This is a genomic window from Candidatus Skiveiella danica (genome assembly GCF_022705245.1).
Lineage (GTDB): Bacteria > Pseudomonadota > Gammaproteobacteria > Burkholderiales > Burkholderiaceae_C > Skiveiella > Skiveiella danica.
Genome location: NZ_JAKJEW010000016.1, coordinates 1 through 54,030, shown reverse-complemented (window position 1 = coordinate 54,030; position 54,030 = coordinate 1). Strand labels below are relative to the sequence as shown.

Annotated in this window: 56 protein-coding genes (1 of these 56 only partly in view); 26 read left to right on the top strand and 30 right to left on the bottom strand. The window is 67.4% G+C overall.

From position 1 onward, the window contains the following. Positions 1-912, bottom strand: partial view of a CoA-acylating methylmalonate-semialdehyde dehydrogenase gene (locus tag ACMUOY_RS10825; protein WP_413892733.1) — the 5' portion only. The gene continues 600 nt to the left of window position 1, outside the view; the window shows 912 of its 1,512 coding nt (coding positions 1-912); the start codon lies at positions 910-912; its stop codon lies off the left edge, out of view. 260 nt (positions 913-1,172) lie between these two features. On the opposite strand from ACMUOY_RS10825, the gene ahpC reads away from it, so the two are divergent. Together ahpC and ahpF are read left to right on the top strand one after the other, a co-directional pair. After that, positions 1,173-1,748: an alkyl hydroperoxide reductase subunit C gene (gene ahpC / locus ACMUOY_RS10820; RefSeq protein WP_413892732.1), complete on the top strand. Its 576-nt coding sequence runs from the start codon at positions 1,173-1,175 to the stop codon at positions 1,746-1,748. Between the two features lie 151 nt (positions 1,749-1,899). Further along, on the top strand, positions 1,900-3,480 hold the full coding sequence (gene ahpF, locus ACMUOY_RS10815) for an alkyl hydroperoxide reductase subunit F (RefSeq protein ID WP_413892731.1): 1,581 nt from the start codon (positions 1,900-1,902) through the stop codon (positions 3,478-3,480). 12 nt (positions 3,481-3,492) lie between these two features. On the opposite strand, the gene ACMUOY_RS10810 is transcribed toward ahpF, so the two are convergent. Both ACMUOY_RS10810 and ACMUOY_RS10805 read right to left on the bottom strand, forming a co-directional pair. After that, positions 3,493-4,044 carry a bactofilin family protein gene (locus tag ACMUOY_RS10810; RefSeq protein WP_413892730.1) on the bottom strand — a complete coding sequence of 184 codons (552 nt, stop codon included), beginning with the start codon at positions 4,042-4,044 and terminating at the stop codon, positions 3,493-3,495. Positions 4,045-4,138: 94 nt separating this feature from the next. Then, a complete protein-coding gene (locus ACMUOY_RS10805) occupies positions 4,139-4,840 on the bottom strand; it encodes a pyridoxal phosphate-binding protein (protein ID WP_413892729.1) in 702 nt (233 codons plus the stop codon). A gap of 35 nt (positions 4,841-4,875) precedes the next feature. On the opposite strand from ACMUOY_RS10805, the gene ACMUOY_RS10800 reads away from it, so the two are divergent. Genes ACMUOY_RS10800 through ACMUOY_RS10785 form a run of 4 tightly spaced genes read left to right on the top strand, consistent with a single transcriptional unit; the run spans position 4,876 to position 8,722 of the window. Further along, positions 4,876-5,919 (top strand): type IV pilus twitching motility protein PilT, encoded by a 1,044-nt coding sequence (locus tag ACMUOY_RS10800; protein ID WP_413892728.1) that lies wholly within the window; start codon positions 4,876-4,878, stop codon positions 5,917-5,919. Positions 5,920-5,969: 50 nt separating this feature from the next. Beyond that, the gene (locus ACMUOY_RS10795) at positions 5,970-6,599 is read left to right on the top strand and encodes a cyclic nucleotide-binding domain-containing protein (protein WP_413892727.1); all 630 of its coding nucleotides are present in this window, start codon (positions 5,970-5,972) and stop codon (positions 6,597-6,599) included. A gap of 27 nt (positions 6,600-6,626) precedes the next feature. Continuing rightward, positions 6,627-7,763, top strand: a complete 1,137-nt coding sequence (locus ACMUOY_RS10790; protein ID WP_413892726.1) for a PilT/PilU family type 4a pilus ATPase — start codon at positions 6,627-6,629, stop codon at positions 7,761-7,763. A gap of 44 nt (positions 7,764-7,807) precedes the next feature. Further along, positions 7,808-8,722 carry an NAD(P)-dependent oxidoreductase gene (locus ACMUOY_RS10785; RefSeq protein WP_413892725.1) on the top strand — a complete coding sequence of 305 codons (915 nt, stop codon included), beginning with the start codon at positions 7,808-7,810 and terminating at the stop codon, positions 8,720-8,722. Positions 8,723-8,780: 58 nt separating this feature from the next. Here the strand turns inward: ACMUOY_RS10785 and ACMUOY_RS10780 are convergent, their stop codons facing one another. The 3 genes from ACMUOY_RS10780 to ACMUOY_RS10770 form a co-directional block, all read right to left on the bottom strand. Beyond that, on the bottom strand, positions 8,781-9,449 hold the full coding sequence (locus ACMUOY_RS10780; protein ID WP_413892724.1) for a BON domain-containing protein: 669 nt from the start codon (positions 9,447-9,449) through the stop codon (positions 8,781-8,783). Continuing rightward, positions 9,446-10,045, bottom strand: coding sequence for an SIS domain-containing protein (locus ACMUOY_RS10775; protein ID WP_413892723.1), 600 nt, complete (start codon positions 10,043-10,045; stop codon positions 9,446-9,448). Before ACMUOY_RS10775 ends, ACMUOY_RS10780 begins: the two co-directional genes overlap by 4 nt. An 81-nt stretch (positions 10,046-10,126) precedes the next feature. After that, entirely contained in the window at positions 10,127-10,528 is a 402-nt protein-coding gene (locus tag ACMUOY_RS10770; protein ID WP_413892722.1) for a YraN family protein, read from the bottom strand. Between the two features lie 11 nt (positions 10,529-10,539). On the opposite strand from ACMUOY_RS10770, the gene rsmI reads away from it, so the two are divergent. Continuing rightward, positions 10,540-11,451, top strand: a complete 912-nt coding sequence (gene rsmI / locus ACMUOY_RS10765) for a 16S rRNA (cytidine(1402)-2'-O)-methyltransferase (protein ID WP_413892721.1) — start codon at positions 10,540-10,542, stop codon at positions 11,449-11,451. A 105-nt stretch (positions 11,452-11,556) separates the two neighbouring features. Here the strand turns inward: rsmI and ACMUOY_RS10760 are convergent, their stop codons facing one another. The 5 genes from ACMUOY_RS10760 to ACMUOY_RS10740 form a co-directional block, all read right to left on the bottom strand. Further along, on the bottom strand, positions 11,557-12,459 hold the full coding sequence (locus ACMUOY_RS10760) for an MBL fold metallo-hydrolase (RefSeq protein ID WP_413892720.1): 903 nt from the start codon (positions 12,457-12,459) through the stop codon (positions 11,557-11,559). Between the two features lie 249 nt (positions 12,460-12,708). Continuing rightward, positions 12,709-13,956, bottom strand: a complete 1,248-nt coding sequence (locus ACMUOY_RS10755; RefSeq protein WP_413892719.1) for a nucleoside recognition domain-containing protein — start codon at positions 13,954-13,956, stop codon at positions 12,709-12,711. A gap of 343 nt (positions 13,957-14,299) precedes the next feature. Continuing rightward, the gene (locus ACMUOY_RS10750; RefSeq protein ID WP_413892718.1) at positions 14,300-15,721 is read right to left on the bottom strand and encodes a DUF2252 domain-containing protein; all 1,422 of its coding nucleotides are present in this window, start codon (positions 15,719-15,721) and stop codon (positions 14,300-14,302) included. A gap of 56 nt (positions 15,722-15,777) precedes the next feature. Beyond that, a complete protein-coding gene (locus ACMUOY_RS10745) occupies positions 15,778-16,782 on the bottom strand; it encodes a transporter (RefSeq protein ID WP_413892717.1) in 1,005 nt (334 codons plus the stop codon). Between the two features lie 45 nt (positions 16,783-16,827). After that, entirely contained in the window at positions 16,828-18,612 is a 1,785-nt protein-coding gene (locus tag ACMUOY_RS10740; protein ID WP_413892716.1) for an arylsulfatase, read from the bottom strand. Positions 18,613-18,906: 294 nt separating this feature from the next. On the opposite strand from ACMUOY_RS10740, the gene ACMUOY_RS10735 reads away from it, so the two are divergent. Next, the gene (locus ACMUOY_RS10735) at positions 18,907-19,920 is read left to right on the top strand and encodes a helix-turn-helix domain-containing protein (protein ID WP_413892715.1); all 1,014 of its coding nucleotides are present in this window, start codon (positions 18,907-18,909) and stop codon (positions 19,918-19,920) included. 245 nt (positions 19,921-20,165) lie between these two features. Here ACMUOY_RS10735 and ACMUOY_RS10730 read toward each other — a convergent pair whose 3' ends face one another. Beyond that, positions 20,166-20,663, bottom strand: a complete 498-nt coding sequence (locus tag ACMUOY_RS10730; protein WP_413892714.1) for a CIA30 family protein — start codon at positions 20,661-20,663, stop codon at positions 20,166-20,168. A gap of 56 nt (positions 20,664-20,719) precedes the next feature. On the opposite strand from ACMUOY_RS10730, the gene ACMUOY_RS10725 reads away from it, so the two are divergent. From ACMUOY_RS10725 to ACMUOY_RS10715, 3 genes are all read left to right on the top strand, one after another. Beyond that, complete coding sequence (locus tag ACMUOY_RS10725; protein ID WP_413892713.1) at positions 20,720-21,817, top strand: NAD(P)/FAD-dependent oxidoreductase; 1,098 nt, start codon at positions 20,720-20,722, stop codon at positions 21,815-21,817. A 33-nt stretch (positions 21,818-21,850) separates the two neighbouring features. Next, on the top strand, positions 21,851-22,822 hold the full coding sequence (locus ACMUOY_RS10720; RefSeq protein ID WP_413892712.1) for a Bug family tripartite tricarboxylate transporter substrate binding protein: 972 nt from the start codon (positions 21,851-21,853) through the stop codon (positions 22,820-22,822). Between the two features lie 249 nt (positions 22,823-23,071). Beyond that, the gene (locus ACMUOY_RS10715; RefSeq protein ID WP_413892711.1) at positions 23,072-24,139 is read left to right on the top strand and encodes an alpha/beta hydrolase family protein; all 1,068 of its coding nucleotides are present in this window, start codon (positions 23,072-23,074) and stop codon (positions 24,137-24,139) included. Between the two features lie 112 nt (positions 24,140-24,251). Here the strand turns inward: ACMUOY_RS10715 and ACMUOY_RS10710 are convergent, their stop codons facing one another. Further along, positions 24,252-24,578 carry a thioredoxin family protein gene (locus ACMUOY_RS10710; protein WP_413892710.1) on the bottom strand — a complete coding sequence of 109 codons (327 nt, stop codon included), beginning with the start codon at positions 24,576-24,578 and terminating at the stop codon, positions 24,252-24,254. Positions 24,579-24,710: 132 nt separating this feature from the next. On the opposite strand from ACMUOY_RS10710, the gene ACMUOY_RS10705 reads away from it, so the two are divergent. Then, entirely contained in the window at positions 24,711-25,361 is a 651-nt protein-coding gene (locus tag ACMUOY_RS10705) for a LysE/ArgO family amino acid transporter (protein WP_413892709.1), read from the top strand. 390 nt (positions 25,362-25,751) lie between these two features. Here ACMUOY_RS10705 and ACMUOY_RS10700 read toward each other — a convergent pair whose 3' ends face one another. Further along, positions 25,752-26,294 (bottom strand): hypothetical protein, encoded by a 543-nt coding sequence (locus ACMUOY_RS10700; RefSeq protein ID WP_413892708.1) that lies wholly within the window; start codon positions 26,292-26,294, stop codon positions 25,752-25,754. A gap of 306 nt (positions 26,295-26,600) precedes the next feature. Here ACMUOY_RS10700 and ACMUOY_RS10695 point away from each other — a divergent pair, with 306 nt between their 5' ends. Next, positions 26,601-26,975: a DUF2628 domain-containing protein gene (locus ACMUOY_RS10695; protein WP_413892707.1), complete on the top strand. Its 375-nt coding sequence runs from the start codon at positions 26,601-26,603 to the stop codon at positions 26,973-26,975. A 174-nt stretch (positions 26,976-27,149) separates the two neighbouring features. After that, on the top strand, positions 27,150-27,485 hold the full coding sequence (locus ACMUOY_RS10690; protein WP_413892706.1) for a cupin domain-containing protein: 336 nt from the start codon (positions 27,150-27,152) through the stop codon (positions 27,483-27,485). Positions 27,486-27,597: 112 nt separating this feature from the next. On the opposite strand, the gene ACMUOY_RS10685 is transcribed toward ACMUOY_RS10690, so the two are convergent. The 14 genes from ACMUOY_RS10685 to hpaR form a co-directional block, all read right to left on the bottom strand. Then, positions 27,598-28,503 (bottom strand): DMT family transporter, encoded by a 906-nt coding sequence (locus tag ACMUOY_RS10685; RefSeq protein WP_413892705.1) that lies wholly within the window; start codon positions 28,501-28,503, stop codon positions 27,598-27,600. Beyond that, positions 28,503-29,483 carry a 2-dehydropantoate 2-reductase gene (locus tag ACMUOY_RS10680; protein WP_413892704.1) on the bottom strand — a complete coding sequence of 327 codons (981 nt, stop codon included), beginning with the start codon at positions 29,481-29,483 and terminating at the stop codon, positions 28,503-28,505. The genes ACMUOY_RS10685 and ACMUOY_RS10680 overlap by 1 nt, the downstream gene beginning before the upstream one ends. A 40-nt stretch (positions 29,484-29,523) precedes the next feature. Next, positions 29,524-30,309 (bottom strand): class II aldolase/adducin family protein, encoded by a 786-nt coding sequence (locus ACMUOY_RS10675; RefSeq protein WP_413892703.1) that lies wholly within the window; start codon positions 30,307-30,309, stop codon positions 29,524-29,526. A gap of 35 nt (positions 30,310-30,344) precedes the next feature. Then, the gene (ilvD, locus tag ACMUOY_RS10670) at positions 30,345-32,075 is read right to left on the bottom strand and encodes a dihydroxy-acid dehydratase (RefSeq protein ID WP_413892702.1); all 1,731 of its coding nucleotides are present in this window, start codon (positions 32,073-32,075) and stop codon (positions 30,345-30,347) included. A gap of 28 nt (positions 32,076-32,103) precedes the next feature. After that, on the bottom strand, positions 32,104-32,919 hold the full coding sequence (locus tag ACMUOY_RS10665) for an aldolase/citrate lyase family protein (protein WP_413892701.1): 816 nt from the start codon (positions 32,917-32,919) through the stop codon (positions 32,104-32,106). Between the two features lie 30 nt (positions 32,920-32,949). Then, complete coding sequence (gene hpaH / locus ACMUOY_RS10660; protein ID WP_413892700.1) at positions 32,950-33,765, bottom strand: 2-oxo-hept-4-ene-1,7-dioate hydratase; 816 nt, start codon at positions 33,763-33,765, stop codon at positions 32,950-32,952. Beyond that, entirely contained in the window at positions 33,758-34,219 is a 462-nt protein-coding gene (locus ACMUOY_RS10655) for a 5-carboxymethyl-2-hydroxymuconate isomerase (protein WP_413892699.1), read from the bottom strand. The genes hpaH and ACMUOY_RS10655 overlap by 8 nt, the downstream gene beginning before the upstream one ends. A gap of 16 nt (positions 34,220-34,235) precedes the next feature. Beyond that, positions 34,236-35,162 (bottom strand): 3,4-dihydroxyphenylacetate 2,3-dioxygenase, encoded by a 927-nt coding sequence (gene hpaD, locus ACMUOY_RS10650; RefSeq protein ID WP_413892698.1) that lies wholly within the window; start codon positions 35,160-35,162, stop codon positions 34,236-34,238. A 17-nt stretch (positions 35,163-35,179) separates the two neighbouring features. Then, positions 35,180-36,178 carry a tripartite tricarboxylate transporter substrate binding protein gene (locus tag ACMUOY_RS10645; protein WP_413892697.1) on the bottom strand — a complete coding sequence of 333 codons (999 nt, stop codon included), beginning with the start codon at positions 36,176-36,178 and terminating at the stop codon, positions 35,180-35,182. 39 nt (positions 36,179-36,217) lie between these two features. Further along, the gene (locus tag ACMUOY_RS10640; RefSeq protein ID WP_413892696.1) at positions 36,218-37,153 is read right to left on the bottom strand and encodes a carbon-nitrogen hydrolase family protein; all 936 of its coding nucleotides are present in this window, start codon (positions 37,151-37,153) and stop codon (positions 36,218-36,220) included. Between the two features lie 9 nt (positions 37,154-37,162). Then, the gene (gene hpaE / locus ACMUOY_RS10635; RefSeq protein WP_413892695.1) at positions 37,163-38,632 is read right to left on the bottom strand and encodes a 5-carboxymethyl-2-hydroxymuconate semialdehyde dehydrogenase; all 1,470 of its coding nucleotides are present in this window, start codon (positions 38,630-38,632) and stop codon (positions 37,163-37,165) included. 105 nt (positions 38,633-38,737) lie between these two features. Then, a complete protein-coding gene (locus tag ACMUOY_RS10630) occupies positions 38,738-39,514 on the bottom strand; it encodes a fumarylacetoacetate hydrolase family protein (protein WP_413892694.1) in 777 nt (258 codons plus the stop codon). Beyond that, the gene (locus ACMUOY_RS10625) at positions 39,511-40,236 is read right to left on the bottom strand and encodes a fumarylacetoacetate hydrolase family protein (RefSeq protein ID WP_413892693.1); all 726 of its coding nucleotides are present in this window, start codon (positions 40,234-40,236) and stop codon (positions 39,511-39,513) included. The genes ACMUOY_RS10630 and ACMUOY_RS10625 overlap by 4 nt, the downstream gene beginning before the upstream one ends. Then, on the bottom strand, positions 40,233-40,721 hold the full coding sequence (hpaR, locus tag ACMUOY_RS10620; RefSeq protein WP_413892692.1) for a homoprotocatechuate degradation operon regulator HpaR: 489 nt from the start codon (positions 40,719-40,721) through the stop codon (positions 40,233-40,235). The genes ACMUOY_RS10625 and hpaR overlap by 4 nt, the downstream gene beginning before the upstream one ends. 170 nt (positions 40,722-40,891) lie before the next feature. On the opposite strand from hpaR, the gene ACMUOY_RS10615 reads away from it, so the two are divergent. From ACMUOY_RS10615 to ACMUOY_RS10565, 11 genes are all read left to right on the top strand, one after another. Next, positions 40,892-41,464 carry a hypothetical protein gene (locus ACMUOY_RS10615; RefSeq protein ID WP_413892691.1) on the top strand — a complete coding sequence of 191 codons (573 nt, stop codon included), beginning with the start codon at positions 40,892-40,894 and terminating at the stop codon, positions 41,462-41,464. Beyond that, positions 41,445-41,849, top strand: coding sequence for a DUF2752 domain-containing protein (locus ACMUOY_RS10610; protein WP_413892690.1), 405 nt, complete (start codon positions 41,445-41,447; stop codon positions 41,847-41,849). Before ACMUOY_RS10615 ends, ACMUOY_RS10610 begins: the two co-directional genes overlap by 20 nt. A 90-nt stretch (positions 41,850-41,939) precedes the next feature. Further along, on the top strand, positions 41,940-42,998 hold the full coding sequence (locus ACMUOY_RS10605; protein WP_413892689.1) for an NAD(P)H-dependent flavin oxidoreductase: 1,059 nt from the start codon (positions 41,940-41,942) through the stop codon (positions 42,996-42,998). Positions 42,999-43,032: 34 nt separating this feature from the next. Then, on the top strand, positions 43,033-44,412 hold the full coding sequence (gene radA / locus ACMUOY_RS10600; RefSeq protein WP_413892688.1) for a DNA repair protein RadA: 1,380 nt from the start codon (positions 43,033-43,035) through the stop codon (positions 44,410-44,412). Between the two features lie 62 nt (positions 44,413-44,474). Further along, positions 44,475-44,906, top strand: a complete 432-nt coding sequence (locus tag ACMUOY_RS10595) for a glycerate kinase (RefSeq protein WP_413892687.1) — start codon at positions 44,475-44,477, stop codon at positions 44,904-44,906. Positions 44,907-44,948: 42 nt separating this feature from the next. Beyond that, complete coding sequence (locus tag ACMUOY_RS10590; protein ID WP_413892686.1) at positions 44,949-45,887, top strand: branched-chain amino acid transaminase; 939 nt, start codon at positions 44,949-44,951, stop codon at positions 45,885-45,887. Positions 45,888-45,951: 64 nt separating this feature from the next. Then, positions 45,952-46,158, top strand: a complete 207-nt coding sequence (locus tag ACMUOY_RS10585; RefSeq protein ID WP_413892685.1) for a zinc-finger domain-containing protein — start codon at positions 45,952-45,954, stop codon at positions 46,156-46,158. Positions 46,159-46,229: 71 nt separating this feature from the next. Then, on the top strand, positions 46,230-47,168 hold the full coding sequence (locus ACMUOY_RS10580) for a glycosyltransferase family 2 protein (protein WP_413892684.1): 939 nt from the start codon (positions 46,230-46,232) through the stop codon (positions 47,166-47,168). Further along, on the top strand, positions 47,155-47,952 hold the full coding sequence (locus tag ACMUOY_RS10575) for a glycosyltransferase family 2 protein (RefSeq protein ID WP_413892683.1): 798 nt from the start codon (positions 47,155-47,157) through the stop codon (positions 47,950-47,952). Before ACMUOY_RS10580 ends, ACMUOY_RS10575 begins: the two co-directional genes overlap by 14 nt. Positions 47,953-47,954: 2 nt before the next feature. Beyond that, a complete protein-coding gene (locus ACMUOY_RS10570) occupies positions 47,955-49,214 on the top strand; it encodes an O-antigen ligase family protein (protein WP_413892682.1) in 1,260 nt (419 codons plus the stop codon). Between the two features lie 23 nt (positions 49,215-49,237). Then, on the top strand, positions 49,238-50,218 hold the full coding sequence (locus ACMUOY_RS10565) for a glycosyltransferase (protein WP_413892681.1): 981 nt from the start codon (positions 49,238-49,240) through the stop codon (positions 50,216-50,218). A 34-nt stretch (positions 50,219-50,252) separates the two neighbouring features. Here the strand turns inward: ACMUOY_RS10565 and ACMUOY_RS10560 are convergent, their stop codons facing one another. Both ACMUOY_RS10560 and ACMUOY_RS10555 read right to left on the bottom strand, forming a co-directional pair. Then, a complete protein-coding gene (locus tag ACMUOY_RS10560) occupies positions 50,253-51,500 on the bottom strand; it encodes an ATP-binding protein (protein WP_413892680.1) in 1,248 nt (415 codons plus the stop codon). Positions 51,501-51,504: 4 nt separating this feature from the next. Further along, a complete protein-coding gene (locus ACMUOY_RS10555) occupies positions 51,505-52,209 on the bottom strand; it encodes a response regulator (RefSeq protein WP_413892679.1) in 705 nt (234 codons plus the stop codon). Between the two features lie 84 nt (positions 52,210-52,293). On the opposite strand from ACMUOY_RS10555, the gene ACMUOY_RS10550 reads away from it, so the two are divergent. Next, positions 52,294-53,865, top strand: coding sequence for a class I adenylate-forming enzyme family protein (locus tag ACMUOY_RS10550; RefSeq protein WP_413892678.1), 1,572 nt, complete (start codon positions 52,294-52,296; stop codon positions 53,863-53,865). Positions 53,866-54,030: the final 165 nt, after the last annotated feature.

Here is a 54,030-nt window from a genome sequence, read left to right as displayed (position 1 = left end):
CACCAGTTTCGGGATGACCTGGTCGCCGACGTCGCCAACAAACACGGCCACGCTGATGGCCATGCAGCGCTCGCCGGCCGAGCCATAGGCCGAGCCGATCAGCGCGTCCACGGTCTGATCGATGTCGGCGTCGGGCATGACCACCATGTGGTTCTTCGCGCCGCCCAGCGCCTGCACGCGCTTGCCATGGCGTGCACCGGTCTCGTAGATGTAATTCGCGATCGGCGTGGAGCCCACGAAGCTGATGGCCTTCACGTCGGGGTGCACCAGCAGCGCGTCCACCGCTTCCTTGTCGCCCTGCACCACGTTGAACACGCCGTCCGGCAATCCGGCCTGTTTGAGCAGGTCGGCGATGAACAGGCTGGCGCTGGGGTCGATCGGGCTGGGCTTGAGCACGAAGCAGTTGCCGGCCGCGATGGCCAGCGGGAACATCCACATCGGCACCATCACCGGAAAGTTGAACGGCGTGATGCCCGCCACCACGCCCAGCGGCTGGCGCAGCGTCCAGTTGTCGATGCCGGTGGAGACCTGGTCGGTGAAATCGCCCTTGAGCAGCTGTGAGATCCCGCAGGCGAACTCGACGATGTCGATGCCGCGCGAGACCTCGCCCTGCGCGTCGGTGAACACCTTGCCGTGCTCGAGCGTGATCATCTCCGCCAGCGCGTCCTTGTGGTGGTTTAGCAGCTCCAGGAACTTGAACATCACCCGCGCGCGACGGATCGGCGGGGTGTCGGCCCAGGCCGGGAAGGCGGCTTGCGCAGCGGCTACGGCTGCGTCCACATCGGTGCTGCTGGCCAGGGCCACCTGGCCGGTGACGGCGCCGGTGGCGGGGTTGAAGACATCCTGGGCGCGAGCGCTGTTGCCGCGCGTGCGCTGTCCGTTGATGTAGTGCTGAATAGTGGCTGTGCTCATGGTGAAATCTCCGGGGAATCCAGCGAGTGTCGCCAAATCCCCCCGGGATTTCCAACGATTTCGCTTCAACCACCGACTATATGGCCCCGGGGAGGCCCCGGCCCTGTGTTCCACAGGCGGCCGCGTCTGTTCAATCTGACCATAAAGATTGGCTATCAATAGCTTAGAAAAAACCAAATTCCACTATTGATAGGTCATCGCTATGATTCACCCATTGGTTCAGACAACCAATCGATTCATCAACCGCAAAGGAGTCCCTCATGTCCCTGATCAACACGCCCGTTCAGCCCTTCAAGACCACCGCTTTCGTCAACCGCAGCGGCAAGGGCGAGTTCATTGAAGTCTCCGACCAGAGCCTGAAAGGCAAGTGGTCGGTGCTGATCTTCATGCCGGCCGCGTTCACCTTCAACTGCCCGACCGAGATCGAGGACGCTGCCGACCACTACGCCGAGTTCCAGAAGGCCGGTGCCGAGGTCTACATCGTCACCACCGACACGCATTTCTCGCACAAGGTGTGGCACGAAACCTCCCCCGCGGTGGGCAAGGCCAAGTTCCCGCTGGTGGGCGACCCCACCCACACCCTGACCAACGCCTTCGGTGTGCACATCCCCGAAGAAGGCCTGGCGCTGCGCGGCACCTTCATCATCAACCCCGATGGCATCATCAAGACGCTGGAAATCCACTCCAACGAGATCGCCCGCGACGTCAAGGAAACGGTGCGCAAGCTGAAGGCCGCCCAGTACACCGCCGCCCACCCGGGTGAAGTGTGCCCCGCCAAGTGGAACGAAGGCGCCAAGACCCTGGCCCCGTCGCTGGACCTCGTCGGCAAGATCTGACCGGCCACGGCTCTCCCCCCGCGGCACCCCGGGTGTCGCGCGCCGGACGGCGACAGGGCCTTGCCCCTGCCGTCCGGCTTTTTTTCGCCAAAAATAGCCAATACCCAGCGTCGAACGGTCGTTCAACGCTACTGAATCAGGAGTTCACACCATGCTCGACGATACCCTCAAGTCCCAACTCGCAGCCTATCTGGAGCGCGTGACGCAACCGTTCGAGCTGGTGGCCACTCTGGGCGACGACGACACCTCGCGCCAGATGCTCGACCTGCTGCAGACCATCCAGTCCCTGCGCGCCGACAAGATCACGCTGCGCACGGATGGCACCGATGCTCGCAAGCCTTCGTTCACGCTGCAGCGCGCGGGCTCCCCCAACAGCCTGCGCTTCGCCGGTCTGCCGCTGGGCCATGAATTCACGTCGCTGGTGCTGGCCCTGCTGTGGACCGGCGGCCACCCGCCCAAGGTCGAGGCCGAGGTGATCGAGCAGATCCAGGCGCTGGACGGTGACTTCAACTTCGAGGTCTACATGTCCCTGAGCTGCCACAACTGCCCGGACGTGGTGCAGGCGCTCAGCCTCATGGCCATCCTGAACCCCAAGGTCAAGACCACCGTGATCGAAGGCGGCGCCTTCCAGGACGAGGTCAACGCCCGCGAAATCATGGCGGTGCCCATGGTCTTCCTGAACGGCACCGTGTTCGGCTCCGGCCGCATGGGCGTGGAAGAAATCGTCGCCAAGCTCGACACGGGTGCGGCTGCGCGGGACGCGGCCAAGCTTAGCGCCAAGGCGCCGTACGACGTGCTGATCGTCGGCGGTGGCCCGGCCGGCGCGGCCGCCGCGGTCTATGCCGCGCGCAAGGGCATCCGCACCGGTGTGGCGGCCGAGCGCTTCGGCGGGCAGGTCAACGACACGCTGGCGATCGAGAACTACATCTCGGTGCTGGAGACCGACGGCCCCAAGTTCGCCGCTGCCCTGGAGGCCCATGCCCGCGCCTACGACGTGGACATCATGAACCTGCAGCTCGCCGACAAGCTGATCCCGGCTGCCGAGCCGGGCGGGCTGATCGAGGTGAAGCTGGCCAATGGCGGCTCGCTCAAGGGCAAGACCGTGATCCTGTCCACCGGCGCGCGCTGGCGCAACGTCAATGTGCCCGGCGAGGCCGAGTACAAGAACAAAGGCGTGGCCTACTGCCCCCACTGCGACGGCCCGCTGTTCAAGGGCAAGGACGTGGCGGTGATCGGTGGCGGCAACTCCGGCATCGAGGCCGCCATCGACCTGGCCGGCGTGGTGAAGCACGTCACCGTGATCGAGTTCATGCCCGAGCTCAAGGCCGATGCCGTGCTGGTGCGAAAGCTGCACAGCCTGCCCAACGTGACGGTGCACACCAACGCCCAGACCACCGAGATCACCGGCGCCGAGGGCAAGGTCAACGGCCTGCGCTACAAGGACCGCGCCACCGGCGAGGAGCACCTCGTCCCGCTGGCGGGCGTGTTCGTGCAGATCGGCCTGGTGCCCAACACCGAATGGCTCAAGGGCACGCTGGAGCTGACGAAGTTCGGCGAGATCGTGATCGACGCCAAGGGCCAGACCAGCGTGGCGGGCGTGTTTGCGGCCGGCGACTGCACCACGGTGCCGTTCAAGCAGATCGTGATCGCGGCCGGAGCCGGCGCCACCGCGGCCCTGAGCGCCTTCGACCACCTGATCCGCACGCCGGCACTTGAAGCCGTTGCGGCCTGAGGGCGGCGCGGGTCAGGCCGCGCGCTGCAACGCCGGCAGGGGGCTGGCCGCGCGGGCCCTCTCGCTGGTGCCGACGCTGATGTCGCCCGCGAGTTGCCCGCCTTCCTCGATCACCACCTTGCCGTAGCGGATGGTGCCAGTCACCTTGCCGGTGCCATAAATCACCAACCGGTCGCGCACGGTCAGGTCGCCGTCAAAGCTGCCGCGGATTTCCGCGATGTCGATCTGGGCCGAGCCCTTGAACGCGCCGATCTCGGCGATCTGCATCAGGCGCGAATCCATGGTCGCCTCCACCAGGCCTTCGACGACCAGCGTGTCGCAGTCGGTGATCTCGACCCCCTTGAGCTTGATGTTGGGGCCGACGATGAGCTTGCTGCCGCCCGGCACTGCAACGGACGCCTCTGCCACTGGCGAGAGGGGCACGCCCTCGACCGGGGGTGCAACGGGTGGGCTGTCGCTTGCCCTGGCGGCCGCCGGGGCATCGCCCGTCAGGCTGGCGTGCGGGCTGGGACGCGTGGGCAGGACGGGGGATTCACGCTTGCCGAAAAAGGGGGTGGAGGCCATGGAGAGTCCTGAGTGAAGAGGTCTCCATCCTGGGGCCCCAAGGGCTTACAACTGGCGTCGCAGACGCAAGATCGGTAACCAAATAAGTTCGAAATCAGCCGGGCGCGGCCGCATGGGCACGTCCGCCGAAGATAGCCGTGCCGACCCGCACCATCGTGCTGCCGGCATGGACGGCGGCTTCCAGGTCGGCGGTCATGCCCATGGACAAGGTGTCCAGCGCCAGGCCGGCCGCGCACAGCTGGTCGAACAGCGCGCGGGCCTGGCGGTGCACGGCCAGCGCCGTGGCGAAGTTCGGCGCGGGCTCAGGGATCGTCATCAGGCCCCTGAGCACCAGGTTCGGCAACTGCGCGACCTCGCGCGCCAGCGTCAAGGCATCCGATGGTGCCACCCCCGACTTGGTCGGACCGCCGTCGATATTCACCTGCAGGCAGACCTGCAGCGGCGCCCGGTGCGCGGGCAGCTGCTCCGACAGGCGTTGCGCGATCTTCAGCCGGTCCACCGTGTGCGCCCAGTCGAAATGCTCGGCCACCAGCCGTGTCTTGTTCGACTGGATCGGCCCGATGCAGTGCCAGACCAGTGGCAGATCGGCCAGCGCTGCCATCTTGTCCACCGCCTCCTGGATGTAGTTTTCACCGAAAGCGGTCTGGCCCGCTGCATGGGCCGCACGCACCGCCTCAGGACCGAAGGTCTTGGATACCGCCAGCAGCGCCACCTCTGCCGGGTCGCGCCCGCAGGCTCGGCAGGCGGCTTGCACGCGCGTGCGCACGCTCTGGAGATTGTCCGCAATCATCGTCATAATGGCCGCGAGCGTATCAAACGAGCGAGGGATCCGTGGACATTACCCAACTGCTGGCATTCAGCGTCAAGAACAAGGCCTCTGATCTGCACCTGTCGGCGGGGCTGCCACCGATGATCCGGGTGCACGGCGATGTGCGCCGCATCAACGTCGAGGCGCTGGACCACAAGAGCGTGTTCGCCATGGTCTACGACATCATGAACGACTCGCAGCGCAAGGCCTACGAGGAGTTCCTGGAGGTCGACTTCTCGTTCGAGATCGACGGCCTGGCGCGCTTTCGTGTCAATGCGTTCAACCAGCAGCGTGGCGCTGGGGCGGTGTTCCGAACCATTCCATCCAAGATCCTGACACTGGAGCAGCTCAACGCCCCTCGCATCTTCGGTGATCTGGCGCTCAAACCCCGCGGCATGGTGCTGGTGACCGGGCCGACAGGCTCCGGCAAGTCGACCACGCTGGCGGCGATGGTGAACCACCTCAACGAAAGCGAATACGGCCACGTGCTCACGATCGAGGACCCGATCGAATTCGTGCACGAATCCAAGAAGTGTCTGATCAACCAGCGCGAGGTCGGCCCGCACACGTTGAGCTTCAGCGCGGCGTTGCGCTCTGCGCTACGGGAGGACCCGGACGCCATCCTGGTCGGCGAAATGCGCGACCTGGAGACCATCCGCCTGGCGATGACCGCCGCTGAAACCGGCCACCTGGTGTTTGGCACGCTGCACACCTCGAGCGCTGCGAAGACGATCGACCGCGTGATCGACGTGTTCCCGGCCGAAGAAAAGGACATGATTCGCGCCATGCTCAGCGAATCCCTGCAGGCGGTGATCTCGCAGACCCTGTGCAAGACCAAGGACGGCCAGGGCCGGGTGGCTGCGCATGAAATCATGATCGGCACCAGCGCCATTCGCAACCTGATCCGCGAGGCCAAGGTGGCGCAGATGTATTCGACCATTCAGACCGGCAACAACGTCGGCATGCAGACCCTGGACCAGAACCTGACCGATCTGGTGCGGCGCAACGTCATCTCCGCAGCAGAAGCCCGCGCCAAGGCCAAGATCCCCGAGAACTTCCCGGGTTGATCTTCCGGCGGTCCGATCGCAACAACTGTCCAGCAAAAGGGGGAAGGTTCATGAAAGGCATACTCGGATTGCTGCGGCACAAACTGCCGCCGGAAGAGCGCAAAGAGGCGGGCGAGTCCGTCTTCTTCTCCACGGCGTTTGCCGATCACGGCATCAGCGCCGACGTGGCCATCCCCTGGGAGGCGCGCGCGGTCGAGGTGGGCGCCAAGCGCTTGAACGCAGACAAGGGCGCGCCCAAGCTGCAGGCCCTGTGGGCCCGTGACCCGCACATGAAGCGCCTGGACAGCGCCGCGATGGACCAACTCATGCATTTCTTCGACTTTGCCACCGTGGCGGCCGACCGCGAACTGATGCGCCAGGACGAATACGGCAGCTTCATGATCGTTCTGCTGTCGGGCAACATGGCGGTGGACCGCGACCAGCAATGGGGCGAGCGCGTGCGCCTGAGCGAGGCGCGCCCGGGCGAGATCCTGGGCGAGATGTCCCTGCTCGACAGCGGCAAGCGTTTCTCCCATTGCATCACGCTGACCGAATGCGAGGTCGCCATCCTCGGCGCCGAGGCGCTCGATGAAATGATGACGGTGCGCCCGCAGCTGGCCGCGAGCCTGATTGCCCTGCTGGCGCGCAAGATGTCGCTGCGTCTGCGCGCCGTCGGCGCGCGCATGACCGAGCGGCGCTGATCGTCCTCCTATCCGAACACATCCACCATGGAACGCGATCAGGCAAGCAAATTCATCAACGACCTGCTCCGGCTGATGATCAGCCGCAACGGCAGCGACCTTTTCATCACCGCTGACTTCCCGCCCGCCATCAAGGTCGACGGGCAGGTGACCAAACTCTCGCCGCAGCCGCTGACCGGCGCACACACCCAGGCGCTGGCGCGCTCGATCATGAGCGACAAACAGGCTGCCGATTTCGAGCGGTCCAAGGAATGCAACTTCGCAATTGCGCCGGCCACGATCGGACGCTTCCGCGTCAGCGCGTTCGTGCAGCAGAGCAAGATCGGGATGGTGTTGCGGGTGATTCCGGCCACCCTGCCCACCATCGACGGGCTTGCGATGCCGCCGGTGCTGAAGGACATCGCGATGTCCAAGCGCGGCCTGTGCATCCTGGTCGGCGCCACCGGTTCCGGCAAGTCCACCACCCTGGCGGCCATGATCGACTGGCGCAACGAGAACTCCTTCGGCCACATCATCACGGTGGAAGACCCGGTGGAGTTCATGCACACGCACAAGAACTGCGTGGTCACGCAGCGTGAGATCGGCATCGACACCGAGAGCTGGGAGGCGGCGCTGAAGAACACGCTGCGCCAGGCTCCGGACGTGATCCTGATGGGCGAGATCCGCGACCGCGAAACCATGGAGCACGCGGTTGCGTTTGCCGAAACCGGCCACCTGTGCATGGCCACGCTGCATGCCAACAGCGCCAACCAGGCGCTGGACCGGATCATCAACTTCTTCCCCGAGGAGCGGCGCGCGCAACTGCTGATGGACCTGTCGCTGAACCTCAAGGCCATGATCTCGCAGCGCCTGATCCCGCGCCAGGCCGGCAAGGGGCGCATTGCCGCGGTGGAGATCATGCTCAACAGCCCGCTGATTGCCGACCTGGTGTTCAAGGGCGAGGTCTCCGAGATCAAGGAAATCATGAAGAAGAGCGGCAACCTGGGCATGCAGACCTTCGACCAGGCCCTGTTCACACTGTATGAATCCCACACGATCACCTACGAAGACGCGCTGCGCAACGCCGACTCCGTGAACGACCTGCGCCTGCAGATCAAGCTCAACAGCCAGCGCGGCAAGTCGCCCGACCTGGCTGCCGGCACCGAACATTTCTCCATCGTCTGAACGCGCCCGCCGGCGTCGCGCGACATCAACCCGATACCTTCCTCATGAGCAGCATCCAGCCACGCGCCTACGAGTCCACGCCCGCCCGCAACGTCGCCTTTCTGGGGCTGGGCGTCATGGGCTATCCCATGGCCGGCCATCTCGCCCGCGCCGGCCACCGTGTCACGGTGTACAACCGCAGCGCATCAAAAGCAATAGCATGGTGTGACGAATTCACGCTGGGAAGCCGGCCAAAACATGCTGAAACGCCGCGCGAGGCGGCCCAGGGCGCCGACATCGTGTTCTGCTGCGTCGGCAACGACGATGACCTGCGGTCCGTCACGCTGGGGGCCGATGGAGCCTTCGCCGGCATGGCGCCGGGCGCGATCTTCGTGGACCACACCACGGCCTCGGCCGACGTGGCGCGCGAGCTGCACGCCGCCGCGAAGAACATCGGCCTGCACTTTGTCGATGCGCCGGTCTCGGGCGGCCAGGCGGGCGCCCAGAACGGCGCACTGACCGTGATGTGTGGCGGCGATGCCGCGGCTTTCGAGGCGGCGCGGCCGGTGGCCATGGCCTTCTCGCGTGCGTTCACGCTGCTGGGCGCCAGCGGCGCCGGGCAACTGGCCAAGATGGTGAACCAGATCTGCATCGCGGGCCTGGTGCAGGGCCTGAGCGAGGCCATCGCCTTCGGCCAGAAGGCGGGGCTGGACATGAACCAGGTGCTGGACGTGATCGGCAAGGGCGCAGCGCAAAGCTGGCAGCTGGACAACCGCGGCAAGACCATGGTGGCCGACCAGTTCAACTTCGGCTTTGCGGTGGACTGGATGCGCAAGGACCTCGGTCTGGTGCTCGACGAGGCCCGCCGCAACGGTGCGCGCCTGCCGGTGACGGCCCTGGTGGACCAGTTCTATGCCGATATCCAGCAGATGGGCGGGCAGCGCTGGGACACTTCCAGTCTGATCAAGCGCCTGCGCTGAGGATCTGATGCCCTCCTGCTTGCCACTGCGCGTGCCGCCTGGTGGCGACAGCAGCGACTCAGGATTTCGGGGCTGAGGCTGGCGCGGCGGACGGGGTGGCCGGGGTGGCCGGGGTCGGGGGCGGCGGCTGCAGCTGCGCTTCGGTCACGATCTCCAGCACGCGCACCACGCGCTGCACGCCGCTGGTGCTGCGTGCGATCTCGGTCGCCCGGTTGGCTTCGGCCTGGGTGACGCGGCCCATCAGGTAGACGGTGTTGCGCTCGGTCACCACCTTGAACAGCGTGCCAAACACGTCCGACGCATCCACCATCGACGCCTTGACCTTGGCCGTGATCAGCGAATCCTCCGAGCGCTGGCTGAACGAGGTCACGGGCATGACCCCGAGCTCATTGACCACGGAGCGCACGCCGGGCACCTTGCCCACGATCTGCTGCGCCTGCTGCTTGTCCTGCTCGGTGAGCACCTCGCCGGTGATCAGCACCTGCGCGTTGTAGCTGGTCACGTTGATATGGGACCGCTCGCCGAACGTGCCACTCAGGCTGCTCGACGCGCGCAGCTCGATGTTCTGGTCGTCCACCTGCGCGCCGGTGCTGCGCCGGTCGGTCGCGACCATGCCGCCGGCGACGGCACCGCCGACCACGGCGGCGGCGCAGCCACCCAGGGCGACGGCAATGGCAGCGGCTGCCAGCGCGCCGAGCAGGTAACGGGCGTTGTTCATGTTCTTCATGGGGAGAGCTCCTGTTCACCAAGTAACTGGGTGTCCACGCCGTCGCACAGGCAGTGCAGCACCAGCGTCTGGACTTCATGGATGCGCGCCATGCGCTCGTGCGGCACGCAGACCTGCACATCGGTCTCGCGCAGCGCCTGGCCCACCGGGCCACCGCCCTGGCCGGTCAGCGCCAGCACGGTCATGTCGCGCTCATGCGCCGCGTCGATCGCGCGCAACAGGCTGGCCTCCTGGCCGGCAATGGATATCACCAGCAGCACATCGCCGGCCTGGCCCAGCGCGCGCACCTGGCGCGCAAACACCTGGGCAGCCTCGTCGCCGCGCACGATGGCGGTCAGCACCGCGCCGTCGGCGTTCAGCGCCAGCGCGGCCAGCTCGGGCCGCTCGCGCTCGAAACGCCCGACGAACAGCGTTGCGAAATGCTGCGCCAGCGTGGCGGATGCGCCGTGTCCGCAGGCCAGCACCTTGCCCCCGCTGGTCACGCAGGCCAGCAGCGCCTGAATGGCGGCCTCCACCGGTTTGCACAGCGTCTGCGCGGACTGGTACTTCAGGTCGGCGCTGTCGATGAAATGCTGTTGGATGCGTTGCTCAAGCATGGTCTTTGATGATAACCGCCGTGTCTGAAGCCACGGCCAAGGGGCGTAACAAGCCGTTTCAGGTCGGCTGTGGGGCGCGGGTCAGCCCGCGTCGAATGCCCCTTGGAGCCATTGCAGGCCCGCGGGTTCCACCACCACCACGTCAAAGCGGCACGGCGGCGGCGCGCCCAGGCGCATCAGGTAGTGGCGGGCGGCGAAGATGATGCGCCGCTGCTTCGTGGCGCTCACGCTCGCGGCGGCACCCCCGTGCGAGGTGCTGGCGCGCTGGCGTACCTCGGCAAACACCAGCGTGCCGTCTGGTGCGCGCAGGATCAGGTCGATTTCGCCGCCCCCGCGCCCCGGCGTCCGATAATTGCGCGCCAGCAGCCGCAGGCCGGCGGCTTGCAGATGGCGCAGCGCCGCGTCCTCGGCGGCGTCGCCCTTCTGCTTCGTGGTGGGCGGTGTGGCCGCCTGCAGACCGGCCATTTTTGCCAGGAAACCCATTGACCTCCTCCTTGAGCGCTTCTTTTGCCCCGGCCCTGAGCGCGGCCCGCGAGGCCGCGTCGCACCAGCATTATCCGCAGGGGGCGTTGTTTGTCGTGGCCACGCCGATTGGCAACCTGGCCGACATCACGCTGCGCGCGCTGCATGTGCTGGCGCTGGTGGACGCGGTGGCCTGCGAAGACACCCGCCACACCCAGCAGCTGCTGCGCGCCTACGGCATCGAGCGCCCCGGCGCGCAGCTGCTGGCCGTGCACCAGCACAACGAGGCCGAGGCCGCCGGCGCGGTGATCGACCACCTGCGCCACGGCCTGCGCATCGCCTATGTGTCGGATGCCGGCACGCCGGCCGTCAGCGACCCCGGCGCACGCCTGGTGGCCGCCGTGCGCGCCGCCGGCCTGCCGGTGGTGCCGCTGCCCGGCGCCAGCAGCATCACCACACTGCTCAGCGCCGCGGGCATGACGCAGGAGGGCGGCTTCGTGTTTGCGGGCTTCCTGCCCACCAAGGCCGCCGAGCGCGAGCGCGCCGTGGTGCTGCTGGCCGCCGAACCGCGGGCCGTGGTGCTGCTGGAAGCCCCGCACCGCATCGAGGCCCTGGCCGGCGCACTGGCCGCGTTGGGTGAGCGCCTCGTCACATTCGGGCGCGAGCTGACCAAACAGTTCGAAGACATCGTCACCCTGCCCGCCAGGGACGGCCCGGCCTGGCTGGCGGGCGATGCCAACCGCCTGCGCGGAGAATTCGTCGTCGTGCTGCACGGTGCGAGCGTGGCGGCCGATGCCGGTGACGACCAACGCGTGCTCAAGCTGCTGCTGGCCGAGCTGCCGCTCAAGACCGCCGTCAAGCTGGCCGCCGAGATCACCGGCCGCCCGAAGAACACGCTGTACGACGCAGCGCTGGCGCTGCGCAAGTCCGAGGACGAGGCCTGAAAACTCCTGAATCAATAGCAATTGGTAACCGCCGGACGCTGGGAACAGGCCATTTCGACCCGTATTTCGGGCGAAGAGCTTTTTTTGAGGTTCTTCGTGGACCGATCAGGTCCGCGCGAATCGCCCGTCGTCCAGCACCCGCGCCCGCCCGTCGGCCACCAGCTCGTCGAGGTGCTGGGCAATGGTGCGCCGCTCGGCGTCGTTGACCCACAGCTCGTCATAGCCGACCGGGTAGGTCAGGCGGCGCTGCACCAGGGCATCCAGCGTGGATGGCCCGTCGCCCAGCATCTGCAGCAGGCGCTCGGCGCGCTCGTCGATGCGGGCGGTGAAAGCGGCCAGCAGGTCCAGAAAGATCGCCCGGTCGCTGACGACGCCGCGGTGGTGTGACGTGACCCATGCGCGCGCCGGGATGGCTTTCACCGCCTCCAGCGAGCGTCGGAAGGCCGCCAGGCTGGAGGTCGCGTCGCCGTAGTAGGGGCCGAAGCCGGTGAGGTCGATGTCGCCGATGAAGGCCACGCCCGCCGGCTCCACCAGCAGCGCGCAATGGCCGCTGGTATGCCCGGGCAGGTGGATGGCGGTGACGGAGATGCCGCCGCCCAGGTCCCACCGCGCACCGTCGGCATACGGCTGGGCGTCGGGCCGGGGGTGGTAGTGAAACTTCGCCGCGATCATCGCGCGCAGGCGCTCGCTGGTGTCGCCCGGGTAGCCGTAGTGGCGGGCCAGCCCCGCCCAGCTGCGGGCGGCCTCGACATCGGCCTCGTGCACCCAGACCGCCGCGCGCGGCAGACGGTGCAGGCCGGCCATGTGGTCTTCGTGCACATGGCCCAGGATGACGGTATCGACGCCATCCAGCGCCGGCCCGATGCGGTTGGCCACCAGCGGCGTGTCAAACGCCACGCGCAGGTCCGAACCGGCCACCACCACCTGGTTGCCGTCCGGGTACTTGCCGTTGCGGTCGCCAAAGAACACGGTCACGGCGCCGATCTGTTGCTGGGGTACTTCCGTCATCAGGTCTGGGGTTGAATGGATTGGCTGAAATGATTGGCCTCTGGGGATTCTGCCGCAGCAGGCGTCGGGGAGGTGCCGGGAAGCCTTTGAAAGTTCCTGCGGGGAGGCGGATCAGGCCGGCGCGGCGCGCATCGCAGCGAATGTCCCCCGGCCTGCGGCCTCCTCCTTGATTTCGCTGCGATGCGCGCCGCGCCGGCCTGATCCTGTCGAGGGTCGCGCGGCCTTCAGGCGCTTGATGGCGAATCCCTATCAGCGGTAGAACGCGTACGCCACCCCGATCGCCGCCACGATGCCCACCGCATCGGCAAACAGCGCGCAGCCCAGCGCGTGGCGCGTGTCCTTCACGCCCACGCTGCCGAAGTACACCGCCAGCACGTAGAAGGTGGTCTCGGTGGAGCCCTGGATGATGGCGGCCAGCCGCCCGGCAAACGAGTCCACCCCGTGTGTCTGCATCACGTCCACCATGAGCCCGCGCGCGCCCGAGCCCGAGAGGATCTTCATCAGCCCCACCGGCAGCGCCGGCAGAAAGTCGGTGTTCCAGCCCAGCGCCGCCACGCCCGCGCCGATGGCGCCCATCACATAGTCCATGCAGCCGGCGGCGCGAAACACGCCAATGGCCACCAGCATCGCCACCAGGTAGGGAATGATGTTGACCGCCACGCCAAACCCCTCCTTCGCGCCTTCGACGAACACCTCGTACACCGGCACCCGCTTGGCCGCTCCCGCCAGCAGAAACACCAGCACCAGCGTGACGATGGCCAAACTCCCCGCCAGCCCCATCCAGCGCGCCGCTACTTCAGGCGGCAACTGGCCCAGGCCCCAGAGCACCGCGCCGATGGCGGCTCCGAATGCCGCCAGCGGCACCAGCAGGCGCGCGTGCCAGATCGGCAGGCGCTGCACCACCGCCACAGCCAGCAGGGCCGCCAGCAGCGAGATCGACGTGGCCACCAGCGTCGGCAGCAGGATGTCGGCCGCGTTGAAACCCGCCAGCCCCTGCTTCACCGCCAGCGTCTGGCGGATCGCAATCACCGAGGTGGGAATCAGCGTCAGCCCCGCCGTGTTGAGCACGATGAAGAGAATCTGCGCGTCGGTGGCCCGCGCGGGCTGTTGATTGAGCGACTGCAGTTCCTGCATGGCCTTGAGGCCCAGCGGTGTGGCCGCGTTGTCCAGCCCCAGCAGGTTGGCCGAGACGTTCATCACCATCGCGCCCTGCGCCGGGTGGCCGGGCGGCACACCGGGAAAAAGCTGGCGCAATGCCGGGGCCGCCAGACGCGCCAGCGCATCCACCATGCCCGCGCGCTCGCCGATGCGCAGAATGCCCAGCCACAGCGCCATCACGCCAACCAGCCCGATGGAAATGTCGAAGCCGGTGCGCGCCGAATCGAACATCGCCGCCAGCAGCTTCGGGAACACCTCCATGTCCCCCATCACCAGCCGAGCCAGGGCCACGGCGAAGGCGCTGACGAAGAAGGCCAGCCAGATGAGGTTCAGGAGCATGGGCGGGGTGGTGGGGCCAGCGAGTTGTTGGCAGTGCGGTCAATTTTGCCTGACGGGGCGGGGCGTCGGGCGCTACGAAGTCAGTAGCTGTTTGTGACCATTTGACGCTGGGGAGAGGCCAATTTGTCGAAAATTTGGTTGTGAAGGCGCTCCGCCGGGGTGCGGGCGAAGGCGAAGGGTACAGAGGCGGGTTGATGACGTCCGTTTTTCTGCTGCCCGGATTTGAGGAGTGAGCGTCCACAGAGCAGCGGGAGCGGTCGATTGGGGATCGCCCGCCGAGCTCACCCTGCCGGCGGGTGGCAGTGCGGCAACGAATGCCCGGAAGGCGTCGGCGCCGCCCCATTTAGCCCTCAAGCGCCGCCGGGATGTGTCCCTCCCGGATGGCCTTGATGAACGCCCTGTAGTCGGTACGGTTCTGCGCGGCGTATTCGACCGCGAATTCGCCGATCGCGTCATCGAAACTCTGACCGCTGCCCATGTAGCCGGCCATCATCGCGGCGTCGCCAGTGCGGGCATGCGCGCGGGCCAGCGCGTGCGCGCACATCCGGCCGTAGTGCCGCAGCATGGCGCTGTCCCAGTCCTCGATGACCGCGGACATCTTCATGTCACGCAGCTGGCGCACGTAGACATCTCGGCCGTTTTTGCCTCGGGTCCAGCCCAGGAACACGTCGCTCGCTGTCTGCATCAGCCGCTGGCCCACCACGACCCGCTGGCCATGATTGGCATGACGGCTCTTGCCCGCGTAGGGTTCGAGCACCGAGGCGCGCGCTTCCTTGATCTGCAGGAACAGCGGGTCGTCGTCGGCCGCCATGAACAGCCCGATGGTGCAGAACGTCCCGACACTGCCCACGCCAACGACCTTTGCCGCCAGATCGAAGAAGTGGAAGCGGTCGAACAGCGTCTGTATGTGTTCGGGCAAGCTTGTCCGATACGAGGCAATGGCCTCGGCGTACCCTGATGCGAGCTCGGGCGTCAATTCCGTCGATGGATGGAAGATCAGGGGCGGTTCGTCCTTGATCCTGGGCCTTCCCCCTTCGAGCGAAACCAGCTTCGGATACAGAAAATCGGGAACGGATTTGCGCTGCTCACGCTCGAGGCGGGCGGCAAATCGTTTTCGGGCCTCCTTCATGACGGCCGGATCGGCCGACCGGTCTTCGTACTTCTGCAGATCGATCTTGTCGTACCAGACGTCGAGGGCCCGCATCGTCGCGTAATCGCTCATGCGCTCGCGGTAGCCGCGCACCAGGTCGGTGGCCACGCGCGCCGCGTCGTTGTTGGGTAGCTCCAGATACCTCGCCGCGATCACCACGCTTGCCGCCAGGCGCTTGAGGTCCCACTCGAATGGGGCTGGCAGAGTCTCGTCGAGATCGTTGATGTCGAAGATCACGTTGCGCTCGGGCGTCGCGAAGGCACCGAAGTTCATCAGGTGCGCGTCGCCGCAGGCCTGCACGCGGATGCCGCTGGTCGGGGTGTGGGCCAGGTCGGCGGCCATCAGCGCGGCGGCGCCGCGGTAGAACGCAAACGGCGACGCAGACATGCGGCCGAAGCGGATCGGGATCAGCTCCGGCACGCGGCCCTCGTTGGACGCGCTCAGAAGTTCGACCGGGTCCCGGCGGCCCTTGAACGGCTGCCATCCCGCGTGCGACGTGCGGGGCGTGCCATCGCGCAGCGCTTTCCCTTGGGCAGCCCGCTCGTCGGCGGACAAGTAAGGGGTATCGGTTTGAGGAGCCCCTTGCGTCTTGTTGCGCTTGTCGGTCTTGGCCATCCTGATTCCTCCAGTAACTTGGGTGAAGCAGCGCGGTCTGGCTGACCGCCAGACGACTACTTCTCGCTCTTCAACCGTCGCGCGCCTTCGAGCATCGGGTTCCACCCGAACACGAGCGTGAACATGAAGTTGTCCATGCGCAGGGCCGTCGGGTCGCTGCCGCTGTTCAAGGTTGACTTGTAGCCGAAGGTGAGTCCGATGTTGTCGTTGACCTGATAGCCCAGCGTGAGTCCCACGCCGACGTTGTTGAGACTCGTCCCGGCGACTCCGTTGATGCTGGCCTTGCCGCCGTTGTACCAGGAGGCGTCGAGCGAGCCCCAGAAGGATTCGGTGAAGTCGCGCGTCAGGTGCGCGTCGAGCTGGAACAGCGGATCGGTCTTCAGCGTCTGGCCGACATAGTTGTTGTTGTCCCCGAACAGCCACACGGCGGGCAGGAATTCCAGCGTGGTGCGTCGGCCCGGCACCCAGGGGCCGAGCTGCCAGACAATGGGGGCCCCCAGGCGCCCATACCAGCGGTTCTGCCCCAGGTTCAGGGGCTGGCTGCTGTTGTAGTTGCCGATCGGCAGCGCCAGATCGGCGAGGAAATCAACCGAGAACCCCGGCTCGTAACGCAGCACGTCGGGAAGTGCCTTCTGCGCCTTCGGGCCGAGCAGGTTGACGGTGAACTCGAGCATCGGGTCGCCGAAGCCGTTGGTGGACTCGTTGAAGGTCTTGCCCGCTGCCGTGACCTCGCCGCTGAGCCGGCCCATGGGCAGGATGATGGCGGCCATGGCCGAGCGGTCGGCCAGCGTGAACGTGCGCGCATACCCGGTCAGGGCCATGGTGGCCTCGATCTTTGCGCCCGGCGTCACGGTATTCGCGGGGTCGAACGGGTTCGAGTTGCCGCTGATCGATTGAAAGATCAGTGGCACTGCGTTCGAATCCGACAGCGTGTGCCAGTAGAAGCGCCCCGGCACCTGGGCCTGGGCCTGCGGCGCACAAAGCGCGCTGAGGGCGAGCGCCGATGCGGTGATCAGGCGCAGGGCGGCCCCCGGCTTCTTGGGTGTCTTGTCGCTGTTCATGAGTGATGTCCTTGTGCAGTGGTGATTCATCCTGTACAGCCGTGATCAAGGCTTGGGCTCGGCCAGCATGTCCTTGGGCGGCACGAACTGGCGCTTGTTGACCAGCGGCGGGAAGCCCGCGTCGTCCGGCACCCGCGCTGGCAGCTGGTCGTCCAGTGTCTCGAACGGCCCGCGGCTGGGCAGCACGACGTTGTTGGTGCGCGCGTAGTCGTCCCATAGCGCGACCATCGCCTTCAACTTGTCGGGGCTTTGCGCAGCGAGATCCTTGCGCTCGGCCGGGTCAGCTGCCAGATCAAAAAGTTCCCAGTCGCCTTTGCCCATCGGCTTGGACTGCCAGCGCAGCTTCCAGGACCCCTGGCGCACGGCCCGGTTGCCGAAGAGTTGCCAGGCGAGATAGTCCTTCTCGGTACGCGGCGATTCGGCTTTGCCGGCCAGCACCGGCCCCCATGATTTGCCTAGCAGTGGCGGCAGCTCGCGGCCCGCCAGCGTCTTCGGATAGGCGGCGCCTGCGACTTCGAGCATCGTCGGCATCAGATCGGCCACGTGCATCACGCCATGGTTGATGCTGCCCTTGGCCCGCTGGATGCCCGGGCCGCTGACGATCAGCGCGTTGCGGATGCCGCCCTCGGCGAGCCAGCCCTTGTACTGGCTGAACGGCGTCATCGACACCTGCGCCCACATTGGGCCATAGGCCACGTAGGAGCCCGGGTCGCCCCACGCGTTGGGATGGGTCTGCGACCAGTTGATCGCCGCCCACAGAAAGTCGCGCGTGCCCGGCGTGCCGGCGATCATCTGGAACAGGTCGGTGCCCTCGGCGCCGTTGTCGCCGAACACGACGAAGATCGTGTTCTCGTATTCTCCGATCTTCTTCAGGTGGTCGATCAGTCGACCGACGTGGTGGTCCAGGTTCTCGACCATGCCAGCGTAAAGCTCCATCTTCTTGCCGAGCAGGGCCCGGCTGGCCGGCGCGAGCAATGTTGCATCGGGCACAAACCACATGCGCTCGGAGACCTGCGTGCCCGCCGGTGTGATGCCCATCTCGACCTGCCGCTTCAGGCGCTCCTGGCGCACCGCGTCCCAGCCCTTGTCGTAGGCGCCCAGGTGGCGGTTGCGCCAGTCCTTGGGCAGGTGGTAGGGGTCGTGCGGCGCCTGGTGCGATACGTAGGCGAAGAAGGGCTTGCCGTCGGCGCGGTTGGCGTCGATGTAGCCGATCAGCTTGTCGGTGTAGGTCTTTGTCGCGTAGTAGTCGGCGGGCAGCTTGCTCAGGTAGCGGCCGTCCTCGGTGTAGATCTGGTTGGGCACCAAGGCGGTGAAGCCGGTCATGTCCCAGTAGCTGCCTGCGCCGTCGAGCATCGTAAAGTCGCGCTCGAATCCGCGCGCGGCAGGGATCAGGTCGGGCGACTTGCCCAGGTGCCACTTGCCGACCATGTAGGTGTGGTAGCCCGCGTCCTTGAGCAGCTGCGGCAGCGTCGTGACCTGCTTGTTCAGGAAGCCCTCGTAGCCGGGCACGCCGCGCTGGTTGGGCGCCGTCCACTCGTCCATGTTGCCCAGGCCGTTGCGATGTGTGTCGACGCCGCTGAGCAGCAGGGAGCGGGTCGGCGAGCAGCTGGCATGGGTGTAGAAGTTGGTGAAGCGCACGCCATCCCTGGCCAGCGCGTCGATGTTGGGCGTGTTGATCTCGCTGCCGAACGCCCCGATGTCGGCGTAGCCCAAGTCATCGCCGAGGATGACGACGATGTTCGGCCGCTTCGCCTGGGCGTGTGCGGGGACAGCCAGCGCCGAAAGCGCGGTCAGCAGGGAAGCAAGAACGATGGCAAAGGTTTTTTTCATGGGTAACCGGGTCATACTGTGGCTTTACACGCACATTTTTCGGGAAACCACGTCGCGCGATCCGCTGAACGGCTCAACGCCAGGGCGACACTTGCGGCCGCAGATTTTTTTCAACGGGCGAGGCTGTTGATCCAGCGCTTCGAGCCCCCGCTCCAGCAACCCGCCTGTCATGCAGGATGGCCAAGACGTCCAGTCCTTGAGGATTTCCGCATCGGCGTCAACCCGCTCCGTTATTTAGGGCTAACCTGATTCTCTGGACAACCTCCCTGAGCGTCTATCGGAATTCCGCAATATATGAAAACAGTGGCGCCCACGGTCAGCATCACCCAGTCAGCGGTCACGGTTGACGACATCACCGACCCCACGACGATCAACGCGGGCATCGAGCTGATTGACCAGGACGCGGTGAAACTTCAACTGCAGCCGCTGCAGGCGCGGCGCGTGATCGTTCGCCTCGGGGCTTCGATGGTCGTGTTCTACACGAGCAACCTTCGCGTGCGGACCCGCACCAAGGTCCGGGAGGACCTGCTGGCCTACGTCACATTCGGCCCGCGGGCCAGTGGCACCGTGAACGGCTTGCCGGTGCGCCCCGGCATGATGCTGGCGGCAGCGCCGCAGTCCGAGGCCGCGTTCGTGGTCGACGCGGGCTGGGAGGGCATGACCTTCATGGTTTCCCCGCAGGTGATCGGCGAGCATCTGGCGATCCGCCAACGCGACCCTGAATTCCACAGGCCGCAGGGCGTGGAGGCGCTGCAAGTCAGCGAAGCCAGGGCACAGCAGCTCTTCGACTGGGGACGGCGGCTGGTGGACGCCGCCGTGCACGATCCCGCCCTGTTCAACGACAGTGAGGCCGAACGCGGCGCGGCCCAGGTCGAACTGATCGAGACGCTGCTGGCGGCTCTGGACAGGGCCAAGGACCTGGAGCCCAGCCGCGGCGACCGGACGCGACAGGCGCAGAGCCTGATCGTGAAGACCGCCGAGGCCCACGCCGTGTCGAAGGCGGGCGCCAGCCTCTACGTGACCGACCTGTGCAAGGCCGCTGGCGTCAGCGAACGCACCCTGGAATACGCCTTCAAGGAAGTGATGGGGCTGACGCCAGTGGCCTATCTGGTCCGGCTTCGGCTGCATCGGGTGCGCCAGGCCCTTCTGGCCGCGCCTTTGGGCTCCACCACGGTCTCGGCGCAAGCGCTCAACTGGGGCTTCTGGCACTTCGGTGAATTCACTCGGGCCTACAAGGAATGTTTCGGCGAACTGCCGTCGGATACTTTGCGGCGGAATTCTGTGGCGTCGGGATTGCTGCCGCTTTAGCGCACCTGGACAGACACATCGCCGGAATCGTTGCCGAATCGGCGCCAGCAAGTTCAAAGTCATTACTGTGGTCTGGTGTGGATGCACTGACGGCTCCAACGAATGACTGATCCGTTCAACTATGTCTGACTCAAATGGGTGGGGAACTTGCCGGTGGCCACCAGAGCTTGAATGTCGCTTGTCAGTCTTCTCGAGACGCTCGAAACCGACCTGTTGCCCGGCGCATGAATCGATCCTGGCGATGCTCAATACGCCGAGATGCGTCGCACGCAAAGTCTGAATGGACCGGCCTGCTTACCCGCGATCATCAAGCCCGCTTGTCTGACCAGCGCCGGGTTGAGCGGCGGCGCACCCGGAACCGGCCGACCGCGAAAGTTTGGGACGAAAGCTGACAGGGGCACCCGCACCTCGATCCACTGGCCGGCCTGTGGCTGGAATTCGGCCTGGTAGTTGACACCGTCGAAGGTGTCCTCGGTACGCAGGTTCAACTTGTACCGCTTTCCGTCTCCCAGCACCGACAAAGCATACCCGAGGGTGCCAGGGGAGCCGAGAGCGACCCGCGCACCGCGAACCGACGCGAACCCGCCGTTGCGCTCCAGGGAGACTTCGCCTTCAAACACGGCATGTCCAGCGGGGTCGTAACTGAACCGGCCGGTTGACAGGCCGCCCATGACCGCGTCGTTGATCGCAAGCCAGTCAGTGACAGTTCCCGGAGCGTCGAAGCTGATCTGGTTCGTTTGCATGGCCGGATTGTGCGCGGTGTCCCGTCGGGCGCGTCGAGGTGATTTATGCTTGACCCATGAGCACCGACTTTGACGCAATCGTGGTGGGGGCAGGCTCGGTGGGCCTGGCGTGCGGCTATGCGCTGGCGCGCCAGGGCCACAGCGTGGCGGTGCTGGAGCGCGAGCGCCGCGTGGGGGCGGGCATTTCCTCGCGCAACTCCGAGGTGATCCATGCCGGCCTGCACTACCCGCCAGGCTCGCTGAAGGCGCGCTTCTGCGTCGCAGGCCGACGCCTGCTGTACGACTTTCTCGATCGCCACAACGTGGCCTACAACAAGTGCGGCAAGCTCATCGTGGCCACGCAGGACAGCGAACTCGCGGCGCTGGACGCCCTGGCGGCGCGCGGCGAGGCGAACGGGGTGGAGGGCGTCACCCGCCTGGATGCCGCGCAGGCCTTGGCCCTGGAGCCGGCGCTGCGCACCGTGGGCGCGCTGCACTCGGCCGAGAGCGGGGTGTTCGATGCGCATGGCTACATGGACGCGCTGGTCGGCGAGATCGAGGCACACGCCGGCGCGGTGGTGCTGAACTCGCCGTTTCTCGGTGCCACGCCGTCGGCCGATCAGGTCGAGGTCCGCATCGGCGGGGACGACCCCAGCACGGTGACCACCCGCCGCCTGATCCTGTCGGGCGGCCTGCAGGCGCAGGACATGGCAGGGCTGGTGCAGGGCTTCCCGACCGAACGCATCCCCGCCTTGCATTTGGGCAAGGGCAGCTACTTTGCGCTGACCGGCCATGCGCCGTTCCAGCGGCTGATCTATCCGCCGCCCATCCCGGGCGCGCTGGGCATCCACTACCGCCGCGACCTGGGCGGGCAGGCGCGCTTCGGGCCCGACCTGGAGTTCGTCGATGCGCCGGACTATGTCGTCGACCCGGCACGGGTGCGGTTTTTCGAGGCGTACGTGCGCCGCTTCTGGCCCGGCCTGCCCGACGGCGCCCTGACCCCCGACTACGCCGGCATCCGGCCCAAGCTGCACGGGCCCGGCGAGCCCCGGCCCGACTTCGTGATCGATGACACCACGCAGCCGGGCGTCATTGCCCTGTTCGGCATCGAGAGCCCTGGCCTGACCGGCTCGCTGGCCATCGGCGAGCACGTCGCCGGCCTGGCGCGGCTCTGAGCCGGGCCGTGCACCCCGCGCTATGCTCGGCTGATGAACCCGCACCGCCGCACCCTTCTCCTTGCCACCGCGGCCGCCCTGGCCGGCGGCGCTGTTGCACAGTCCGCCTGGCCGTCCCGGCCCATCCGCATCGTGGTGGCCTACCCACCCGGCGGTGTCAGTGACGCGGTGGCGCGTGCGTTGGCGGACAAACTGGCGCCTGCGCTCGGCCAGCCGGTGGTCATCGAGAACAAGGCCGGCGCCAGCGGCAGCATCGGCGTGGATGCGGTGGCCAAGGCCGCGCCAGACGGCTATACCCTGGGCTTTGCGGCGATCAGCCCGCTGGCGCTCAACCCGCACCTGGGCAAGTCGCCGTTCGACCCGGCCAAAGACATCGTGCCGGTGGCCAGCGTGATGGTCTCGCCGGTGCTGCTGCTGGCGACGCCGGCCACCGATGCGAAGGATTTCAACGAGCTGCTGGCGCGCGCCCGCGCCAAGCCTGGCGCCGTGCGCTGGGCCACCTCGGGCCCGGCCTCGCTGGGGCACATCATGCTGGAACAGCTGAAGGCGGCGGCCCGGGTGGACATCACCCACGTGCCCTACAAGGGCGGCGGCCAGCAGATGAACGACGCGCTCTCGGGCCAGTTCGAGGTGCTGTCCATCAACGCGTCGGGCGCGGTGATGCAGCACATCCAGGCCGGCAAGCTGCGCCCGCTGGCCGTGGGCGCGCCCACCCGGCTGGACACGCTGCCCGCCGTGCCCACGCTGGCCGAGCTGGGCTTTGCCAGCGCCAACCTGAGCTCGCTGTTCGGTGTCTTCGCCCCGGCCGGCACGCCGGCGCCCGTGCTGCAACGCCTGAACGCCGAGATCAACAAGGCGCTGGCCTTGCCCGACCTGCGCGCGCGCCTGATCGCCAGCGACAACGTGCCCACCGGCGGCAGCGCTGCTGACTTCGCCCGCCAGATCGCCACCGAGTCGGAGCACAACGCGCGCATCATCAAGGCGGCCAATATCCGGGCGGAGTAGGCCGCGCCACAGGCGAATGCAATCGCTACGAAAAATGTAGCTTGTGATGACCTTTTGACGCTGGGAAGCGGCTGATTTTTCTCAGAAAGGGCTCGCTGACCGGGCATGACGCCCGTTGGCGCAGCGCTCCGGGGGTTTGGCGCCGCCTGACCGGCATTTCGTCGCACGGCCCGCGACGCCGGCCCTGCGAACACAGAGACTTCGCCTGCTCATCCCCGCAGCACAACCCCACCCTGAAGGTCTCCCACCATGCGCGCCCACTCCAATCCTGCCTTTCGTGTCCTCCCGCTTGTCATGGCCACCGCCTGCCTTGCGCTGGCGCTGCCGCCTGCCGCCAGCGCTGCCGAGGCGGGCTTTCGCCAGATGACGGTCGCCCGCGCAGCAGACGAGAAGCCGGCCCACTTCGCCCTGTACTACCCGACGGCGGAACTGGCCCGGGCGATCCCCATGGGGCCGTTCCCGCAGACCGTGGCCATCAACGGCGCACCGGAGTCGAAATTCAAGGGCCTCATCGTGATCAGCCATGGCACGGCCTCCACCGAGCTGGGCTTTGCCACGCTGGCGCAGGCGCTCGCACGCCATGGCTACCTGGTGGCCAGCGTCGAGCATGTCGGCGATACCTGGCAGGACCAGTCGATGCGCGCCACGCCGGGGCGCTACTTTGCCGAGCGGCCGCGCCAGGTCTCCCGCGTGATCGACACTGTGCTCGCCGACCCGTTATGGAGCAGCCGCATTGGCCAGGGTTCCGACGGGCGTCCGCTGATCGGGGCCATCGGCCATTCGGCGGGTGGCTACACCGTGCTGGCGCTGGCGGGCGGCAAGCCCGTGCTCTCGCGCCTGCGCGCCCATTGCGAGGCCGAAGCGGCACTGGACCCCGTGCTGTGCGGTCTGTCGCACGGCATCGGCAGCGCATCGGCGCAGGCGGGCGGCACCGCAGACGGGCAGGAAGAGCCGGTGCAGGCGGACCCGCGGGTGCGCGCCGTGATGGCGCTGGCGCCGATGGGCGTGGCGTTCAGCCCGCCCTCTCTGGCAGCGATCACCGTGCCGGTGGCCCTCTACGCTGGCGAAAAAGACACTTTCCTCGTGCCGCGCTTCCACGCGCTATGGGTCATGCAGAACATGCGCGGCGCCACCACGACACTGCAACTCGTGCCGAATGCCGGCCATTACGCGTTCATGAACACACCGACGGTGGACCTGCCCTCACCGGACGGCAGCGTGGCTGCTGACCCGGCAGGCTTCGACCGGGCGGCGTTCCTGGACCGCCTGGCGCAGGAGTCGGTGGCGTTCTTCGACAAGAACCTGCGCCAGCAGTAAACAGGCACCGGCGCCGACCCGATCCAGACGGTCTGGCGGGGCGATGCAGCCCGTGGCCAGCGTCAGCATGCCCACCGGCGGCAGCACCACCGACATCGCCCGGGCTCGACGATCACGCGCAGTGCATGGCGTCGGCGATGTCCGCGCGGTGCCGGGGGCGCACCACGCGAGCCACTTCCTGGCCGTCTTTCAGCAGCACCAGCGTGGGCCAGAGCTTGACGCGGAAGCTGCGCCCCAGCGCCTGACCCGGCCCGTCCTCCACCCGGATGTGCCGCCACGGCGTGGGTTGTGCCAGCGCCTCGGCGATCGCGGGTTGGGCGGCCCGGCAATGACCACACCAGGTGGTGCCGAATTCGAGAACGGTCAAGCCTGGCAGCGCGTCCACGTCGGCGCGCGTAGGCGCCTCGATGGTGCTCAGGTAGGGTTTGAAGGCGGTCATGGCCTGATTGTGTCGCACCCCATCGCGCCACCACGACGGTCGGCCGAGCGCATCAGGCCCGCATGCAACGCGGCCCGGTCTGAATCGACCGGTGCGGCGCGTCCGAATCCCCAAGCCCTGAGAATAGGCGCCATGCCATTCTTGTCCACCTCCGCGGGGCCCGTGGCCCCCGTCTTTCTGCAAGGCTTTGCCCTGGGCCTGGGGCTCATCGTGGCCATCGGCGCGCAGAACGCCTTTGTGCTGCGCCAGGGCCTGCGGCGCGAGCACGTCGCCACGGTGGTGGGGTTCTGCGCGCTGATGGATGCGGCGCTGATCATCGCCGGCGTCTTCGGCATGGCCCGCGCCCTGGGCGATCGCCCGCAGCTGGCCCGCGCGCTGGCACTGGCGGGCGCGGCGTTCCTGGCCTGGTACGGGTGGAAAGCCTTCCAACGGATGCGCCACGCCGGCAGCCTGCAGGCGGCTGCGGGTGGCGAGGCCTTGAGCCGCCGCGCCGCGCTGGGCCAGGCCGCCGCCTTCACCCTGCTCAACCCCCATGTCTACCTGGACACGGTGCTGCTGGTGGGCGGCCTGGGCGCGCAGCAGCCGGCGCCGCTGCAGGCCTGGTTTGCCGCCGGCGCCAGCACCGCCAGCGTGGTCTGGTTCAGTCTGCTCGGCGTGGGCGCGCGCTGGCTGGCGCCGTGGTTCGCCCGGCCCACCGCCTGGCGCGTGCTGGACGGGCTGATCGGCGTGACGATGGCCGTGTTGGCAGTGGCGATGGCGCGGCAGGTCTGGAGCGGGGTCTGAGGGTTTGTCGAATCGCGCCGGGGGACTGGGTGCGGATGGTCCGCGACCTTGCCATGGACCCGCATGGCGCTCTGGAATGGGAGCGGTTCATCGCCTCTGCCAACGTCAAGACTTGGACGCCTGGGCGACGAAGAACTGCGTGAAGGTGGGGCGTGAACCGCCGGTCAATCGGGGCGGGGCATTGAGGCCGGGTGGGTGTCGGTGGTCGAGAAGCACACTTCGAAGTTGATAGCTGACTATGACCGGATGACGCTGGGATGTAGGGTTTTTGGCTGAAATTTGGTGGGAATTTGGCTTGCGTCGCGTGCGCCCCTCTGCATTCAACAAGATTGAGGTTGGCCACAGCATCTATTCGGGTGACCGCAACGCGGCCGAGGCGGACGTCAGGCGCTAATAGGCAGCATCTCGTCGACTAATACGCGTGCGCATTGCAACGGAAAATTCTTCAACCCGCGTCGGATAGTCCGACAGCAACTGGCCCATGTTCTCAATGGCCCGCGACAAAATGTGCTCGGCTTCTACTTCGAAATCCCACGAGGCGTTGTCTGGATCTGAGGGATCGTCAGCGTGTCTTAGCCAATTGAACGGGTCTCGCATCCGTTGAACAAAGACTTGCTCCGGAATCTTGGGCTCAGCGGGATTCAGATGCTTGGAAATTCGTGACGCACTTCTTGCGAAGTTGACACGGGCGGGTTCGGCTCCAGCTCTTCGCAGGTACCCGCGGAATCCGTCTTCTGCTGCGCCCGCTAGCACTATCGCAGGCACGAAAGCGTGATCGTCCAGAAAAAGGGCTAACGCACGTTCTAACAATTCCTGTGCGACTTCGATCTTGCTGGAAGTGGAGACCACGAACACCCCCCATGTTGAGTCGCGTGCCAACCGCGATGTTGCCACGTCTGCTTTCAGCCGCAAGCGACGGCCCATGGCGCTCAAAGACGAACTGCTCCTGAGCCGACACCGCGCCCTTCTTTCAAAGCCAAGCTCCTGCACACGGCACACCACTGTCGATCATCCGTGGACCTCTGGGTGATCCCCGCGGAGCGCCACCCAGAATACCGGAATGAGAACCTCTGACGCATCGACCGCACCGGCGCGCCCTGTAGCCGTCACGAGATCCAGGGTGTGTCGCCAGAGACCAGGGCGGCTCCTTATCCACTGGCCAAGGGCGCAAAGCAGATCGATCAGATCCTCATTGGCCCTACCATCGGGCAGCTGGCAGGACTGCCACAAAGGGCCACCATGAAGCAGTACCGTGTCTTTCATCACCCGTCGGGAAAGGCCGAGGCCGTCAAACAGGGATGGTCGTGGCCGGCGAGTCTGTTCAGCGTCTTCTGGGCGCCGTTCAAGGGCCTGTGGGTGCTGGGCGTGGGCGGCCTGCTCGCTTTGGCGGGCCTGGGCTACCTGGTGGCCTCCTTCACGGACGCCAACACGGCCGCGTCCGTCATGAATCTGATGCTGACCGCAGCGGGGATTCTCTTCGGCGTCAAGGGCAACGCCTGGCGCGAGGCGCGCCTGATCAAACGGGGCTACAGGCTGGTGGGGACCGTTGTGGCCGAAGACGCCAAGGGCGCGACCGCGAACGCGAACGCCAATATCGTTGCGAAAAAGACCTGACCGACGACGTCTGCTGGGCGACAGAACCGTCCGACGCGCCAGGTTCGAGTCGGTTGCTCAATGTCAATGCGCCAACCTTGACAGGCCTGGCCTCAACGGGATGGAGGGAGCATCATCCGCCAAACGGACCATTTGCAACTGCTGCGGCTCATTTCCATTCAAAGGAGGGTTCTCATGGCACAAACACACGCCCAGTCGGGACAAGTGGTCAGCGTTCGGCCGCTGGGTGAGCATCTCAAGGACGCGAAGACGACCGCCATTCTCAAGGCCGAGGAGCTTGAAATCGTGCGCGTTGTGCTGCTCGCCGGCCACGAGATGCGAGAACACAAGGCGCCGGGTGAAATCACGGTCCAATGCATCGAGGGAAGGATCGAGTTCCGCACACCGGAAACGTCCCAGAGGCTTGGACCGGGCGATCTGGTTCACCTTCGGAGCAAGGAACCCCACGCACTTCGGGCCATCACGGACTCATCGGCACTGGTCACGATGCGGGTCGGCCGGACGAATTGATTCGGCGCGCGACCGCCACCTTGACGATGTCGGGATTGCGCCCATTCAGTCTGAACCCGTCGAAGATCAACTTGAAGCGAGCGGCTGCTATTGCCCGCTTGCAGTCGCCTCCTCACCGCCTCCGCATGCCCAGCCAGACCACGGTCCCCACCACCACCAGCGCCCCCACCACCTGCACCGGCGCAATGGTCTGGCCCAGGATGGCCCAGGCCAGCACCAGGGCGAAGACGGGTTCCACGTTCATGATGGCGGAGTTGCCCACCACGCCCAGCTTGGGCAGCACGGTGAACATGATGGTGAAGGCGGTGCCGTAGAGGAAGGTCAGCGCCGCCAGGCCCCACCAGCCTGGCACGGCGGTGGGGAAGTGAAAGCCGCCCTGGTAACCCACCGCCGCCAGCGCCAGCACACCGACGATGCTCATCGTGGAGCAGGTGCGCACGCGGCCGTCCAGGTCGCTGGCTTCGTGCTGCGTGATCACCAGCGCCACGCCGAAGGTGGCGGCTGCCGTCAGCGCAAAGGCCACGCCCGCGCCGATGCGCCCCCACTGGCCGGCCGCGCCCAGGCCCGAGGCGGCGCCGAACACGTCCAGCGCCAGCGCCAGGCCCACCAGCATCACTGGCATGGCCACGAGTACCGCGCGCTCCGGGCGGTGGCGGTAGAACAGGCGCGCCCACAGCGCCGTCCACAGCGGGTAGGTGTTGAAGGCCAGCAGGGCCAGCGCCACGGGCAAACGGGCCACCGCCGAATACAGGCACAGGCTCTGGATGCCGATCAGCAGGCCGATGGCCGGCAAGGCACGCCGGTGGCGCGCCGTGAACCTGATCGGCACGCGTTGCGCCAGCAGCAACCCGGCCAGCGCCAGCGCGGTGACGGCGCTGCGGAAGGTCACCGCCGTGGCCACGTCCACCCCGTGGTTGAAGGCCAGGCGCGCGGCCACGTGGTTGGCGCCCATCATCAGGGCGATCAGCAGCAGCGTGGCAAAGGCGGTGCCGGAGAGTTTGCGGGTGGGTGGGGTCATCAATACAGCCCATGCACCTGCGCGTGCACCCGCGCCAGGCCCAGCAGCGCGTCGGTGAAGGGGGTGGGCACGCCGGTCTTCTGGCCCAGCTCGCGCACCACGGTGACCAGTGCGTCCAGCTCCACCGGCTTGCCGGCTTCCACGTCCTGCAGCATCGAGGTCTTGAACGCACCGAGCTTGCGCGTGACGGCGTGGCGGTCTTCGGGCTGCTGGTCGATGGGAATGCCGATGCGCGCGCCGATTTCCTTGGCCTCCAGCATCACCGCGCTGACGAAGCCGCGCACCAGGTCGTCGTTCAGGATGCGGTCGGTGGTGGCGCCGGTGAAGGCGCTGATGGGGTTGACGGTCATGTTGCCCCAGAGCTTGAACCAGATGTCCTTCTGGATCTGCGGCGACACGGTGGCCGCAAAGCCGGCGCGCTGCAGCAGCGCGGCCAGCGCCTGCACGCGCGGGCTGTCGGCACCCGAGGGCTCGCCAATGATCAGCCCGTTGCCGAAGTGGTGGCGGATCACGCCCCGCGCATTCACCGCGCAGCTCGCGTGCACCACGCAGCCGATGACGTGGCGCGCAGGAATCGCGCGGGCGATCTCGCCGGTGGGGTCCACCGCCTGCAGCGCCGTGCCGGCCAGCGCGCCGCCGAAGCCCTCAAAGAACCACCAGGGCACGCCGTTCATGGCCGTGAGCACCACGGTGTCGGGCCCGATCAGCGGGGCGATGTGGCGCGCCACCTCCAGCAGCGCCGGCGCCTTGACAGCGATGACCACCAGGTCCTGCACGCCCAGCGCCGCCGGGTCGCTGCTGGCGCGCACGGCGTGGGTGGTGCTGCCGTCGGCCTCCACCAGTTGCAGGCCATTCTGTTGCAGCGCTGCCAGCGTGGCGCCGCGCGCCACCACGCTCACCGAGCAGCCCACGCCCGCCAGGCGGGCTCCGAGCCAGCCGCCGATGGCGCCAGCGCCATAAATCGTGATGTTTTTGATCATTTTTTGCCCCATCCCAGCGTGGAATGGTCATGGTTTGCTATCAATTTTTATAACTGTCATCGATCCGGTCCACCTGCCGCACCAGCGCGTCGAACACGTCGCGCCCGGCGCCGTGGGCGGGGTTGAACTGCAGCGCGTCGCGCGTGCATTTGGCGGCGATCGCCTCGGGCACGGGGATGGCCGCGCCCATGCTGAGGGTGGCCATCTGGATCTCGCAGGCGCGCTGCAGCGTCCAGAGGATGGCAAAGGCCTGCTCCAGCGTCTGGCCCCAGCTCAGCAGGCCGTGGTTGCGCAGGATCACCGCGGGTTTATTGCCCATGCTGGCCAGCACGCGCGGGCCTTCCTCAGCGTGGATGGTGATGCCTTCGAAGGGGTGGTAGGCCACCATGTCGTGCAGCTGGGCCGAGTAGAAGTTGCTCTGGCTCAGGCCGCCTTGCAGCGAGGCCACGGCCACACCGGCGGTGGTGTGGGTGTGCATCACGCAGTGCGCGCCCTCGATGCCGCCGTGGATGGTGCTGTGCAGCGTGTAGCCGGCGGGGTTCACCGGGTGATGCGAGCCGTCGAGCACGTCGCCGGCCAGGTTGATCTTGACCAGGTTGCTGGCGGTGACTTCGCTGTAGTGCAGGCCGAAGGGGTTGATCAGGAACTGTTTCTCCGGGCCGCTCACGCTCGCGGGCAGTCGCACCGTGATGTGGTTGTAGATCATCTCGGTCCAGCCCAGCATCGCAAAGACGCGGTAGCAGGCGGCCAGGCGCACGCGCGCGGCGCGCTCGTCGGGGTGCAGGGCAGACAGGGGCTGGGGGGCGGCTTTCAGGACGGCGGACATCGGGTCTCCTCGGGTGGGTGGTGTGGGGTGGCGCGTCAGCTCGCGTCGCGAAGCCAGGTGACGGCCCCGGAATGGGTGACGGCGCCTTGGTGGCTGGGCCGCACGGTCAAGGCGTATTTCTCCAGCAGGCCGCCCAGCGGTGCCGCCGAAGGCGCGGCGCGTTGGGCCAGCCGCTGGCGCAGCTCGGCGTCCGTCAGCTCCACGCTGATGCAGCGCGCCTCGGGCCGCGCGTCGATGGTGATCAGGTCGCCGTCACGCAGCGCGGCAATCGGCCCGCCGTCGGCGGCTTCCGGGCCGGCGTAGCCGATGCACAGCCCGCGCGTGGCACCGGAGAAGCGCCCGTCGGTCAGCAGCGCCACCTGGTCGCCCATGCCCTGGCCATAGAGCAGCGCGGTGATGCCCAGCATCTCGCGCATGCCGGGGCCGCCCTTGGGGCCCTCGTTGCGGATCACCAGCACGTCGCCAGGCTGGTAGTCCATCGCCTGCACGGCGGCCTGGGCGGCTTCCTCGGACTCGAACACGCGCGCCGGGCCCCGGTGCACCAGGGTCTTCAGGCCGGCCGTCTTGAGCAGCGCACCGTCGGGGCACAGGTTGCCTTTGAGCACGGCCAGCCCGCCGTCGCGGCTCAGCGCCTCTTCCACGGCACGCACCACGCGGCCGTCGGGAGCAGGGGCGCCGGTGAGTTCCTCGGCCAGCGTGCGGCCGGTGTACGTGAGCGCATCGCCGTGCAGGTGGCCTTTGTGCAGCAGCTCGCGCAGGATCACGCCCGCGCCGCCGATGTAGTACACGTCGCGCGCCAGGTATTTGCCACCGGGTTTCAGGTCGGCAATCAGCGGCGTGCGCGCGAACACGGCGGCCACGTCGTCCAGGTGGAAGGGGATGCCCGCCTCGTGCGCGATGGCCGGGATGTGCAGCGCGGCGTTGGTCGAGCCGCCGGTGGCCGAGACCACGGCGCAGGCGTTTTCCAGCGCCTGGCGCGTCACGATGTCGCGCGGCAGCGGGGCATCGCCCATGACGGCAGCCATCAACGCCTTGCCCGCCTTGCGCAGCAGCGGTGCGCGCTCGCTGAACACGGCCGGCACCGTGCTGGAGCCGATCGGCGCCAGGCCCAGCGCTTCGCTGACCATGCCCATGGTGTTGGCCGTGAACTGGCCGGCGCAGGCGCCCGCAGACGGCAGGCAGGCGCGGGTCACGGCGTCAAGTTCATCCAGGGTGGCGTCGCCGGCGAGCAGCTTGCCGATGGTCTCGTAGGTGTCCACCACGTTGAGGTCGGCACCGTCCGGCCCCGGGCGCTGGCCGGGCAGGGCGGAGCCGCCGTGCACGAACACACTGGGCACATTGCAGCGCACCATGCCCATCATCAGGCCTGGCAGGTTTTTGTCGCAGGCGCCCAGGCCGAAGATACCGTCCCACTGGTGGCCGCGCACCGAAGCCTCGACGCTGTCGGCGATCAGCTCGCGCGAGATCAGCGAGAAGCGCATGCCCGAGTGCGCCATGGTCAGCCCGTCGCTCACCGACACCACCGGGCATTCGTGCGGCGTGCCGCCGGCCGCGTAGATGCCGGTCTTGGCGTGCTGGGCCTGCTCGCGCAGGTTCAGGTTGCAGGGGCTCATCTCGCCGCCGGTGTGGAACACGCCGATGTGGGGACGGGCGATGTCTTCGTCGTCCTGCCCCAGCGCGTGCAGGAAGCTGCGCGTGGTGGCGCGCAGCGTGCCTTCGTAGATCGTGGCCGAGCGGAAACGGCCGGGCTTGGCGGGGCGGGTCATGCGGGTGCGCGGGTGGGTGGCCGGCGGTTCAGTACACGGCGCCCTTGGTCGCCGGTGCCGCGGCCACGCCATGCTTGAACTTGGCCGCCAGGGCGCTGGTCTGGCGCACCAGGATGCCGGTGTCCAGCCCCACCGCGACGAACACTGCGCCGAGGTCCAGGTAGCGGCGCGCCTGTGCCTCGTCGCTGGTCAGGATGCCCGGTGCCTTGCCGGCCTTGAGGATGCGCGCGATCGCGTCTTCGATGGCGGCCTGCACGTCAGGGTGGTTGGGGTCGCCCACATGGCCCAGCGAGGCCGACAGGTCGGCCGGGCCGATGAACACGCCGTCCACGCCGGGCGTGGCGGCGATGGCGTCCAGGTTCTGCAGCGCGGTGCGGGTCTCGGCCTGCACCAGTAGGCACACGCGGTCGTTGGCTTCCTTGGCGTAGTTCGGGTAGCGCCCCCAGCGCGAGGCGCGCGCGCCGGCCATGCCGCGGATGCCGCCCCGTCCGTCGTCCTGCGGGTAGCGGCAGGCCTTGACGAGCGCGGCGGCCTGCTCGGCCGTGTCCACCATGGGCACCAGGAGGGTCTGCGCGCCGATGTCTAGGTATTGCTTGATCAGCGCGGCCTCGCCCACCGGCACCCGCGCGATCGCGTGGGCGCCCGGGTAGGCGGCAATCGCCTGCAGCTGCGCCAGGATGTCGGTCAGGCCGTTGGGTGCATGCTCGCCGTCGACCAGCAGCCAGTCGAAGCCGGCGCCCGCGCAGATTTCGGCGCAGTAGGCGTTGGCCAGGCCGAGCCACAGGCCGATCTGGGGCTGGCGCTGGACGAGGGCGTTCTTGAAGGGGTTGGCGGGGGTTTGCATGGTGAGCCTCGAAGGAAGTCGGGGAAGGGGTCAGACAAAGCGGAACTGCAGGCGGCCGAGCGCGCCGTAGTCGGCGTCGAACGCATCGCCGGCCTGTGCGGGCACGGGCCGGGTGAACGAGCCGGCCAGCACGATCTGCCCGGCCTGCAACGATTCGCCCCAAGGCGCGAGCTTGTTGGCCAGCCAGGCGATGCCGATGGCCGGGTGGCCCTGCACCCCGGCAGCCAGGCCCGTCTCCTCCACCACGCCGTTTTGGCGCAGGATGGCGCCGCACCAGGGCAGGTTGGTCGTGAGCGGATCGGCCCTGACGCCGCCGACCACGATGCCCGCGTTGGCGGCGTTGTCGCTGATGGTGTCGTAGACCTTGCGCATGACTTTGCTGTGGCGGTCGAACTGCTCGATGCGCGCGTCGATGATCTCGATGGCGGGCGTCACGTACTCGGTGGCGGCCAGCACCTGCTCCACCGTCACGTCGGGGCCCTTCAAGGGTGCCTTGAGCACGAAGGCCAGTTCCACCTCCACACGCGGCGCGATGAAGCGCGCCGTGGGGATGTCGAGCACCTGGCCGGGCGTGCAGGTGAACAGCATGTCGTCCAGCAGGGTGCCATAGTCGGGCTCGGTGATCTGGCTGGCCTGCTGCATGGCGCGCGAGGTCAGGCCGATCTTGTGGCCAATGACGGTGCGGCCTTCGGCGCGCTTGAGGTCCATCCAGGCCCGGCTGATGCGGTAGCCGTCTTCGATGGCCATGCCGGGGTAGCGCTTGGAGAAGTGCTCGACCTGCATGCGGCTTTTTTCGGACTGGTGCAGCTCGGCGGCGAGCTGGCGGATGTGGGTGTCGTCAAACATGGGGTTCAGAGGCTGGGTTTTTGAACAGCGGATGCAGGTTGCTGTGCTTGGCGTCGAAGACCTCGTGGCCTTCGTCGATCTGCAGCGTCACGCCAATGTGGCGGCGCACGAACAAGGGCTGGAAGTGCGCCTTGGTGGCCATCAGCAGCGCATCGCCCACGCGCTTGTGTGTGGCCGGTGTGCGGCCGTGGGCCATGCGCAGGTTCAGGTACACGAAGGCGTAGTCGCCTGGGTCGCGGAAATCGCCACCGGCCGCGCGGCCTGCGGCACCCCCGTCCGACACCGCGAAATGCGGCGCGGGATAGGCCAGAACGCGTGTGCCGCCCGGCGGAAACACCGGCTTGCCGGCGTCGTCATGCGCCGCCAGCATGGTGTCGGCCAGGCTGCGGCACAGCGCGGTCATGTCGGTTTCGGCATCCAGGTTGCCGGTGTAAAGGATGACGAGGTGGGGCATGGGGACCTTGTGGTGTTCAGAGGCGAGTGGCCACGCTGGTGTAACCGTCGGCCCGCGAGGCCTGCGCCGCCGGGATGGCGTGCCCGTCCTGCGGCGTGATCGGGAACACGGCATTGAGTTGCCCGGTGCCCGAGGCGCCGAAGTAAGGCGTCACGATCTCGGCCGCACCGTCGTAGGCCGACCAGCCCAGCGCGCCCAGCAGCATGGCGGTGTCGTGCATGAAGCCTTCGCCGTGGCCTTTGCTCGCGTACTCGGGCAGCATCTCGCAGAAGTCCTTCCACTCGCCGGCTTGCCACATCTCCAGCACGCGGCGGTCCAGGTTTTCCAGGAACGGGCTCCAGATCTTGAACGCGTATTCGGGCGCCAGGCCGTTCTGCGCAAAGCGGTGCGAGAGCGAGCCGCTGGCGAAGAAGGCCACCGTGCCGTCGTAGTGCTCCTCGATCGCGCGGCGCATCGCCCAGCCCAGGCGCGCGCTGTCGTTGAGGTAGTGCACGGTGCACAGCGCCGAGACCGAGATTACCTTGAAATGCTGGTCGGCGTTCATGTAGCGCATCGGCACCAGCGTGCCGTACTCGGGCGCCAGCGTGGTGGCGTGATGTGCCAGCGTCTCTACCCCGTGTTCGTTGCAGACTTTGGCCAGCAGCTGGCCCAGATCCGGGTTGCCCGGGAACTCGAAGGGCATGTTGCTGATGAAGTGCGGCAGCTCGTTGCTGGTGTACAGGCCCTTGAAGTGCGGCGCGCAGTTGAGGTGGTAGTTGGCGTTGACCAGCCAGTGCGTGTCGAACACCACGATGGTGTCCACCCCAAGCTCGCGGCAGCGCCGGCCGATCTCGATGTGGCCGTCGATGGCGTCGCGCCGCGTGCCCCGGCGCGGACCGTCGAGCTCGCTGAGGTACATCGAGGGCACGTGGGTGATCTTGGCGGCGAGAGCAAGTTTGCCCATGATTGGTCTCCAGGTTGTCAGGTGTCCAGCGTGATGCCGGCCTTGCGGATCACCGCGGCGTAGTGCTCGATCTCGGTGCGGATGAAGGCCGCGAACTGCTCGGGCGTGCCCGACAGCGAGGCGATGCCGCCCTTCTGAAAGGCCTCCACCACGGGCGGGCTGGCCAGCGCGCGGTTGACCTCGGCGTTCATGCGCTGCACCACGGCGTCCGGGGTGCCGCCGGGCGCCAGCAGGCCGTTCCACGAGTTCGACACGATGGCCACGCCCTGTTCGGTGAGGGTGGGAATGTCGGGCGCATAGGCCGAGCGCTTGGCCGTGGCCATGCCGATGGCCACCAGCTTGCCGCTCTGGACGTGGCCGCGGAACTCGGGCCAGTTGCCGAACATCAGGGTGACCTGCCCGCCGAGCAGGTCGGTCAGCGCCGGGGCCTGGCCCTTGTACGGCACATGCACCAGCTCCAGCCCCATCTGCTGCGCCAGCGCGGCACCCGACAGGTGGGCCGAGGTGCCGTTGCCGAACGAGGCATAGCTCAGCGTGCCGCCGCCCTTGCGCGCCGCGGTGCGCAGGTCGGCCACGCTCCGGATGCCGCTGCCGGGGTGCGTGGCCAGCACGTGTTCGGACATGCCCATCAGCGCCACCGGGCGCAGGTCTTTCAGCGGGTCGTACGGCAGCTTCTTCACCAGGGTGACGTTGGCGGCGAAGCTGTTGGCCACGGTGACGAAGCTGGTGCCATCGGGTGGGGACTTGGCCACGTTGTCCACACCGATCACCGTGCCCGCGCCGGGCTTGTTTTCCACCACGATGGGCTGGCCCAGCGCCTTGGCCACTTCGGTGCAGACCAGGCGTGTGACGAAGTCGGTGGTGCCGCCCGGCGGAAAGGGCACCACCACGCGCAAGGGGCGGTTGGGCCAGGCCGCTTGCGCGTGCAGCGCACCCGGTAGGGCCGCGAGTGCCGTGACCGCGCCAGCGGCCTGCAACAGGCGGCGGCGGGTCGGCGGATGACAGGGCAGGGTCATGGGTGGCGGTCTTTCAAAAGAGGGCTGGCACCGGCGACATCAGGCGCCGCCACCGAGTGTCACGGCCGGCTGGAGGGCGGTGTTGACCTGCAGCGAGAACACGTCCGGGCGGGCGTAATGGCCCACCGCGTCGAAGTCCATCTGTGCCTGGGGGATGAGGTCCAGATCGAGTTCGGCCGTGAGCAGCGCGTCCTCGTTGAACACCGGCCCGGCGAGCGTGCGGCCCAGCGGGTCGATGATCAGGCTGCCGCCGCGCATCAGCATGCCGTCCGCCGCTTCGGGCAGGGCGTTGTGCATCTGCGCGTCGGGAAACTGCGTGCGGCGCAGATGCTGGCAGGCCGACAGCACGAAGCAGCGGCCCTCCAGCGCGATGTGCGTCATGGTCGATGCCCAGGTGTCGCGGTCGTCGGCCGTGGGCGCGCAGTAGATCGTCACGCGCTGCTGGTACATGGCCAGGCGCAGCGCCGGCATGTAGTTTTCCCAGCAGATCACCGCGCCGAGCTTGCCCCAGGGCGTGTCCACGGCCTTGAGCGTGGAGCCGTCGCCGAAGCCCCAGACCAGGCGCTCCAGCGCGGTCGGCATGAGCTTGCGGTGCTTGCCCAGGACCTGGCCCTCGGGCCCCAAATAGACCACGGTGCAGTACAGCGTGCCGCCGTCGCGCTCGATGATGCCCAGCACCACAAACAGGCGGTGCTGCGCCGCGGCCTGGGCCAGCAGCGCGATCTCGGGCCCGTCCACCGTGACGGCCGCCTCAAAATAGAGCTTGTACTCGGCGCGGCCTTGCGGCGTGCGCGCGCCCAGGTAGATGTGGAAGTCCGCCCCCTTGGGGTAGCCGCCGAGATAGGCCTCGGGGAAAACGATGAGTTGCGCGCCCTGGGCGGCGGCCTGCGCCATGAGCGCCAGCGCGCGCTCCACGGTGGCGGGCGTGTCCAGCAGGACGGAGGCGGTCTGGGCGACGGCGGCGGTCAGTTTCATGGCGACTCCTCAAACACCCCAGTGGGGGATGTGGTGGCTGCCCAGCGAGACGGCCACGTTCTTGGGCTCGCAGAACACCTCGTAGCTCCAGGTGCCGCCTTCGCGGCCGGTGCCGCTGGCCTTGGTGCCGCCGAAGGGCTGGCGCAGGTCGCGCACGTTCTGGCTGTTGACGAAGCACATGCCGGCCTCCACGGCCGCAGCGACACGGTGCGCGCGGCCCAGGTTCTCGGTCCAGACGTAGCTGGACAGGCCGTATTGAATGTCGTTGGCCAGCTCGATGGCGTGGGCCTCGTCCTTGAACGGGATCAGGCAGGCCACCGGGCCGAAGATTTCTTCCTGCGCGATGCGCATGCGGTTGTCCACGTCGGCAAACACGGTCGGCCAGACGAAGTTGCCGTGCTTGACCGCCTCGGGCAGCTCGGCGGCGTAGCGGGGCTGGTCCAGGCCGCCGCACAACAACGTGGCGCCCTCCTTGGGGCCGAGTTCGATGTAGCTGCGCACCTTGGCGAGGTGGGCCTTCGAAATCATCGGGCCGACGATGGTCTTCTCGTCCAGCGGGTCGCCCACGGTGATGCGCCGGGCGCGGTCCACGAATTTTTCGACGAAGTCTGCATAGATGCTGTGCTGCACCAGGATGCGGCTGCCGGCGGTGCAGCGCTCGCCGTTGTTGGAGAAGATCATGAAGATCGCGGCGTCCAGCGCGCGGTCCAGGTCGGCGTCATCGAAGATCACGAACGGGCTCTTGCCGCCGAGCTCCATGCTGAACTTCTTCAGGCCCGCGGCCTTGACGATGCGGTTGCCGGTGGCCGTCGACCCGGTGAAGCTGATGGCGCGCACGTCCGGGTGGGCGCACAGGGGCTCGCCAGCTTCCTTCCCGTAGCCGTGCACCACGTTCAGCACGCCGGCGGGGATGCCGGCTTCCAGCGCCAGCTCGCCCAGGCGCGCGGCGGTCAGCGGCGAGAGCTCGCTCATCTTCAGCACCGCGGTGTTGCCGAAGGCCAGGCAGGGCGCGACCTTCCAGGTGGCCGTCATGAAGGGCACGTTCCAGGGGCTGATGAGCGCGCACACCCCCACCGGGTGAAACAGCGTGTAGTTCAGGTGCGTGGGTGTGGGGTAGGTGTGGCCGTCCACGCGGGTGCACATCTCGGCGAAGTAATAGAAGTTGTCGGCCGCGCGCGGGATCAGCTGCTTTCCGGTCTGGGCGATCACCTGGCCGCAGTCGTTGGTCTCCAGCTGGGCGATCTCGGGCACGTGCTTCGCGATCAGGTCGCCGAGCTTTCGGATCAGTTTGGCGCGTTCAGGCGCCGGCGTACCGGCCCATTTCGGGAACGCGGCCTTGGCGGCGGCGACGGCGGCGTGGACTTCCGCCTCGCCACCCGAGGCCACCTCGGCCAGCACCTGCTGCGTGGCGGGGTTGATGGTTTCGAAATAGGCGTTGCCGGCAACCTGCTGGCCGTTGATGAGGTGGTCGATTTTCATGGTTCAGATGGGCGTGATGCAGGATAAATGGGGTCGGATCCCGATTCCCCGGCAAATGGGTGGATTGAGATCTGCGGCATATGGGGAATCGGGCTCTGACCCCGCTTATTCGGATACATGGGCAATGGTGTTCTCGAGGGCTCCCAGCCCTTCGATCTGCGTCACGATCACATCCCCCGGCCGGCAGTCCACCACGCCGTCGGGCGTGCCGGTGAGGATCAGGTCGCCTGACTGCAGCGTCATGAAGCGGCTGAAGTATTCGATCAGGGAGGGTACGTCGAAGATCATGTCGCGCGTGTGGCCGGACTGGGTGACCTGGCCGTTCACGGTCGTCTGCAGGGCCAGGTTCATCGGGTCGGGCACATCGGCCGCGTCGACCAGCCAGGGGCCGATCGGGGTGCAGGTGTCGCGGTTCTTCACGCGCAGGTTGGGGCGGTACCAGTTTTCGAGGTAGTCGCGGATGGCGTAGTCGTTGGCGACGGTGTAGCCGGCGATGAAGTCGTACGCGTCGGCCCTTTTCACCTTGCGGGCGGTCTGGCCGATCACCACGGCGAGTTCGCATTCATAGTGCATGTAGCTGACACCCGCCGGGCGCACGGTGAATCCGCGGTGGCCGGTGAGCGAGGCCTCGCCTTTGACGAAGGCGAGTGGCTCCTCGGGTGCCTTGAAGGCGAGCTCCTTTGCGTGGTCGGCGTAGTTCAGGCCCAGCGCGAGGATGGTGCGCGGGCGGTGCGCCGACATGGGCGCCAGCGGCGGCAGCCAGACGACCTCGTCGAAGCCAACGCGGCGGCCTTTGAAAGCGGGCGTCAGCAGTTCGAGCTGGCCGTCGGCCTCAACGGCGTCGTGAATGCCGCCGGCCCAGGCGATGCGTGCTCTTTTCATGCTGCTTCTCCCACCAGCGTGTTCACCAGCGGCGCGAAGCCCGTCGCGGAGATTTCGATGCGGTCGCGCATGCGGGCACGCGGGCGCGTGCCGTCGGCGAGGCAGTCGCTGCCGAGCATCAGGATGTCGCCGGGCTGCAGCGTCATGAAGGCGTTGACGTCGGCTAGCAGCGTAGCGGCATGGCGCACCAGACCACTGAACTCGACGGTCTGGCGCAGCTCGCCGTTGATACGGACTTCGAGCGTCAGCGCGTTGATGTCGCCGACCTCGGCCAGCGGCACGCAGCGCGGCCCGATGCCCAGAAAGCCGTCCACGCACTTGAACTTGACGGGCGGGCGGTAGTAGCTGGCGTGAGGCACCGAGAGGTCGTTCAGCAGCACACAGCCCGCCACACGTGGCAGTCCGGCAGATGCTTCAATATTAATAGCTGAACGTGACCATTCCACGCTGGGATGAGCCAAAAAAGGAGATTCAAAATTGGCGATGACAAGGCCCAGTGAAGCCCCCACCTCCACCTCCGGCACGTCCGCGGGCAGCGAAATGGCGGCGCCCTGGGCGCTGAAGGTGTTGGCGGTCTTGATGAACAACACCGGGGCCTGCGGCGGCGCCTTGTAGGGCGGCTCGGTGGCGCGCGCGGCCCATAGCGCTTGCTCGTGGCGGAAGTTCAGCAGCGTGCCATAGACGGTGCCGTCGGGCAGGAAAGGTGCAGCAGAGGGGTTCATTCTTCGGCGTCCGGTTCAGCGGCGCTGGCGAGGTCGGCGGGTTGTTCCAGGGCAATCAGTTCGTCCAGCAGGGCATAGAGCTGGCTCAGCTTCGGCTTGCCCAGCTGGCTTTCGACCCAGGCGTAGTGCGCCTCGATGGTGTGGGACAGCGTTTGCACCAGGGCCAGCCCTTGCGCCGTGGCGCGCACCACGGTGCGCCGGGCATCGTCCGGGCAGCGGCATCGACTGATCAGGCCGTCGCGTTCCATGCGGGTCAACACGCCGGTCAGGCTGGGCCCGAGCAGGTACGCCTCGCGGGCCACGCGCCCGGTTTCCAGGCCGCCAGGGTCTGCAGCGTGTTCGCCCAGCACCCGCAAGACACGCCACTGCTGGTCCGACAGGCCCTGTCCGCGCAGACTGGGTCGGGTGTGCAGCATCACGGCCTCGCGCGCCTGCAGCAGCAGGCGCGGCAGGTTGCGGTGGATGAAGGGAGTGGTGGCTGGCATTTATTTAATATATTAAATGATTTTGGGTGCTTCAATCTGCGGGTTAACCCGGGTCGATGCGGTTACAGTGGCAACTGTCCCCTTGCTGCCGTGTTCGCAGGTGTGTCGGCGCACGGCGCCAGCGGGGACGGGTTCCGGTCTTCCCTGTTTTTTCAAAGCGAGGTTTGAACATGGCTGCTCCCGACATCGGCTCCTGTCTGTCCGCCGGCATCGACGGATTCAAGAAGAACCCCGTGGCCCACATCCTGGCCGTTGTTCTGATCGGCGTGGTCGGTGGTGTCAGCGCCGGCATCCTGTCCGGCCCGATGGTGGTGGGCTACATGCGCATGATCCAGAAAGAAGAACGTGGCGAGGCCGTGGAGTTCACCGACGTCTTCAAAGGCTTTGACGACTTCGTGCCGGCCTTGCTGGCGGTGCTGCTGTCCAGTCTGATCGTGTCGGTGGGTTTCATGCTGTGCTTCGTGCCGGGCCTGCTGATCATCGGCCTGGTGCCCACGGCCGCGTACCTGGTGGCGGCAGGCGAAAAAGACGGCATCAACGCCATCAAGCGGGCCTTCGAAGCGGTGAAGGCCAACTTGCTCGGCACAGTGATCTGCTCGCTGGTGCTGAGCATCGTGGGCTCGCTGGGTGCGCTCCTCTGCGGCGTCGGCATCTTCCTCACCCTGCCCATCGGCATGATCGGCTTCTATCACATGGCCAGGCAGATCACGGACGGAGGCCCGCTTGCCATCACACGGGCCTGACGCGACGCAGCTGACCCGCGCTGAGCGTGGTTGGCGGGCTGTACCGCTGCTGGGCTGGCCGCTGGCGCTGGGCGTCGCGCCGCTGCTGCTGGCCACGGGCGTGCCGCTGTGCGGTTTCCGCCACCTCACCGGGCAGCCCTGCCCGCTATGCGGTGGCACGCATGCCTGCGCCGCGTTGGCGCAGGGCGACCTGATGGTGGCGTGGCAGGCCAATCCGGGCTTGATGCCACTGTTTGTCATCGCTGCGGCCCGTGCGGCTCAGCTGGCCTGGGAAGCCTGGACGGGACGCCGGGTGACCCGATGGCGGATCGGTCCAGCCTTGTGGAAGGCGGGCGGGTTGTTCCTGATCGGCAGCTGGGCGTTGCGCCTGGCGGGAGTGCTGTAGGCGGATGGCCTCGACCGTGGCAATCCGGCACGCCGAGCGCTCCGGTTCGCCGCAACCGCTTCACTTTCAGACTGACTCAAAGGAATCTGAATGACAACCAACTTGGGTGCTTTGCTGGGCATCGATCTACCGCTGATCCAGGCGCCCATGGCGGGCGTGCAGGGCAGCGCGCTGGCCCTTGCGGTCTCGAATGGCGGCGCACTGGGTTCACTACCTGCAGCCATGCTCACGCCGCAGGTGCTGCGTGCCGAACTGCAGACTCTGCGCTCCGGCACGCAGCGGCCCTTCAACGTCAACTTCTTCTGCCATACCCCACCGGTTCCAGACGTCACCCGCGAGGCCACCTGGCGCGTGGCGCTGGCCCCGTTCTACGCCGAAGCCGGGCTGGATAACACGGTGGTTCCCGCCGGCGCGGGGCGCGTGCCTTTCACCGCGGAGGCGGCCGATCTGCTTGAAGCATTCCGTCCCGCCGTGGTCAGCTTTCATTTCGGGCTGCCCGCACCCGCGCTGGTGCAGCGGGTCAAAGCCTGGGGCGCCCGGGTGCTGTCGTCGGCCACCACGGTGGAGGAGGCCCTGTGGCTGGAGGCCCATGGCGCCGATGCCATCATTGCCCAGGGGCTGGAAGCCGGCGGCCACCGCGGCATGTTCCTGACGGACGACGTGACGACCCAGATGGGCACCTTGGCGCTGTTGCCCCAGATCCTGGGCGCCGTGAACGTGCCGGTCATCGCCGCCGGCGGCATCACGGACGCGGCCGGCGTGGCGGCCGCCATGGCGCTGGGCGCCGCGGGCGTGCAGGTCGGCACGGCCTACCTGCTGTGCACGGAGGCCACCACCAGCCCGATCCACCGTGTCGCGCTGCAAAGCGACGCCGCCCGCCACACCGCGCTGACCAACGTCTTCACCGGCCGCCCGGCGCGCGGCATCGTCAACCGGGTGATGCGCGAACTGGGTGTCATGAGCGCGGCCGCACCGGCTTTCCCACTGGCCACGGCCGCGATGGCGCCGCTGCGCGCCTGGGGCGAGCAGCAAGGCATGGGTGATTTTTCTCCTCTGTGGTCAGGTCAGAATGCCAGCGGCTGCCGGCCGGTGGACGCCGCCGAAGTGACGCGCTCGCTGGCCCAGGGTTTTGACCGGCGCCGTGGGTGAGGCGCGCCGCCCGGGCGGGTGGTAGGCTTGCCGCATGGCCAAGGAAAAAACGATCTTCGTCTGCAACGACTGCGGCGGCACCAGCGCCAAGTGGCTCGGCAAGTGCCCGGCCTGCGGGGCCTGGAACTCGCTGATCGAGTCCGTGGCCGAACCGGTGGCGTCCACCCGCAACAACCGCTTTGCCTCATTGGCCAGGACCGCCGAGGTGGCCACCCTGGGCGAGATCGAGGCCAGCGATTTTGAACGCACCCCGACCGGGCAGGATGAGCTGGACCGCGTGCTGGGCGGCGGCATCGTCGAGGGTGGCGTGGTGCTGATCGGTGGCGACCCCGGCATCGGCAAGTCGACGCTGTTGCTGCAGGCGCTGGATTCGCTGCAGCGCAGCGGACAAAAGACGCTCTACGTCACCGGCGAGGAGAGCGGCGCGCAGGTCGCGCTGAGGGCACGCCGGCTGGGGCTGGATGGCTCGCAGGTGCAGGTGCTGGCGGAGATCCAGCTCGAAAAGATTCTTCACATGCTGGACGCGGCGAAACCGGACATCGCCGTGATCGACTCGATCCAGACGGTGTACTCCGACCAGCTGACCTCCGCACCGGGTTCGGTGGCGCAGGTGCGCGAATGTGCGGCGCATCTGACCCGCGCGGCCAAGGCCAGCGGCGTGGCGGTGGTCCTGGTCGGCCATGTGACCAAGGAGGGTGCGCTGGCCGGTCCGCGCGTGCTGGAGCACATGGTGGACACGGTGCTGTACTTCGAAGGCGACACGCACAGCAGCTTCCGGCTGGTGCGCGCCATCAAGAACCGCTTTGGTGCGGTGAACGAGATCGGTGTCTTCGCGATGACCGAGCGGGGTCTCAAGGGCGTGAGCAACCCCAGCGCGATCTTTCTGAGCCAGCACAGCGAGCCGGTGCCCGGCAGCTGCGTGATGGTGACGCTGGAGGGCACGCGGCCGATGCTGGTGGAAATCCAGGCGCTGGTGGACACCGGCGGCCCGAGTCCACGACGCCTGAGCGTGGGGCTGGATCGCGACCGGCTCGCCATGCTGCTGGCAGTGCTGCACCGCCACGCGGGCGTGAACTGCATGGACCAGGACGTGTTTGTCAACGCCGTGGGCGGTGTGCGCATCAGCGAGCCGGCGGCCGACCTGGCGGTGATGCTGGCGATCACGTCGAGCCTGCGCGGCAAGGCGCTGCCCAAGGGCTTCATCGCCTTTGGCGAGGTGGGGCTGGCCGGTGAGGTGCGGCCCGCACCAAGAGGCCAGGAGCGGCTGAAAGAGGCCGCCAAACTGGGGTTTTCCGTCGCGGTGGTGCCCAAGGCGAATCTGCCGAAGAAGAACGACAAGGCTTTTGAGGGCCTGACGATCCACCCGGTCGAGCGGATCGAGGACGCGATGGAACTGGTGCGCGGCCTCGGCTGACGACGGGCGCCTACGCAGTCTCCGTATTCAAGTCGCAGGCGGGCCATAGGACAATCCGGGCCATGAATTTGCAGAAAATCTTTGTCCCCGTCGTGTGCCTGTTGCTGCTGGGCGGGGCGTGGCGATCCTACGGCTGGCAGGGGGTGGCGCTGGTCGGGGGCGGCCTGATGATGTGGGTGCTGCTGCACTACACGCGGCTGCTCACCATCCTCAAGCGCGCCGCCGACCGACCGATCGGGTTTGTGGCCAGCGCGGTCATGCTGAACGCCAAGCTGCGCAAGGGCATGACCTTGATGCACGTGATCGCGATGACCCGGTCCCTGGGTGCGCTGCAGAGCCCGAAAGACGAGCAACCCGAGTTCTACCGGTGGACCGATGGCGGCGACTCGCAGGTCACTTGCGAGTTCCGGGGCGGCAAGCTGGTGGGATGGACCCTGCTTCGCCCGAGTCCGGAGCCCGACCCGGCACCCGGTGAAGCGCCGCCCGCGCCGTAAAATCCCTTTTTTGCCAGGACCCGCAATCCAAAGGACCCACTCATGAGCGCACTTCCCCCTTCCATGGCCGACCGCGACGGCAAGATCTGGATGGACGGCCAGATGGTTGACTGGCGCGACGCCAAAATCCACGTGCTGACCCACACCCTGCACTACGGCTGCGGCGCGTTCGAAGGCGTTCGAGCCTACAACACGGTCAATGGCACGGCGATCTTCCGGCTTGAAGAGCACACCCAGCGCCTGTTCAACAGCGCCAAGATCCTGCGCATGAAGATCCCGTTCACGATGGACGAGGTGATGGAAGCGCAAAAGGCCGTGGTGCGCGAGAACAAGCTGGAGAGCTGCTACCTGCGCCCGCTGACCTGGATCGGCTCGCAAAAACTCGGTGTGAGCCCCAAGGGCAACACGATCCACCTGATGGTCGCGGCCTGGGCCTGGGGCGCCTACCTGGGCGAAGAGGGCATGCGGCGCGGCATCCGCGTCAAGACCTCCAGCTACACGCGGCACCACGTCAACATCACCATGACCCAGGCCAAAGCCGTGAGCAACTACACCAACTCGATCCTGGCCAACATGGAGGCGCTGGACGATGGCTATGACGAGGCCCTGCTGCTGGACTCGACCGGCTTCGTCAGCGAGGGCGCGGGCGAGAACATTTTCGTGATCAAGGACGGCGTCGTCTACACCCCCGACCTGTCGGCCGGCGCACTCAATGGCATCACGCGCAACACGGTGCTGCACATCTGCAAGGACCTTGGCCTGGAGCTGGTGCAAAAACGCATCACCCGCGACGAGGTCTACATCGCCGACGAGGCCTTCTTCACGGGCACCGCAGCCGAGGTGACGCCGATCCGCGAACTTGACCGCGTGGAACTGGGTAGCGGATCGCGCGGGCCGATCACCGAGAAGATCCAGAGCGCGTTCTTCGACATCGTCAACGGCCGCAACCCGAAATACGCCCACTGGCTGAGCAAGGTTTGAGGTTTTGCGGGCCGGCCCTTCGCTGGAGCGACGGGTTTCGGCCTTTCACGGATGAAAGGTAGATATGACGAAGCAGACCATTGAACTCCTGGCCAAGGACCTGAACCACAACGGCGGCGTGTACTGCCCGAACCCGGCTGCGGACATGAAGCTCTGGAACAGCCACCCCAAGGTGTACCTGGACGTGGCCCGGACCGGCGAAGCCAAGTGCCCGTATTGCGGCACGGTGTACCGCCTGAAGGCGGGCGAGACCGTCGGACACGCCCATTGAGCTCCCCGAGCCGTGCGGCCTGCGACGGCAGACCCGCCTGAGTGACGCAGGTCTCGGACCGGCATCTGCCCATGACCCATCCGGATGACGCGGTGCGTGATGCCCTGCAGCGCGTCACGGTGCTGACCGTGACCTACAACAGCGCCCATTGCGTCGCGGCACTGGCGTCAGGCCTGGCCGGCGTTCCCCACGTCATCGTGGTGGACAACGCCAGTGCGGACGACAGCTGCGCGCGGGTGCGCGCGGCGATGCCGTCGGCCCGGTTGATCGTCATGCCTGCCAACCAGGGCTATGGCGTGGCCAACAACGCGGCGCTGGCCGCGGTGCAGACGGAATTCGCCTTGCTGCTCAACCCCGATTGCCTGATCGACGCCGCTCAGATCGCGGCGCTGGTGCAGGCGATGCACGACTGGCCGCAGGCAACCCTGGCCGTCCCCCAGCTCACGGAGGCCTCGGGGCAGCTGCAGGTGAACTACAGCTGGCCGCGCGACGCCTGGTCGCCGAAGACCGGCGAAGCCACCGGCGTGCTCAACGTAGGGTATGCCTGCGCGGCGGTGATGCTGATCCGCATGGCGCGCCTGGCGCCGCTCGGCTTTTTCGATCCGCTGTTTTTTCTCTACTACGAGGACGAGGACCTCTGCCTGCGCGTGTTCCACGCGCGGGGCCAGATCCTGGTGCTGCCGACAGTGCGCGTGACCCATCTGTCGCGCGGCTCCGTCAAAGGCACCCGCCCCTGGCTCGCGGAATATGGGCGGGGCTTTCACCATGCCCAGTCGAAGGTTCTCTTCGTCTGGAAACACCAGGGGCCCGAAGCCGCCCGATGGCTGCGCCGCCGGGTGCTGGCGGCGTCGGTGCTGAATGTGCTGGCGCGCATCCTGCTGCCGTCGCCGCGGCATCTGGCCCGGGCCTGGGGCCGGTTCCGGGGCCTGCGGGCATTGAAGATGGAAGCATTGGCCCAACAGCGGCGCGCAGAGCCCGCCCGAACAGGATCCGCCCATGTCCAAGCTTGACCTCTCCCCCCCGCCGACCCTCACGGTCGCGGTACTGGCCAAGAACGAGGCCCACCAGATCGGTCGCTGCCTGCGCAGTGCGGCGTTTGCCGACGAAGTCATCGTGGTGGACAGTGGCAGCACGGACGACACGGTGTCCATTTCCCGTGGCCTGGGCGCGAAGACCTTCGTCTACCCCGACTGGCAGGGCTTTGCCGTGCAGCGCAACCGCCTGCTGGCGCACGCCACCGGCGACTACGTCTTCTTTCTGGACGCGGACGAAGAGATCACCGCGGCCTTGCAGGCGGAGATCCAGGCCGCCGTGCGATCGGGGGCGCGCGCCGTCTGGAAAATCGAATGGGGCGTGGTGGCCTATGGCAAGGAGCTGACGTACTTTCTGTCGCAGTCCAGTCTGGAGCGTCTGTTTCGCCGAGACATGATCGTGCAGTTTGAAGGCGCGGTGCATGAACACGCGGTGCTGACAGAGCCCGCTGCGCCGCGGCACGTGATGCGCTCGAGGCTGCGCCACTTCTCGCGCCAGTCGATCCACGGCAGTCTGAACAAGCTGACGCAGTACGCCATGCTGGGCGCGGCCAAGCGCGCGGCGCAGGGCAAGCAGGGCGGCGTGGTGCGCGGACTGGCCTCGGGACTGGCGATCTTCATCCGCCTGTACATCCTGCGCCTTGGCTTCACGGGCGGCGGGCCCGGATTCCTGTTCTGCTTTTTCATTGCGCTGGAGTGCTTCTTCCGCTATGCGGCCCTGCATTACGACCGGGATCGCCTGACAACGGACGTGGGGCGCTGACGATGGGAACTACGGCAGCCAGCTGGCGCACCTATCCGAAGGAGCTCTGGATCGCCGTGCTCGGCATCGGCATCGCCCTGTCCCCGACCAACACGAAGATTGCGGGTGCGGCGTGGCTGCTCCTTTGCATGGCCGGTCTGGTGGCATTTTTCAGGGCACCGTCTGCGACGGATGACCGTGCGTCGGCGAGCAAGGCATGGTTGATTGCCTGTGCGCTTGCAGCTGCTCTGGCGGTCATCGTGGCGCTGATCTGGCCGGATCGTCCGGACACCTTGCATGCGGAGTTCCGGCTGCTGCTGGCGGCGGTTGCGACGCATCAGCTTGTCCGGCATTTGCCGGGCGCCGAGCGATGGCGGGCGCTGACGCTGCCTGTAGTCGCGTTGGCGTGTGTAGCGGCATTTGGTGTGATCGCATCGGGGCACGACAGGCATTCAGTACCCTCGAATCCGATTCCTTGGGCGGTGGCCACGAGCTTGCTTCTATGCATCGTGCTGCCATTCATGTTGGACCGAGCAGTTCCCGCCAGGCATCGAGTGGTTTATGGTGTGTGCATCGTGGCGGGCCTGGGCGGCATTTTGACAAGCCAGTCGCGTGGCGCCTATGGCATCATGGTTTGGACCTGTTGGTTGCTCGTCACTTCGTGGCGAAGTCACCACCGTCAGGTATCCGCCAGCCGCATTGGTATGGCAGGTCTTCTTTGCGCGGCCATTGTGGCCGTGGCAGTATCGTCGCCCGTGGATCCCTTGCGACTTCGCAAGGGCTGGCACGAAACCGTACAGGCGGTAAACGAGGGTAACTACAGCTCGTCCATGGGCGCCAGGATGTATCTCTGGCGTCTGGGTTGGCAAAGCTTTCAGGAATCACCCTGGATCGGCATCGGTGGGCGTGAACGCTTGAAACGGATCAAGTCCGCGGGCCTGGATTTGCCGCTCGATCAACGTGCACGATTCCAGGAAGTGCGCAATGTGGGCCACGTGCACAACCAGTACCTGCACGCGGCCATGGACGGCGGCCTGATCGGACTGGCTTCCACACTGACCGTGTTGGCGGGCCTGGGCGCGAGCGCCTGGCGGCTGCGGCGCGTTGATCCTGTTGCGTCACGCCAGATGCAGGGCGTGCTGTTCATGCACGCCACGGCTGGCCTGAGCAATGTGAACATGGCGCACAACTTCTACGCCATCATGCTGTCGCTCAGCGTGGCCGTGATCCTGATCGGCGCCGGCGCCCGAGCGGGTGGGCCGGAGCCTGCGCCGGTGGCCTGAGGCCTGTTGCAATCCCGCCGCGCATGCACATCCTGTTCGTCAATCACGCGCCCATTCCCGTGTTTGCCTATGGCGGCACGGAGCGGGTGATCTGGGACCTCGGCAAGAGCCTGGTGCGCCTCGGGCACCGGGTCAGCTACCTGGTGCCGCAGGGCTCGCACTGCGACTTTGCACAGGTGCTGGCCATCCGCGAGGGCGTCCGGTGGGCCGAGCAGATTCCGGCCGATGTGGACCTGGTGCATTTCCAGTTCAACCCGCCGGATCTGGCCACGCTGGAGCGGCCCTACCTGATGACGCAGCACGGCAACTCGCCGGAGCACGCACCCCTGCCGCTGAACACGGTGTTTGTCTCGCGCAACCACGCCGGGCGCCACGGCTCCACCGAGTACGTCTACAACGGCCTGGACTGGGAGGCCTATGGCCCGGTCGACTTCGAGCGGCCCCGGCCGTACTGCCACTTTTTGGGAAAGGCCGCCTGGCGCGTGAAGAATGTGCAGGGCGCCATCGACGTGGCCGGCGATGCCGGCGTTGACCTGATGGTGCTGGGCGGCACCCGTCTGAACATCAAGCGCGGCTTTCGATTCACCTGGTCGCGGCGGGTGAGCTTTGCAGGCATGGTGGGCGGGCAGGTCAAGCTGGATCTGCTCCAGGGTTCACGCGGGCTGATTTTTCCGGTGCTCTGGCACGAACCCTTCGGGCTGGCGGTGATCGAGAGCCTGTATTTCGGCTGTCCGGTCTATGCCACCCCCTACGGCGCCCTGCCCGAACTGGTGCCTCCAGCGTGCGGGGTTCTGTCGGCCGGCCGTGGCGAACTGGCCGACGCCGTGCGTCAGGGCGGTTTCGATGCACGGGCCTGCCACGAGCAGGCGACGCGACATTTCAGCGCCGCCGCCATGGCCGGCGGCTATCTGCAGATTTACCAGCGGATTCTGGACGGTGAAACCCTGCATGCCAGGCCGCCGGCCATGACGGCCAGTGCCAAGGCGCTGCCCTGGCTGCGCTGACAGCGCCGGGCCGCGCATCCAGGGCGGCAAAGGTTCAGGACACTGAGCGCGGCAGCCTGACCGTGAAGCAGGCCCCGCCGCCTTCGCGCGCCTCGCAGCGCACCGAGCCGCCGTGCCGCTCGGCGATGGACTTGACCAGCGCCAGGCCCAGACCGACACCGCCTTCGCGCTCGCTGGCGCCTGGCAGCCGGTAGAAGGGCTCAAAGATGCGCTCGCGCTGCTCGGGTGGCACGCCCGGGCCGCGGTCGCAGACCTGCAGCAAGGCCTGGGCGCCCTCGCGCCCGACCATCACGGTGATGCCGTGCGCGCCGGCTGCGCCGCCATAGCGACGCGCGTTTTCCAGCAGGTTGCGCACCAGCCGGCGCAACAGCTTGGCCACACCAGGCACGAGCAGGCTGTCCACGCCCTCGGCCAGTTCCAGCTCGGCGCCAGCCCGTGCGCTTTCCTCCACCACCAGACCCAGCAGGTCGATGGACTCCACGGTGCCCATGTCGGCCTCGCGGGCATCGAGCCGACTGGCCAGCAGGATTTCATCGATCAGCTGGTCCAGCTCGGCAATGTTGCGCGAGATCTCTTCGCGAAACGTGGGCCCCGGCTGGGATCCCATCAGCTCCATGCCCATGCGGATGCGGGTCAGCGGCGAGCGCAGTTCGTGCGAGGCGTTGGCCAGCAGGGATTTCTGCGAGGCCAGCAACTGCGTCTGGGTGGCCATCAGCGCCTCAATGCGTTCGGCTGCGGCATTGAAGCGTGCCGAAAGGTCGGCGACCTCGTCTTCGCCGTTGACGGGCACGCGGGCCGACAGGTCGCCATCGCCCCAGCGCTGCACGCCCCGCTGCAAGGTTTCGAGGCGCTGCGTCAGCCGCCGCACGATGGGGTAGACCCCCAGCGCCACGGCCAGGCTGACCACGGCCAACAACCAGAAAAAACCGTAGGGCGGCCGTGTCCAGTAAGGCGGGGGGGCCGGTGGCGGCCCGCCGCCGCCCATCCGGTGCTGGCGCGGCGGCATTTGCAACAGCAGTTGCTGGCCGTCGGCCAGCGTCACGTCGAACACCAGGCCCATCCCCAGGCCGGCCCGGTGAGCGGGCATGGCGCTCGCGGTGCCGATCAAGTCGCCGGCCGCGTTGCGCACCAGGATTTCTCTCGGCGTGGGCGGTGGGGTGTTGTAGTCGGCCGCCACCCGCCAGGCCCAGCCCACCACCAGCGTCAGCACCGCCACACCGGCCACCACGGCCAGCCAGATGCGCAGGTACAGCCGGCGGGAGAAGGCAGAAAAGAGCGACATACCTCTAGTCTTGCTGCCGCGCAAAGACGTACCCCACGCCACGCACCGTCAGGATGCGCTTGGGGGCTTTCACGTCGTCCTCGATGGCCGCGCGGATGCGGCCCATGTGCACGTCGATCGAGCGGTCGAAGGCTTCGAGCTCGCGGCCGCGTACCGCTTCCATGATCTGGTCCCGGGTCAGCACCCGGCCGGCGCGCTCGGCCAGCGCCACCAGCAGGTCGAACTGGTAGGACGTCAGCTCGCAGGCCGCGCCCCGCACGCTCACCGTGCGCGCGTCGCGGTCGATCTCCAGCGAGCCGAAACGCAGGGCCTGGGCGGCGGCTGACGGCCCCTCGTGGTGCCGGCGCAGCACGGCGCGGATGCGCGCCAGCAGCTCGCGCGGCTCGAAGGGTTTGGGCAGGTAGTCGTCGGCGCCCAGCTCCAGGCCGACGATGCGGTCCATCGGGTCGCCCTTGGCGGTCAGCATCAGGATCGGCGTGCGCGCGCCGTCGCCGGGCAAGGCGCGGATGCGGCGGCAGACGTCGAGCCCGTCGATGTCGGGCAGCATCAGGTCGAGGATGACCAGGTCGGGCGCCTCTTCCTGCAGACGGGCCAGGCCGCTCAGGCCGTCGGCGGCGTGGGCAAAGGCAAAGCCCGACTCGACCAGGTATTCACCGACCATCCGGGCCAGGCGGCCGTCGTCTTCGATCATCAGCAGGCGGGAGCTCATGGGCGCAGTGTAATCAGGGCAGGCATGGTTGCATCGTGCGCCGCCGCGGCTGCGCAGCCTTGAAGCAGCGGTAAAGTTGAGTAAATGAGCCCCAACTTGCCCCCCGATCCGCCCGCTGGCCGACCACCGGCCATTTCGCCCCTGCCGCCGGGTCTGCGCACGCTGGACGATGTCCTGCTGCAACACGCCCGCAGCCGCCCGCAGGCGCTGGCGATGCGCTTCGAAGGCCGTGATGTCAGCTATGGCAAGCTGGCGCGCCGCACGGCCCGTGCCGCCGCGCGCCTGTGGCACGAATGGGGGGTGCGACCCGGCGACCGCGTGGCCTGGCTCGGCCTGAACCATCCGGACCAGATCACCCTGCTGTTCGCGCTGGCGCGCATCGGCGCCCTGCTGGTGCCGCTGAACTTTCGCCTGGCCAGCGCGGAGTGGCAGGCGGTGCTGGCCGACTGCACCCCGCGCTGCGTGCTGCACGATGCGGCATGGGCGCAGGCCGCAATGGCACTGGCACAAGCGGCCGGTCTGCCTGCGCACGCCATCGACACGCTGATCGCGACCCCGTCGCCCGGCGACGCGCCTGTCCACGCCACGCCCGAATCCCCCGCGCTGCTGGTCTACACCTCGGGCACCACCGGGCGGCCCAAAGGTGCGGTGCACACCCAGGCCAACCTGCTGGCCAACATGGTGGCCGCCAGCGAGGCGCAGGTGCTGACGGCGGCCGACCAGGTGCTGACCGTGCTGCCGCTGTTTCACGTCGGAGGCCTGTGCATCCAGACGCTGCCGGCGCTGTACGTCGGCGCCGCGGTGCTGCTGCACGCCCGCTTCGACGCGGGTGCCACGCTGGATGCCATCAACCGGGACCGCCCCACGCTCACGCTGCAGGTGCCGGCCACGATGAAGGCGCTGATCGAACACCCGGCCTGGGACGCGACCGACCTGTCGGGCCTGCGCGCCGTCTGGGCGGGCTCCAGCACCTTGCCGGCGGCCCTGGTGGACGCCTTCCTGGCGCGTGGTGTGCCGCTGTGCAACGTCTATGGCGCCACAGAGACCGGGCCGTTCTCCATCGCCCTTACCCCCGCGCACGCTGCCAGCCACGCGGGCGCCTGCGGCTGGCCGGCGCGCGGGGTGGAGGTGAGGCTGGCCGACGCGCGCGACGGTGTGGGCGAGCTGTGGCTGCGCGCGCCGAACGTGGTGCGCCACTACTGGCCCGACCAGCCCGCGGTGGACCCCGAGGGCTGGTTCCACAGCGGCGATCTCGCGCGCCAGGCGGCCGACGGCAGCTACACCGTGGTGGGGCGGGCCAAGGACATGGTCATTTCAGGCGGCGAGAACATCTACCCGGCCGAGATCGAACACCTGCTGGCCAGCCATCCACTGGTGGCGGACTGCGCCGTGCTGGGCCTGCCGGACGCCCAATGGGGCGAAAAACTGGTCGCGGTGGTCGTTTTTAAGCATCAAAATGCCACAAACCCTTCGTCAAATGGTCAGGAGACGCTATCGAATTGGGAGTTTGTGCTGTCCGAATTCCTGGGTGGGCGTATCGCCCGCTACAAGCTGCCGCGCCGCTGGGTCTGCGTGGACGCGCTGCCCCGCACCGCGCTGGGCAAGGTGCAGAAGGCGGTGCTGGCGCGCCAGCTCGGGCCGGACGCGGCCGCCTGATCCGGGCTTGCCTAACGCTCAACGCACTGAGTGCTTCAATAAATGTAGCGACTCATGACCTTGCAGCGCCGGGATTGGGCGGTTTTTAGGTTCTCTTCTGTTTCGGGTGGCACGCAACATTCTGATGGAGGTCAGGCGAGAGGGCGTGCTTTCTGAAGCGGATTG

What these genes read in the sequence shown, in the direction of transcription:
- ACMUOY_RS10565 (WP_413892681.1), top strand. Translation starts at nt 49,238, where the DNA reads ATGCACATCCTGTTCGTCAATCACGCGCCCATTCCCGTGTTTGCCTAT.
- hpaD (WP_413892698.1), bottom strand. Translation starts at nt 35,162, where the DNA reads ATGGGCAAACTTGCTCTCGCCGCCAAGATCACCCACGTGCCCTCGATG.
- ACMUOY_RS10615 (WP_413892691.1), top strand. Translation starts at nt 40,892, where the DNA reads ATGGCTGCTCCCGACATCGGCTCCTGTCTGTCCGCCGGCATCGACGGA.
- ACMUOY_RS10680 (WP_413892704.1), bottom strand. Translation starts at nt 29,483, where the DNA reads ATGATCAAAAACATCACGATTTATGGCGCTGGCGCCATCGGCGGCTGG.
- ACMUOY_RS10555 (WP_413892679.1), bottom strand. Translation starts at nt 52,209, where the DNA reads ATGAGCTCCCGCCTGCTGATGATCGAAGACGACGGCCGCCTGGCCCGG.
- ACMUOY_RS10710 (WP_413892710.1), bottom strand. Translation starts at nt 24,578, where the DNA reads ATGACCGCCTTCAAACCCTACCTGAGCACCATCGAGGCGCCTACGCGC.
- ACMUOY_RS10575 (WP_413892683.1), top strand. Translation starts at nt 47,155, where the DNA reads ATGTCCAAGCTTGACCTCTCCCCCCCGCCGACCCTCACGGTCGCGGTA.
- ACMUOY_RS10770 (WP_413892722.1), bottom strand. Translation starts at nt 10,528, where the DNA reads ATGGGTTTCCTGGCAAAAATGGCCGGTCTGCAGGCGGCCACACCGCCC.
- ACMUOY_RS10705 (WP_413892709.1), top strand. Translation starts at nt 24,711, where the DNA reads ATGCCATTCTTGTCCACCTCCGCGGGGCCCGTGGCCCCCGTCTTTCTG.
- ACMUOY_RS10630 (WP_413892694.1), bottom strand. Translation starts at nt 39,514, where the DNA reads ATGAAAAGAGCACGCATCGCCTGGGCCGGCGGCATTCACGACGCCGTT.
- ACMUOY_RS10740 (WP_413892716.1), bottom strand. Translation starts at nt 18,612, where the DNA reads ATGAAAAAAACCTTTGCCATCGTTCTTGCTTCCCTGCTGACCGCGCTT.
- ACMUOY_RS10690 (WP_413892706.1), top strand. Translation starts at nt 27,150, where the DNA reads ATGGCACAAACACACGCCCAGTCGGGACAAGTGGTCAGCGTTCGGCCG.
- ACMUOY_RS10810 (WP_413892730.1), bottom strand. Translation starts at nt 4,044, where the DNA reads ATGGCCTCCACCCCCTTTTTCGGCAAGCGTGAATCCCCCGTCCTGCCC.
- ACMUOY_RS10805 (WP_413892729.1), bottom strand. Translation starts at nt 4,840, where the DNA reads ATGACGATGATTGCGGACAATCTCCAGAGCGTGCGCACGCGCGTGCAA.
- ACMUOY_RS10745 (WP_413892717.1), bottom strand. Translation starts at nt 16,782, where the DNA reads ATGAACAGCGACAAGACACCCAAGAAGCCGGGGGCCGCCCTGCGCCTG.
- ACMUOY_RS10755 (WP_413892719.1), bottom strand. Translation starts at nt 13,956, where the DNA reads ATGCTCCTGAACCTCATCTGGCTGGCCTTCTTCGTCAGCGCCTTCGCC.
- ACMUOY_RS10750 (WP_413892718.1), bottom strand. Translation starts at nt 15,721, where the DNA reads ATGGCCAAGACCGACAAGCGCAACAAGACGCAAGGGGCTCCTCAAACC.
- ACMUOY_RS10775 (WP_413892723.1), bottom strand. Translation starts at nt 10,045, where the DNA reads ATGCTTGAGCAACGCATCCAACAGCATTTCATCGACAGCGCCGACCTG.
- ACMUOY_RS10560 (WP_413892680.1), bottom strand. Translation starts at nt 51,500, where the DNA reads ATGTCGCTCTTTTCTGCCTTCTCCCGCCGGCTGTACCTGCGCATCTGG.
- ACMUOY_RS10580 (WP_413892684.1), top strand. Translation starts at nt 46,230, where the DNA reads ATGACCCATCCGGATGACGCGGTGCGTGATGCCCTGCAGCGCGTCACG.
- ACMUOY_RS10590 (WP_413892686.1), top strand. Translation starts at nt 44,949, where the DNA reads ATGAGCGCACTTCCCCCTTCCATGGCCGACCGCGACGGCAAGATCTGG.
- ACMUOY_RS10730 (WP_413892714.1), bottom strand. Translation starts at nt 20,663, where the DNA reads ATGCAAACGAACCAGATCAGCTTCGACGCTCCGGGAACTGTCACTGAC.
- ACMUOY_RS10760 (WP_413892720.1), bottom strand. Translation starts at nt 12,459, where the DNA reads ATGACGGAAGTACCCCAGCAACAGATCGGCGCCGTGACCGTGTTCTTT.
- ACMUOY_RS10735 (WP_413892715.1), top strand. Translation starts at nt 18,907, where the DNA reads ATGAAAACAGTGGCGCCCACGGTCAGCATCACCCAGTCAGCGGTCACG.
- ACMUOY_RS10675 (WP_413892703.1), bottom strand. Translation starts at nt 30,309, where the DNA reads ATGTCCGCCGTCCTGAAAGCCGCCCCCCAGCCCCTGTCTGCCCTGCAC.
- radA (WP_413892688.1), top strand. Translation starts at nt 43,033, where the DNA reads ATGGCCAAGGAAAAAACGATCTTCGTCTGCAACGACTGCGGCGGCACC.
- ACMUOY_RS10715 (WP_413892711.1), top strand. Translation starts at nt 23,072, where the DNA reads ATGCGCGCCCACTCCAATCCTGCCTTTCGTGTCCTCCCGCTTGTCATG.
- ACMUOY_RS10725 (WP_413892713.1), top strand. Translation starts at nt 20,720, where the DNA reads ATGAGCACCGACTTTGACGCAATCGTGGTGGGGGCAGGCTCGGTGGGC.
- ACMUOY_RS10640 (WP_413892696.1), bottom strand. Translation starts at nt 37,153, where the DNA reads ATGAAACTGACCGCCGCCGTCGCCCAGACCGCCTCCGTCCTGCTGGAC.
- ACMUOY_RS10605 (WP_413892689.1), top strand. Translation starts at nt 41,940, where the DNA reads ATGACAACCAACTTGGGTGCTTTGCTGGGCATCGATCTACCGCTGATC.
- hpaR (WP_413892692.1), bottom strand. Translation starts at nt 40,721, where the DNA reads ATGCCAGCCACCACTCCCTTCATCCACCGCAACCTGCCGCGCCTGCTG.
- ACMUOY_RS10685 (WP_413892705.1), bottom strand. Translation starts at nt 28,503, where the DNA reads ATGACCCCACCCACCCGCAAACTCTCCGGCACCGCCTTTGCCACGCTG.
- ACMUOY_RS10625 (WP_413892693.1), bottom strand. Translation starts at nt 40,236, where the DNA reads ATGAACCCCTCTGCTGCACCTTTCCTGCCCGACGGCACCGTCTATGGC.
- ACMUOY_RS10665 (WP_413892701.1), bottom strand. Translation starts at nt 32,919, where the DNA reads ATGCAAACCCCCGCCAACCCCTTCAAGAACGCCCTCGTCCAGCGCCAG.
- ACMUOY_RS10585 (WP_413892685.1), top strand. Translation starts at nt 45,952, where the DNA reads ATGACGAAGCAGACCATTGAACTCCTGGCCAAGGACCTGAACCACAAC.
- ACMUOY_RS10720 (WP_413892712.1), top strand. Translation starts at nt 21,851, where the DNA reads ATGAACCCGCACCGCCGCACCCTTCTCCTTGCCACCGCGGCCGCCCTG.
- ACMUOY_RS10695 (WP_413892707.1), top strand. Translation starts at nt 26,601, where the DNA reads ATGAAGCAGTACCGTGTCTTTCATCACCCGTCGGGAAAGGCCGAGGCC.
- ACMUOY_RS10785 (WP_413892725.1), top strand. Translation starts at nt 7,808, where the DNA reads ATGAGCAGCATCCAGCCACGCGCCTACGAGTCCACGCCCGCCCGCAAC.
- hpaH (WP_413892700.1), bottom strand. Translation starts at nt 33,765, where the DNA reads ATGTTTGACGACACCCACATCCGCCAGCTCGCCGCCGAGCTGCACCAG.
- ACMUOY_RS10645 (WP_413892697.1), bottom strand. Translation starts at nt 36,178, where the DNA reads ATGACCCTGCCCTGTCATCCGCCGACCCGCCGCCGCCTGTTGCAGGCC.
- ACMUOY_RS10655 (WP_413892699.1), bottom strand. Translation starts at nt 34,219, where the DNA reads ATGCCCCACCTCGTCATCCTTTACACCGGCAACCTGGATGCCGAAACC.
- ilvD (WP_413892702.1), bottom strand. Translation starts at nt 32,075, where the DNA reads ATGACCCGCCCCGCCAAGCCCGGCCGTTTCCGCTCGGCCACGATCTAC.
- hpaE (WP_413892695.1), bottom strand. Translation starts at nt 38,632, where the DNA reads ATGAAAATCGACCACCTCATCAACGGCCAGCAGGTTGCCGGCAACGCC.
- ahpC (WP_413892732.1), top strand. Translation starts at nt 1,173, where the DNA reads ATGTCCCTGATCAACACGCCCGTTCAGCCCTTCAAGACCACCGCTTTC.
- ACMUOY_RS10570 (WP_413892682.1), top strand. Translation starts at nt 47,955, where the DNA reads ATGGGAACTACGGCAGCCAGCTGGCGCACCTATCCGAAGGAGCTCTGG.
- ACMUOY_RS10550 (WP_413892678.1), top strand. Translation starts at nt 52,294, where the DNA reads ATGAGCCCCAACTTGCCCCCCGATCCGCCCGCTGGCCGACCACCGGCC.
- ACMUOY_RS10790 (WP_413892726.1), top strand. Translation starts at nt 6,627, where the DNA reads ATGGAACGCGATCAGGCAAGCAAATTCATCAACGACCTGCTCCGGCTG.
- ACMUOY_RS10780 (WP_413892724.1), bottom strand. Translation starts at nt 9,449, where the DNA reads ATGAAGAACATGAACAACGCCCGTTACCTGCTCGGCGCGCTGGCAGCC.
- ACMUOY_RS10595 (WP_413892687.1), top strand. Translation starts at nt 44,475, where the DNA reads ATGAATTTGCAGAAAATCTTTGTCCCCGTCGTGTGCCTGTTGCTGCTG.
- ahpF (WP_413892731.1), top strand. Translation starts at nt 1,900, where the DNA reads ATGCTCGACGATACCCTCAAGTCCCAACTCGCAGCCTATCTGGAGCGC.
- ACMUOY_RS10795 (WP_413892727.1), top strand. Translation starts at nt 5,970, where the DNA reads ATGAAAGGCATACTCGGATTGCTGCGGCACAAACTGCCGCCGGAAGAG.